Source organism: Bacteroidota bacterium (assembly GCA_016713925.1).
Classification (GTDB): domain Bacteria; phylum Bacteroidota; class Bacteroidia; order AKYH767-A; family OLB10; genus JAJTFW01.
Genome location: JADJOH010000002.1, coordinates 576,715 through 634,385, shown reverse-complemented (window position 1 = coordinate 634,385; position 57,671 = coordinate 576,715). Strand labels below are relative to the sequence as shown.

General features: G+C 42.5%; 45 protein-coding genes and 1 pseudogene (2 of these 46 only partly in view). 19 read left to right on the top strand and 27 right to left on the bottom strand.

Annotated elements, in window-relative coordinates; translation table 11 throughout:
• The 4 genes from IPJ86_02655 to IPJ86_02640 form a co-directional block, all read left to right on the top strand.
• On the top strand, positions 1 to 124 hold the 3' portion of the coding sequence (locus IPJ86_02655) for a hypothetical protein (GenBank protein MBK7886226.1). It extends 824 nt beyond the left edge of the window; 124 of the gene's 948 nt are visible here — the last part of the coding sequence; its start codon lies off the left edge, out of view; its stop codon occupies positions 122 to 124.
• Positions 125 to 1,028: 904 nt separating this feature from the next.
• A complete protein-coding gene (locus tag IPJ86_02650; protein ID MBK7886225.1) occupies positions 1,029 to 1,187 on the top strand; it encodes a hypothetical protein in 159 nt (52 codons plus the stop codon).
• 153 nt (positions 1,188 to 1,340) lie between these two features.
• The gene (locus tag IPJ86_02645; protein ID MBK7886224.1) at positions 1,341 to 1,907 is read left to right on the top strand and encodes a hypothetical protein; all 567 of its coding nucleotides are present in this window, start codon (positions 1,341 to 1,343) and stop codon (positions 1,905 to 1,907) included.
• Positions 1,904 to 2,305: a hypothetical protein gene (locus tag IPJ86_02640; GenBank protein ID MBK7886223.1), complete on the top strand. Its 402-nt coding sequence runs from the start codon at positions 1,904 to 1,906 to the stop codon at positions 2,303 to 2,305. The genes IPJ86_02645 and IPJ86_02640 overlap by 4 nt, the downstream gene beginning before the upstream one ends.
• A 309-nt stretch (positions 2,306 to 2,614) precedes the next feature.
• Here IPJ86_02640 and IPJ86_02635 read toward each other — a convergent pair whose 3' ends face one another.
• Positions 2,615 to 2,941: a multidrug efflux SMR transporter gene (locus IPJ86_02635; GenBank protein ID MBK7886222.1), complete on the bottom strand. Its 327-nt coding sequence runs from the start codon at positions 2,939 to 2,941 to the stop codon at positions 2,615 to 2,617.
• 516 nt (positions 2,942 to 3,457) lie between these two features.
• A complete protein-coding gene (gene secA, locus IPJ86_02630) occupies positions 3,458 to 6,799 on the bottom strand; it encodes a preprotein translocase subunit SecA (protein MBK7886221.1) in 3,342 nt (1,113 codons plus the stop codon).
• A gap of 534 nt (positions 6,800 to 7,333) precedes the next feature.
• Between secA and IPJ86_02625 the strand changes: the two genes are divergently transcribed.
• Both IPJ86_02625 and IPJ86_02620 read left to right on the top strand, forming a co-directional pair.
• Positions 7,334 to 7,822: a hypothetical protein gene (locus tag IPJ86_02625; protein ID MBK7886220.1), complete on the top strand. Its 489-nt coding sequence runs from the start codon at positions 7,334 to 7,336 to the stop codon at positions 7,820 to 7,822.
• 92 nt (positions 7,823 to 7,914) lie between these two features.
• Positions 7,915 to 8,121, top strand: coding sequence for a hypothetical protein (locus IPJ86_02620; GenBank protein MBK7886219.1), 207 nt, complete (start codon positions 7,915 to 7,917; stop codon positions 8,119 to 8,121).
• A 300-nt stretch (positions 8,122 to 8,421) separates the two neighbouring features.
• Here IPJ86_02620 and IPJ86_02615 read toward each other — a convergent pair whose 3' ends face one another.
• Entirely contained in the window at positions 8,422 to 9,645 is a 1,224-nt protein-coding gene (locus IPJ86_02615; protein ID MBK7886218.1) for an MFS transporter, read from the bottom strand.
• 79 nt (positions 9,646 to 9,724) lie between these two features.
• Here IPJ86_02615 and IPJ86_02610 point away from each other — a divergent pair, with 79 nt between their 5' ends.
• Together IPJ86_02610 and IPJ86_02605 are read left to right on the top strand one after the other, a co-directional pair.
• A complete protein-coding gene (locus IPJ86_02610) occupies positions 9,725 to 11,098 on the top strand; it encodes a sigma-54-dependent Fis family transcriptional regulator (protein MBK7886217.1) in 1,374 nt (457 codons plus the stop codon).
• 20 nt (positions 11,099 to 11,118) lie between these two features.
• Entirely contained in the window at positions 11,119 to 15,396 is a 4,278-nt protein-coding gene (locus IPJ86_02605) for a PAS domain-containing protein (GenBank protein MBK7886216.1), read from the top strand.
• Positions 15,397 to 15,477: 81 nt separating this feature from the next.
• Here IPJ86_02605 and IPJ86_02600 read toward each other — a convergent pair whose 3' ends face one another.
• Genes IPJ86_02600 through IPJ86_02590 form a run of 3 tightly spaced genes read right to left on the bottom strand, consistent with a single transcriptional unit; the run spans position 15,478 to position 17,427 of the window.
• Positions 15,478 to 15,864, bottom strand: coding sequence for a glycosyltransferase (locus IPJ86_02600; protein MBK7886215.1), 387 nt, complete (start codon positions 15,862 to 15,864; stop codon positions 15,478 to 15,480).
• 5 nt (positions 15,865 to 15,869) lie between these two features.
• Positions 15,870 to 16,667, bottom strand: a complete 798-nt coding sequence (locus IPJ86_02595; protein ID MBK7886214.1) for a glycosyltransferase — start codon at positions 16,665 to 16,667, stop codon at positions 15,870 to 15,872.
• 49 nt (positions 16,668 to 16,716) lie between these two features.
• Positions 16,717 to 17,427 (bottom strand): DUF2807 domain-containing protein, encoded by a 711-nt coding sequence (locus IPJ86_02590; protein ID MBK7886213.1) that lies wholly within the window; start codon positions 17,425 to 17,427, stop codon positions 16,717 to 16,719.
• Between the two features lie 86 nt (positions 17,428 to 17,513).
• On the opposite strand from IPJ86_02590, the gene IPJ86_02585 reads away from it, so the two are divergent.
• Complete coding sequence (locus tag IPJ86_02585; protein ID MBK7886212.1) at positions 17,514 to 17,951, top strand: acyl-CoA thioesterase; 438 nt, start codon at positions 17,514 to 17,516, stop codon at positions 17,949 to 17,951.
• A gap of 11 nt (positions 17,952 to 17,962) precedes the next feature.
• On the opposite strand, the gene IPJ86_02580 is transcribed toward IPJ86_02585, so the two are convergent.
• The 6 genes from IPJ86_02580 to IPJ86_02555 all read right to left on the bottom strand — a co-directional run bounded on the left by IPJ86_02580 (position 17,963) and on the right by IPJ86_02555 (position 24,127).
• Entirely contained in the window at positions 17,963 to 19,360 is a 1,398-nt protein-coding gene (locus IPJ86_02580) for a hypothetical protein (GenBank protein MBK7886211.1), read from the bottom strand.
• Positions 19,357 to 20,946 carry a S41 family peptidase gene (locus IPJ86_02575; protein ID MBK7886210.1) on the bottom strand — a complete coding sequence of 530 codons (1,590 nt, stop codon included), beginning with the start codon at positions 20,944 to 20,946 and terminating at the stop codon, positions 19,357 to 19,359. Before IPJ86_02575 ends, IPJ86_02580 begins: the two co-directional genes overlap by 4 nt.
• Complete coding sequence (locus tag IPJ86_02570) at positions 20,943 to 21,416, bottom strand: dCMP deaminase family protein (protein MBK7886209.1); 474 nt, start codon at positions 21,414 to 21,416, stop codon at positions 20,943 to 20,945. Before IPJ86_02570 ends, IPJ86_02575 begins: the two co-directional genes overlap by 4 nt.
• A gap of 478 nt (positions 21,417 to 21,894) precedes the next feature.
• Complete coding sequence (locus IPJ86_02565) at positions 21,895 to 22,536, bottom strand: outer membrane beta-barrel protein (GenBank protein MBK7886208.1); 642 nt, start codon at positions 22,534 to 22,536, stop codon at positions 21,895 to 21,897.
• 29 nt (positions 22,537 to 22,565) lie between these two features.
• Positions 22,566 to 23,402 (bottom strand): UbiA prenyltransferase family protein, encoded by an 837-nt coding sequence (locus tag IPJ86_02560; GenBank protein MBK7886207.1) that lies wholly within the window; start codon positions 23,400 to 23,402, stop codon positions 22,566 to 22,568.
• A gap of 113 nt (positions 23,403 to 23,515) precedes the next feature.
• Positions 23,516 to 24,127 (bottom strand): hypothetical protein, encoded by a 612-nt coding sequence (locus IPJ86_02555; GenBank protein MBK7886206.1) that lies wholly within the window; start codon positions 24,125 to 24,127, stop codon positions 23,516 to 23,518.
• Between the two features lie 306 nt (positions 24,128 to 24,433).
• Here IPJ86_02555 and gcvP point away from each other — a divergent pair.
• From gcvP to IPJ86_02540, 3 genes and pseudogenes are all read left to right on the top strand, one after another.
• A pseudogene (gene gcvP, locus IPJ86_02550) lies at positions 24,434 to 27,270 on the top strand (aminomethyl-transferring glycine dehydrogenase).
• 653 nt (positions 27,271 to 27,923) lie between these two features.
• The gene (locus IPJ86_02545) at positions 27,924 to 28,763 is read left to right on the top strand and encodes a neutral zinc metallopeptidase (GenBank protein ID MBK7886205.1); all 840 of its coding nucleotides are present in this window, start codon (positions 27,924 to 27,926) and stop codon (positions 28,761 to 28,763) included.
• Between the two features lie 305 nt (positions 28,764 to 29,068).
• Positions 29,069 to 29,656, top strand: coding sequence for a DUF479 domain-containing protein (locus IPJ86_02540; protein MBK7886204.1), 588 nt, complete (start codon positions 29,069 to 29,071; stop codon positions 29,654 to 29,656).
• Between the two features lie 122 nt (positions 29,657 to 29,778).
• Here IPJ86_02540 and IPJ86_02535 read toward each other — a convergent pair whose 3' ends face one another.
• The 4 genes from IPJ86_02535 to IPJ86_02520 all read right to left on the bottom strand — a co-directional run bounded on the left by IPJ86_02535 (position 29,779) and on the right by IPJ86_02520 (position 34,139).
• Positions 29,779 to 30,324 carry a hypothetical protein gene (locus IPJ86_02535; GenBank protein MBK7886203.1) on the bottom strand — a complete coding sequence of 182 codons (546 nt, stop codon included), beginning with the start codon at positions 30,322 to 30,324 and terminating at the stop codon, positions 29,779 to 29,781.
• A gap of 277 nt (positions 30,325 to 30,601) precedes the next feature.
• Positions 30,602 to 31,360, bottom strand: coding sequence for a succinate dehydrogenase/fumarate reductase iron-sulfur subunit (locus tag IPJ86_02530; GenBank protein ID MBK7886202.1), 759 nt, complete (start codon positions 31,358 to 31,360; stop codon positions 30,602 to 30,604).
• A 59-nt stretch (positions 31,361 to 31,419) separates the two neighbouring features.
• Complete coding sequence (locus IPJ86_02525; protein ID MBK7886201.1) at positions 31,420 to 33,333, bottom strand: fumarate reductase/succinate dehydrogenase flavoprotein subunit; 1,914 nt, start codon at positions 33,331 to 33,333, stop codon at positions 31,420 to 31,422.
• Positions 33,334 to 33,347: 14 nt separating this feature from the next.
• Positions 33,348 to 34,139 (bottom strand): succinate dehydrogenase cytochrome b subunit, encoded by a 792-nt coding sequence (locus IPJ86_02520; GenBank protein MBK7886200.1) that lies wholly within the window; start codon positions 34,137 to 34,139, stop codon positions 33,348 to 33,350.
• A gap of 490 nt (positions 34,140 to 34,629) precedes the next feature.
• On the opposite strand from IPJ86_02520, the gene IPJ86_02515 reads away from it, so the two are divergent.
• Positions 34,630 to 35,934, top strand: coding sequence for an aminopeptidase P N-terminal domain-containing protein (locus tag IPJ86_02515; GenBank protein MBK7886199.1), 1,305 nt, complete (start codon positions 34,630 to 34,632; stop codon positions 35,932 to 35,934).
• A gap of 54 nt (positions 35,935 to 35,988) precedes the next feature.
• On the opposite strand, the gene IPJ86_02510 is transcribed toward IPJ86_02515, so the two are convergent.
• Positions 35,989 to 37,011: an SPASM domain-containing protein gene (locus IPJ86_02510; GenBank protein MBK7886198.1), complete on the bottom strand. Its 1,023-nt coding sequence runs from the start codon at positions 37,009 to 37,011 to the stop codon at positions 35,989 to 35,991.
• Between the two features lie 446 nt (positions 37,012 to 37,457).
• Here IPJ86_02510 and IPJ86_02505 point away from each other — a divergent pair, with 446 nt between their 5' ends.
• The 4 genes from IPJ86_02505 to IPJ86_02490 all read left to right on the top strand — a co-directional run bounded on the left by IPJ86_02505 (position 37,458) and on the right by IPJ86_02490 (position 43,427).
• Positions 37,458 to 39,863 carry an MMPL family transporter gene (locus IPJ86_02505; GenBank protein ID MBK7886197.1) on the top strand — a complete coding sequence of 802 codons (2,406 nt, stop codon included), beginning with the start codon at positions 37,458 to 37,460 and terminating at the stop codon, positions 39,861 to 39,863.
• Between the two features lie 555 nt (positions 39,864 to 40,418).
• Positions 40,419 to 41,285 carry a glucose-1-phosphate thymidylyltransferase RfbA gene (gene rfbA, locus IPJ86_02500; GenBank protein ID MBK7886196.1) on the top strand — a complete coding sequence of 289 codons (867 nt, stop codon included), beginning with the start codon at positions 40,419 to 40,421 and terminating at the stop codon, positions 41,283 to 41,285.
• 223 nt (positions 41,286 to 41,508) lie between these two features.
• Positions 41,509 to 42,450 carry an NAD-dependent epimerase/dehydratase family protein gene (locus tag IPJ86_02495; GenBank protein MBK7886195.1) on the top strand — a complete coding sequence of 314 codons (942 nt, stop codon included), beginning with the start codon at positions 41,509 to 41,511 and terminating at the stop codon, positions 42,448 to 42,450.
• A complete protein-coding gene (locus IPJ86_02490) occupies positions 42,450 to 43,427 on the top strand; it encodes a polyprenyl synthetase family protein (protein MBK7886194.1) in 978 nt (325 codons plus the stop codon). The genes IPJ86_02495 and IPJ86_02490 overlap by 1 nt, the downstream gene beginning before the upstream one ends.
• Positions 43,428 to 43,449: 22 nt before the next feature.
• Here the strand turns inward: IPJ86_02490 and IPJ86_02485 are convergent, their stop codons facing one another.
• The 5 genes from IPJ86_02485 to IPJ86_02465 all read right to left on the bottom strand — a co-directional run bounded on the left by IPJ86_02485 (position 43,450) and on the right by IPJ86_02465 (position 49,271).
• Complete coding sequence (locus tag IPJ86_02485; GenBank protein ID MBK7886193.1) at positions 43,450 to 44,637, bottom strand: MFS transporter; 1,188 nt, start codon at positions 44,635 to 44,637, stop codon at positions 43,450 to 43,452.
• A 111-nt stretch (positions 44,638 to 44,748) separates the two neighbouring features.
• Positions 44,749 to 45,816, bottom strand: a complete 1,068-nt coding sequence (locus tag IPJ86_02480; GenBank protein MBK7886192.1) for an acyl-CoA desaturase — start codon at positions 45,814 to 45,816, stop codon at positions 44,749 to 44,751.
• 249 nt (positions 45,817 to 46,065) lie between these two features.
• On the bottom strand, positions 46,066 to 47,556 hold the full coding sequence (locus IPJ86_02475) for a hypothetical protein (protein ID MBK7886191.1): 1,491 nt from the start codon (positions 47,554 to 47,556) through the stop codon (positions 46,066 to 46,068).
• 1 nt (position 47,557) lies between these two features.
• A complete protein-coding gene (locus IPJ86_02470) occupies positions 47,558 to 48,208 on the bottom strand; it encodes an MBL fold metallo-hydrolase (protein MBK7886190.1) in 651 nt (216 codons plus the stop codon).
• A gap of 1 nt (position 48,209) precedes the next feature.
• The gene (locus IPJ86_02465) at positions 48,210 to 49,271 is read right to left on the bottom strand and encodes a hypothetical protein (protein MBK7886189.1); all 1,062 of its coding nucleotides are present in this window, start codon (positions 49,269 to 49,271) and stop codon (positions 48,210 to 48,212) included.
• Between the two features lie 22 nt (positions 49,272 to 49,293).
• Between IPJ86_02465 and IPJ86_02460 the strand changes: the two genes are divergently transcribed.
• Positions 49,294 to 49,935 carry a PorT family protein gene (locus IPJ86_02460; GenBank protein ID MBK7886188.1) on the top strand — a complete coding sequence of 214 codons (642 nt, stop codon included), beginning with the start codon at positions 49,294 to 49,296 and terminating at the stop codon, positions 49,933 to 49,935.
• Between the two features lie 86 nt (positions 49,936 to 50,021).
• Entirely contained in the window at positions 50,022 to 51,674 is a 1,653-nt protein-coding gene (locus IPJ86_02455) for an NAD+ synthase (protein ID MBK7886187.1), read from the top strand.
• A 268-nt stretch (positions 51,675 to 51,942) separates the two neighbouring features.
• On the opposite strand, the gene IPJ86_02450 is transcribed toward IPJ86_02455, so the two are convergent.
• The 5 genes from IPJ86_02450 to IPJ86_02430 all read right to left on the bottom strand — a co-directional run.
• Positions 51,943 to 52,986 carry a 2-oxoacid:ferredoxin oxidoreductase subunit beta gene (locus tag IPJ86_02450; protein ID MBK7886186.1) on the bottom strand — a complete coding sequence of 348 codons (1,044 nt, stop codon included), beginning with the start codon at positions 52,984 to 52,986 and terminating at the stop codon, positions 51,943 to 51,945.
• Between the two features lie 304 nt (positions 52,987 to 53,290).
• Positions 53,291 to 55,135 carry a 2-oxoacid:acceptor oxidoreductase subunit alpha gene (locus IPJ86_02445; protein ID MBK7886185.1) on the bottom strand — a complete coding sequence of 615 codons (1,845 nt, stop codon included), beginning with the start codon at positions 55,133 to 55,135 and terminating at the stop codon, positions 53,291 to 53,293.
• A gap of 298 nt (positions 55,136 to 55,433) precedes the next feature.
• Positions 55,434 to 55,847, bottom strand: coding sequence for a putative toxin-antitoxin system toxin component, PIN family (locus tag IPJ86_02440; GenBank protein ID MBK7886184.1), 414 nt, complete (start codon positions 55,845 to 55,847; stop codon positions 55,434 to 55,436).
• Positions 55,816 to 56,049 (bottom strand): hypothetical protein, encoded by a 234-nt coding sequence (locus IPJ86_02435; GenBank protein ID MBK7886183.1) that lies wholly within the window; start codon positions 56,047 to 56,049, stop codon positions 55,816 to 55,818. The genes IPJ86_02440 and IPJ86_02435 overlap by 32 nt, the downstream gene beginning before the upstream one ends.
• A 1,117-nt stretch (positions 56,050 to 57,166) precedes the next feature.
• Positions 57,167 to 57,671 carry the 3' portion of a DUF4476 domain-containing protein gene (locus IPJ86_02430; protein MBK7886182.1) on the bottom strand. The gene runs 242 nt beyond the window's last position, so only the last 505 of its 747 coding nucleotides appear in the window; its start codon lies beyond the right edge, outside the window; the stop codon is at positions 57,167 to 57,169.

Here is a 57,671-nt window from a genome sequence, read left to right as displayed (position 1 = left end):
TAACACTCTCCCGCCTGCAACTAATAAAACCTATGTTCCATTATATACAATACCTGAAACAAGCGATAAGAAACAATCAGAAAAAACAGATGAAAATGTAAAAAATAATAATGCAACTAAATAAATGTTATGATACATGTTTTAAGAAATAAATACACTTATACTTTACTGATGTTTTTTATTGCTGTTTTTGTTTCAGATCGCATGGTAAGAAATGAATTTAATTTATTCAATTTCAATATATATACTATGTTACTTGGATTATGTTTAGAAATAATAGTATTGGTATTTTCGAAGAAGTTTTGTGGAAATTTACAATGGAGAACAGCCAGTATATCATCTATAATAATTATTTGCATGTTCTTTCTGTCAAATCCAATCGCAAGTAGGTTAAATGAATATAATAAGTATACTATCACAAAAATATCCTTACCTTTTAATGACAACTCAATCCTTTTATTTTATGGAATATTTCCAACAATTTTAGATATTGGATCAAATACGGAAATAAAGATTAATGGACTAAGTGGCTCAATGTACAGTTATAATATTAAAAGTAAAAAATGGAAAATTGATGGTTAGTTAAAAATAATAATAATTAGTTCAGCGAACAAGTTGTACTGACTCAAGTGGAAACTCAATAGTTTAGAATATCCATTTTGAGTTGGTTTTTTATAAATATTTATATTTATGAATTTATCTTTATTATTGACAATTAATTTCTCATGATTTTAAAAATTGGTTAGATATTAAATCTTTATTTCAAAGTGGAACTATGTTAGTTCTTTTCATGATTTAATCCAACTTAATGATGTCAATTTATACCCTCTCCCAGAATAATTAAATATAGGTTTATTATCTAAGCTGGTGATTAATCCATTCGAAGCAATTCATAGCATGCATATACCTTAAGCCTTATTACAATAATCCCAATTCTCCCCTCCATTAAAACCCGCCCCCAAACCCCGTATTTACTGGCAAGGAGTTTTGGATTTGCCCGTTTGAAAATAAATACTGACCTTAGATGGATGAATGCACAGAGTAGAACCGGGATGAGAAGTGTGTATGCCGTTAGGGAAAACGGATACCGATTCGCCTTTAATGGGAAGGAGAAGGATGATGAAGTGAAAGGAGTTGGGAATTGGTATAATTATGGATTACGATCATATGACCCAAGAATAGGATGACCAACTTCGATTGATCCACTCACTAAACAATTTCCTGAATTATCACCTTACCAGTTTTATCACAACAATCCGATTAGGAATGTTGATTTAGACGGTGCAGAAGGATTACCAAATGAAATATTTAATGCTGCCGCTAGAGCTGGGAAAACTGTTTTGCAAAAAGCAACTGATTATGTCATTGGCAAAGTAGTAGATATCACTATTGATTATGCGGCAGAAAAAACTGCAGAAAAAATAAAAGAGAAAACTACACCTGAACAACAACAAGTAATTGGTTTAACAGGATGTTTCATATTAGGTGTAGGAGACGAGCATAAATACTATGGACCTGATGATCCAATAACAAAGTCATTACGAGACGCTCCTAAAGTTAATGAAGCAAGAAAAATGTTTTTAGATAAAAATGCAGCCAATATTAATAATGGGATGCGATTAGAACCATTAACGGAATTTGGTGGATCATTTGGTCTTATTGGTTTGGCTAAAGCAGGACTTGATATTTCAGAACAATTTGTCGGAAGCATGGATATTAATATATATCCAAGTGAAGATGGAAAAACTGCAACTTTTGTGATAAATAATTCTACCAGCTACGAGTCTGCTACATATCGTATGGGTACATCCTATGAGCGCGGAGAACGCTCTAATGATGCTTTTTCTACTACTCGACAAACTTATACATTTTCAGAACCTATTTCTAAAGCTGTAGAAAATAAATGAATTATTTCAAATTAATAAATCGTTTGATTGTTCTTTTTATTTTTACTGGATGCCTGTTTGACGGTGGAAGTAAAAGGAAAATTGTTGGCGAATATTATTTGCATAGATGGGAAGGCGGTGCTCCATTCTACATAGTAGATATATGGGGTAAGACAGAGGGAGGTGGACTAATTAAAGGAACAGTTAAAGAGATAGGATGGAATGACGATTATATTTTTGTATCTCGCAAATCTACCTTCGGAGGTGATCCAGATGGCTGGATGATTATTTATGTATCTGAAGATAAAATAACAGGTCCGTTTACTGCGGTTCAATTTGAAAGGGAGAGAAAATTATTATTAGGTAACCAATCAATCAAAATATTTGAACCAGACAAAATCTGGGAGATGTTAAAATAAGGTGTAGGTCTATTTCAAAGTGTTCACTGTTACCATACTGTTCAAAATAAAATAGTTAAAAGGTGCTTCTCCCTCCCATTAAAACCCAACCTAAAACCCCATATTTACTGGCAAGGAGTTTTGCATTTGCCCGTTTGAAAATAAATACTGACCTTAGATGGATGCTTGCTCAGAGTAGAACCGGGATGAGAAGAGTGTGTGCCGTTAAGGAAAACGGATACCGATTCATATTTAATGGACAAGAGCGGACGTATGAAACCAATGGAATAGGTAATCAAAACGTTGCTTTGTTTTGTGAGTATGTACACGTTACTCTGAAACCACCTTTAATCCAACAATAGACCCTATTAAAGTCGTTATAAAAAGCAATCGTAAAAAGGTGGCCGGTTCTTTAAATATCAATATTCCTATCAATGCAGTTCCAACAGCGCCTATGCCTGTCCAAACCGCGTAGGCTGTTCCGATAGGTAAAGTTTGAGTGGCTTTCACCAACAGCACCATACTTAAAGCCAGAGCAAGAATAAACCCTGTATACCAGAGGTACATTTCATTTCCGGAAGCGTCTTTCGCTTTTCCTAAGCAAAATGCAAATGTCACTTCAAATAATCCGGCAATAATTAAAATGATCCAGTTCATTATTTATTTGGTTTCTAAAATCTTGGTTGTCTTGATGTAGTTTTTGTTCCGGGTTATAATTTTTTGTCTATGGTTACTTACTTCTTTTGGAAATTTTTCACCAATATTAACAATACCCTTCAAGCAAAATTACAGCATAGAAATGACAGGATAAACACAATGGAAAAATAAGAAAAATGGGCTGCTTAGCCTTGACGCCTATGCGATAGCTATCTGGACTAACTTCTACCTTGTCGTGTTCATAGGAATTATCCTTTTTTAACCCCACCTGCGCTAAAGCTTCGGTCGGCAGGCACGGAGGAGCGGAGGATGCACGGAGTTTCACGGAGACTTCTTCGCTAACTGTGTGCGCCAAAGCTTAAGTGAAGGCGTACTTTGTGATCCAAAGCTTAAGCGACAGATTAAGCTACGAAGTCCAAAGGGCTGGCGCTATGATGAGGACTAGATAAAATTTTTAATTCTGAACCTGCCTGCCGAAGCCTCGGCGCAGGCAGGTTCTGCATTCTGCATTCTGAATTAACCCTCCACCATCGCCCCGTGGCAGGACTTATACTTCTTCCCGGAGCCGCAAGGACAAGGTTCATTTCTACCAACCTTGTTCTCCACGCGAACCGGCTCATGCTTAACAGGAGGAGGTGGTCCCTGCGGAAGTACATCACCGTTAGGCGCGCCGGTAGAGGAGACGTTTTGCTTAAACTCATCGTGCGTCGTGCGCAACTTACTCATATCCGTCCGTTGTGGTTGTGGTGCCTGCTTCACTTGCTGTGGTTCCTCAATCGCTACCTGTCCCTTGAATAAGAACGACATGGTATCGCGGTTGACTTCTTCCAGCATTTTCTTGAAGAGTTCAAACGACTCAAATTTGTAAATCAACAGCGGATCTTTTTGCTCATACACTGCATTCTGTACACTCTGCTTTAAATCGTCCATCTCGCGTAAATGCTCCTTCCAGGCATCGTCAATTAAGGCCAATGCGATATTGCGCTCAAAGGCACGAATCATCTCCAGCCCCTGCGAGTCATACGACTTCTTCAAATGCGCCAACACCTGAACCATACGGATGCCATCGCTGAATGGAACTACAATATTCTCAAATTGCTGCCCCTGCTGTTCGTACACCTGTTTGATGATCGGGAACGCACGCTCGGCTATGAACTTCGATTTGTTGCGGTAATGTTCATCGAGGAAAGTGAATAAAGTTTCTGTCAGTGCTTCTGTCTTCCCTGCAAGAAATTCATCTTTTGCTATCGGCGTTTCTACCGCGAAGTAGCGAATGAGATCAAGATTGAAATTGTCAAAGTCGCGCGACTCCTGATGGCTGATGATCATGTTCTCCCCAAGATCATACAACATATTCTGTAAGTCAAGCGCAAGTCGTTCTCCGTACAAGGCATGTCGTCGCTTCTTGTAAATCACTTCACGTTGTGCATTCATCACGTCATCGTACTCGAGCAAACGTTTACGCGTTCCGAAGTGATTCTCCTCGATCTTACGTTGCGCGCGCTCTATACTCTTGGTGATCATACTGTGCTGAATGACTTCGCCTTCCTTGAGACCCATACGGTCCATCAGACTGGCGATACGATCCGATCCAAATAAACGCATCAGATTATCTTCCAGCGAAACAAAGAACTGTGAAGAACCCGGATCTCCTTGTCGTCCGGAACGTCCGCGTAACTGTCGGTCCACACGGCGTGATTCGTGGCGCTCTGTACCAATGATGGCTAAACCACCTGATTCTTTAACACCTTCTCCTAACTTGATATCCGTACCACGACCGGCCATGTTGGTAGCAATGGTAACGGTACCGGCTTGCCCCGCTTGCGCTACAATCTCCGCTTCACGTTGATGCAGTTTTGCATTCAGTACATTGTGCTTGATCTTCCGTTGTCCCAGCATCCGGCTGAGTAACTCGGATACCTCTACAGACGTTGTACCCACCAATACCGGTCTTCCCGCTTCGGTGAGTTTTACAATTTCATCAATGACGGCATTGTATTTCTCACGTGTGGTTTTATACACCAGATCTTCTTCGTCTTTACGCGTGATCTTTCGATGTGTAGGAATGACAACAACATCTAATTTATAAATCTGCCAGAACTCGCCCGCTTCCGTCTCTGCTGTACCGGTCATACCGGCGAGCTTATGATACATACGGAAATAATTTTGCAAGGTCACCGTAGCGTACGTTTGTGTAGCTGCTTCTACCTTAACATTCTCTTTCGCTTCAATGGCCTGGTGTAATCCGTCACTGTAACGTCGTCCGTCGAGTACACGTCCGGTTTGCTCATCAACAATTTTAATCTTGCCTTCCTGAATGATGTATTCCACATCCTTCTCATAAAGAGTATAGGCACGCAACAATTGATTGATGGTATGAATGCGTTCTCCTTTGATGGAAAAATCGCGGAGCAATTCATCTTTTTTAATTATTTTCTCCTCGGCAGTCATCCCCGACTTCTCAATATCCGCCATCACGGATCCTACATCCGGTAATTCGAAGAAATGCGGATCACTTGCATTATGACCGATGAGGTCAACACCTTTCTCCGACAATTCAATGCTATGATTTTTTTCGTCGATCACAAAAAACAATTCCGGATCCACTTTCTCCCGCATCTGCCGGCCCTGCTCAGCCATGTATTGGTTTTCCGTTTTCTGCAACAAGGCGCGTACTCCCGGTTCACTGAGGAATTTTATCAATGCTCTATGCTTCGGCATTCCTCTATGCGCACGAAGAATGGATAAACCTACTTCGTCCTGCTTATCTTTATTGTCGAAATTTTTCTTTGCATCCGCTATCAGTGAATTCACATAATTCCGTTGTGCATTGACAAGTATTTCTACTTTTGGTTTCAAGGCATGAAATTCCTGGTCGTTCCCTTTTGGTGTTGGTCCGGAAATAATCAATGGGGTTCGGGCATCATCAATCAATACAGAATCGACCTCATCCACGATAGCATAATGATGTTCGCGTTGTACAATATCTTCCGGACTTCGCGCCATGTTATCACGCAGATAATCGAAACCAAATTCATTGTTGGTTCCGTAGGTGATGTCGGCTAAATAGGCTTTCCGGCGTTCCGGAGAGTTCGGCTGATGTTTATCGATACAGTCAACAGTAAGACCTAAAAATTCGAAGATAGGTCCATTCCATTCCGAGTCCCTTTTCGCCAGGTAATCATTTACGGTAACGATATGCACTCCTCTGCCTGCGAGGGCATTCAGATAGATGGGCAGGGTGGCGACCAATGTCTTTCCTTCTCCCGTGGCCATTTCTGAAATTTTCCCCTGATGCAAAACGGTACCACCAATAAGCTGTACATCGTAATGCAACATTTCCCAGCTCGTTTCATTTCCTGCTGCCATCCATACTTTCTTGTAAGTAGCAGTGTCGCCGTTGATAACCACACTATTGCGTTTGGCTGCAAGGTCTCGGTCATGTGGGGTAGCAGTAACGGTGAGGTCGCCTGTTTCTTTAAAGCGCCGTGCAGTTTCCTTCACCACCGCAAAAGCCTGGGCGTGAATTTCCATCAGCACCTCTTCGATTTTTGTATTGCGCTCTTTCTTCAGCTCATCTACACGGGCAAAAATGCGCTCCTTTTCATGAAGATCAATGTCCGTGTTGTTTTCGGCAGAGGCTGCTAAATCAGTTAATTCCTGCTCAACACCGGCAATATGGTTTTGAATCTGCTCGCGAAAAGCTATCGTCTTGGCTCTTAACTCATCATTGCTGATAGAAGACAGCTTAACATATTCAGCATTAATTTTTTCTACAAACGGAAGTAGTTCCTTCAGGTCGCGATCAGATTTGCTGCCCAGGAAGGTTTTAAGTAATTTATTGATAAAATCAAACATGGTTTTATGGGGAATTCAGAGAAGTGCAAAGGTAGGCTTTCTTGAGGAGATCTTACCTCGAAATCCTAAGGACGAATCATATTCTAATGTATTGTAATTTAGGGGAGTAGTATTTCTAATGACTTGTGTGTGAAGGAGTATAAGATTTCCCGGAAATTTTCCTTCGCGAGCCGGTCGAGGCCGGTCGTTGATGTCCATGGTCAATAAACCCGGGCGCAGCGTGCATTTTTATTATTGTATTTTTCTCAGAATCGGGTGGTGAACAATGTTGATGTTGTTCCTTGTTGCTAATTTTATTTTAGAGGGAGAAGAGCGTCTGATGAATTTCCTGATTACGTTTTCATCCTTCCTGATGGTAAGGAAAGTTTTATTCTGGCTGTTCGTTGTTCAAACAAATGAAATCAGAATCATTTATCCCTGATATTCTTGTATTCTTTTAACATTCAGCAATTGTATTCGTTTGTAAATAACTATTTACTTGACTTAGGTTAGTTCAGCAAGTATCTTTGGCACTTAACCTAAAAACCTGATCTTATGTTTTGGAACAACAATGATGATTTTGATGAGGCTTCTTTTGATGATGAAGTGAACGATGAAGCAAGGAGTGAAATTAAAAAAGAGCATGAACGCATTTACAGTTTGCCTGTCATGATTAAGGCGAATCAGATTTTTGATTTGGTGCATGCATTGGTAGAGACCTTTAAAGAAGAGGATGATCTCGTGGTGCATTACCGTGAAATAATGTTGTGTGATGCGGGAATTCTGGGCGCGAAAATCGCCGGTGCCGAGAGTGGTGATATCTATACCCTCCGCATGGAAAATGCTGTGCAGATAAAATTAGCTGCCAGAAATCTGCTCGTGCAAACGTCCGGTCTTCGGATGCTGGGTATTTCAGAACCGCATTATCTGCAGTTGCTGCGAGATGAAATTGAGGAGTTCAGATTGCTTTTCGTCGACTGGGTGAATTCGTTTGATAAAACAAAAGATATACCCGACGACTGGGGACTGTTTTACGATCACTGATGCCTAAAGATGCAGACTGCGTAGTTTCGGTGCCGCTTTTCAGGTGATGCTCATGACTTTGATCTACATTCACGGGTTAAATTATAAGTTAAATGAATTCAGCCGATGTTTTCCTGTTTTACTTCAAAGCGCAAACCCCTTTCGGACTTACTAGCTATAGCGAAGTAGTCTCCGATTCCGTGCTTGCCTTCCGTAGCCTGGGTGATGGCTTAGCCTGCAGACCGAAGCTTACTCCGTCGCTAAAGCTTTGGAGCATTTATACTCCGTCGCTAAAGCTTTGGAGCACACAGTTAGCGTAGGAGAGTTAAAAGCAATTGTATTAGAGGAAAGGATTCAATATTTAAACGCCGCGACCGCAGCGGGATCGCCGCGACCGCAGCGTTTCAATGAGAAAATTTATCCTTACCTACGTGCAGAAGCCTTTGCGAAGTCATCACATGCCTATCTGGAGTTTTAGCGTAGGTGGGTTAAAAGCCATAAACAATTTGTCACTGTCAATCTAAATCCATCAGTAAATTGACATTGAAAACACCGCACTAAAGTTTCAAGTTAGGAAAGATATACCCGATGACTGGGGTCTGTTTTATGATCACTGATGTTTAGAGATGCAGACTGCGTAGTTTAGGGGCCGCCTTCCAGGTGATGCCAACAACAGCCAATGTCATACATCCCCCGAAAACGACGGAGTTGACGAGTCCGAGGAAGCGCGCAGCAAAACCGGATTCAAAAGCACCTATTTCATTGGAGGAACCAACAAAAATACTGTTGACCGCCGATACTCTTCCCCGCATTTCGTCGGGTGTGTAGCTTTGCAATATCGTAGATCGGATGACCACACTTACATTGTCGAACATACCGCTTGCAAATAATAGCGCTAACGATAAAAAATAATTTTCGGATAAGGCAAATCCGATCATGCAAAGTCCGAATCCTCCTACACACCAGAGCATGAGTTTGCCCGCTCCTTTGGAAGGGGGACGATAAGCCATCACTGCAGCCATAAGTACAGCACCCGCCGCCGGAGCGGATCGTAAAAATCCAAGTCCTTCCGGTCCGGTATGCAACACCTGATCCGCAAAGGCAGGTAATAACGCTACCGCACCTCCGAAAAGTACGGCAAAGAGATCAAGACTTACAGCAGAAAGTAATATCTGCTGACCGAAGAAAAATTTTATACCCTTACTTAAAGATTCCCGGATGGATTCCTCACGGTTGGCTGCCGGCATGGGTCTGTTTTTGATGAAAAAATAGCAGACCAATACAACGATCATCAGCCCGCAAACGATAATACTCGTTACTCCCGGTCCCAGCCACGCATAACACAAGCCGCCAATAGCAGGGCCACTCACCGCTCCCACCTGCCAGAGACTGCTGTTCCACACGGAAGCATTGATGTATTTTTCTTTCGGTAATAATTGTCCCCAAAACGACGACTGCGCGGGATTATAAAACCCCCGGGCTAAACCGATGAAGAAAATAACGAGATAAGCCGGCCAGGTTTCCATTTGTAAACTATCTTCAAAAGCATACACCACCAAACCGGCAGAAGCCACCAGCATCAGGAAAGTAGAGGCTAACATCAGCTTTCGCCGGTTATACCGATCTGCCAGAAATCCCCCCGGAAGTGCCAGAGATAATGCCGGAATAGCTTCCGTGAGTCCGATTAACCCGAGCGCAAAAGGGTCCTTGGTGATTTTATAGATCATCCAGCTGGCAACGATAGCCTGAATCTGAAGTGCTACCGTCAGTAGAAATTTTCCAAGGAGGAATAAACGAAAACCGCTGTATTTCAGAGCAGCATATGGATCATGCCCGTTTTGCATCAGGACAAAGCTAAACTAATTATAAGTAAACCTCCCTGATCGTCAGGTTCTCTTTATACTTTTTTATCTTTGGAAAATAATGGCTATTCAAAATAACTTTTCAGATAAGAAGGAACTGCAAATCTTTGTGGTTGAGGATGATTTATGGTATGGTGAATTATTGGTGCATCATATCACACTTAATCCGGATAATAAAGTCAAAAAATTTGAAAGTGCCGCACAGTTGTTGGAAGCATTAAGCAGTTCGACACCCGATGTGATTACCCTGGATTATTCCCTTCCCGATATGAAAGGGGATGAATTGCTAAAAAAGGTACGCTCCATTTCCGCTGATATTTCTGTAATCGTTATTTCGGGACAGGAAGATATTGCCACTGCGTTGAATTTGTTACGCGAAGGTGCCTATGATTATTTTGTTAAAAACGATCAGACGCGGGAGCGGGTATGGAATGCTATTAATAAAATCAGAGAGAGTGTTGCACTAAAGCAGGAAGTTCAGCATTTAAGAGAGCAGATCGGTCATCAGTATGAGATTCAACATCTTCTCATTGGTAATTGCGAGGTGATGCAGAAAGTGTATGCCTTGATTGTAAGAGCGGCAGCCACCACCATCAATGTCTCCATCACCGGAGAAACAGGTACAGGAAAGGAATTGGCAGCGAAGGCGATTCATTTCAATTCTCAGCGTTCGAGGAAACCATTTGTGGCTGTTAACATGTCTTCGATTCCCCGTGAACTGATCGAAAGTGAACTTTTTGGGCATGAGAAAGGGGCGTTTACCGGCGCTGTTTCATCACGGATGGGAAAGTTTGAAGAAGCCAATGGCGGCACACTCTTTTTAGATGAAATTGCCGACCTTGATGTCAGTTTGCAGGTAAAGCTTCTGCGTGTTTTGCAGGAACGCGAAGTGGTCAGAGTGGGAGGAAATGCGGTGATACCGGTTGATGTAAGGATAATTGTAGCCACGCATAAAATTTTGAGTGATGAAGTACAGGCGGGAAAATTTCGCGAGGATCTTTTTTATCGCTTACTGGGACTTCCTATACTGATGCCTCCGCTGCGAGACCGGGGCAATGATATACTCTTATTGGGAAAGCATTTTCTGGATGCATTTTGTTCCTCTAATAAATTATCGAAACGCCAGTTTAGTACGGCAGCAAAGGAGAAATTACTGGCTTATCGTTATCCTGGTAATGTGAGGGAATTGAAAGCAGTCATCGAGTTGGCCGCCGTAATGACCGATACAGATGTGATTTCCGCAGAGGATATTTCATTCACCGCAGCCAGAACACCTGTCGATTTGCTCGATCAGGATCTCAGCCTCGATGAATACACCCATAAAATAATTCGTCATTACCTGGAGCGTTTTGATCACAATGTGATTGAAGTGGCAAAACGATTGCAAGTGGGGAAATCTACAATATACCGCTTACTGAAAGAAGGAAAATTATAATTTTAAAAAGAGGTTGTATTATGCCACTTACGAATAAAGATACATTTTTTGAAAAAGTGCTGGAGCATATGCAGAGTGATGTCGCCATTCTGGATCCGGAGGGCAGATATGTTTACGTAAATCCCTATGCTGTTGCTGATCCTGTCATCAGAGCCTGGATTGTGGGTAAAACAGATCTCGAGTATTGTATGTTTCGTGGAATTGATGTGGAAGTAGCCCATCAGCGTCGGGATAGATTTAAGCAGGTATCGGAATCCCGTAAGTCGATAGAATGGGAAGAACGAATGACCGACAAGGAAGGAGTGACCCGTATTTTTCTGCGGAGATTGTTCCCCGTTTTTTCAGAAGATGGACAGCGCATCGCTTGTATGATAGGTAACGGTATTGAAATTACTGAGAGAAGAAAAGCCAGAGAAGAACTGGAAGCAAACAAACGCTTTACGGAAGCCGTTTTAAACAATAGTCCGCATTTGATTTTTGTGAAGGATAAAAGTGGAAGATTTCTGCTTGCGAATAAGGCCGTCGCGGAACTTTTTAATATTCCTAAAGACGGTATCAGAATGAAAAATAATTACGACTTGCATTCCAATTCAGCGGAGGTAGACGGTTATTCAAAAAATGACCTGCAGGTATTTGAAAAGGGCCATATGCTGCGCATCGAAGAACCCTTTACAAAAAGCAATGGGGAGCGCTTGTGGTTTGATACAGTAAAAGTTCCATTGATAGAAGCGGATGGTACAGTGAATTTATTGGGCATCTCAACGGATGTGACGGAACGGAAAGTGAAGGAAGATCTGTTGCGCATCAGTGAACAGCAGTTGGCGGAAGCTCAGAAGTTGACCAAGTCCGGAAACTGGATTCGACACCTGAAAGATGATAAAGTGGAATGGTCAGTGGGGATGTATCTGATTTGGGAAAGAAGTGAAGCAGCCGGACCTCCATCGTTAGATGAAGTAATGAATACCATCTCCGAAGAAGACGGCCTGATGATCTATGATAAAGTCGCTGAAATTATTGAACAGGTCAAAGAAGGAGATTTTAATTATAAGTTACAGCTGCCATCCGGTGAAAAGATAGTCCGTACGATAGCAAAGCCGGTATTGGATGATTCAGGAAAAGTTGTTGCCGTTTTTGGTTCTGTGATTGATATCACGGAACAAGTGCGTTCAGAGCAAAATTTGCAACTGAACGAAAAAAGACTGAACGAAGCGCAGTTGTTGGGCAAGATGGGTGATTATGAGCTGGATGTTGTTAAAAATACCATTCGATACTCACGGGCATGCTATGCAATTTACGAGTGGGACCCTGCTGTTCCGGTCACCGATCCAACGGAGTTTAGTAAAATGCTTCATCCGGATGATCAGCAGACCTTGCAGGAACTTTGGAAGGAGTTGTCTTCCCGCAGAGCCGATTTTATTTGGGAAACCAGAATAATTACGGGTTCCGGTAAGGTTAAATTTCTTCGTATCGTAAATAGCCCCGTTTTTAATGATGCCGGTGATATCGTGACGGTGTTCGGTACCATTACGGATATCACGGATCAGAAAATGTCTGAAGAGTTATTCCGCTATAATGAACAGCGTTTGAACGAAGCGCAGAAAATGGCGAAAACAGGAAGCTTTTCTATGAACTTGAGTACAGGAGAAATAACATGGTCGAAGGGAATGTACCTGATCTGGGAATTGGAGGAGACGTTGAAGCCGGATATCGATATTTTCTATAAGTACCTTCACCCGGAAGATATTGATCGTATTAGAAGTGTTGAAGCCGGAATAACTATCAATTCGTTACCATGGACATTACAGTATCGTATTGTAACGCCAACCGGAAAAGTGAAGTATATAGAAGTGGTTTCAAAGATTTCTGATGATCCTGCTCCGGCTGTTAAAGTGTTGGTGGGGTCTTGTATTGATGTTACAGAAAGAATGCTCAATGAGCAACGGTTACGCCTTAACGAACAACGGCTTTTTGAAGCACAGGAATTATCGCATTCAGGAAGCTGGGAGGTCACCATTTTACCGGAGTTTAGTTCGGTATGGTCACCGGGCATGTATAAAATGTGGGATATAGATCCGGAGGATGCCATACCACAGTCAGAAGAATTTTATAATTGTGTGTCGGTTGAAGATAGAGCGCTCGTCAGAAGTGCCTTTGGAAAATTAGTAAGTAGCGGAGACTCGATTCAGGTGCAGTATAAAGTGAAAACCCGTCTCAATAATGAAAAGGTGTTTTTTACAAATGGAAAAGCAATTAAAGATACGCTCGGTCGTGTAGAGAAAATTTATGGAACAAATACCGATATTACGATAAGTAAAGCGACAGAAGAGAAATTACGTCGAAGTGAACAAAGTCTCCTGCAAGCTCAAAAAATTGCCAAGCTGGGTTCCTGGCATTTTGATATGCGTAATCATCAAATGGTATGGACCGAAGGGATGTATCATATCTGGGAACGCGATTTGAATTTGCCTTCTCCTGATTTAGCCGAGATAAGAAGTACGATTCATCCGGATGATATTGAACAGTTCGAGGAGGCGATGATGATGACAAAGACTACGATCGAGGAAGAGATTCTGGAGTTTCGGATTATGTTGCCTCAGGGAAATTTAAAGCATGTGGAAGGGCGGGGAAGAGTGATGAGGGATGAGAAAGGTGTTCCATTTATGCTATTTGGTACCGTGATCGATATCAATGAGCGTAAGGTGGTAGAAGAAGAGCTGATCAGAGCAAGAGTACAGGCAGAGGAATCCTCAAAAGCAAAGGAGTATTTTCTTGCGAATATCAGCCATGAGTTGCGCACTCCCCTGAATGGAATTTTGGGAATGTCACGTCTCCTTCAAAAATCAGTACTCAGCACCACACAAAGGGAATATATGGATGTCTTGCATCAAACTGCCGAGAACCTCCTGGTGATAATTAATGATGTACTGGATTTTGCAAAGATTGACGCAGGTAAGCTTTCGCTCGAAGAAATTATTTTTGATCCCGCTCGTGTCGCTGATACCGCAATCAATCTCCAGCTTTTTAAAGCAGAAGAAAAAGATATTTCACTTCGGCATTTGCATGAAGGATCAGCCCCTCTTCCATTAGTTATGGGTGACCCGTATCGTCTCAATCAGATTCTGTTGAACTTACTCAATAATGCGATTAAATTTACCAATAGTGGCGAAGTAGTGCTTACGCATAAGGTGATGGAGGAAAGCGAGCACCATATTAAGATTCTCTTTTCGGTGAAAGATACCGGTATAGGAATACCTGTTCATCTTCAATCTCAGATTTTTGAGAGTTTTACACAAGCCGATCCATTCAATATGCAACAGGGTGGAGTGGGTCTGGGTCTTACCATTTCGAAAAGTCTCGTTGAACGTCAGGGTGGAAATATTTGGGTGGAAAGTGAACCCGATGTCGGTAGTAATTTTCAGTTTTACATCACCTATAAAAAAGCAGATGGGAAATCCTTGTCCGTTACTGAAAAGCAACTGGAGGTAATTAATTTGGGAACATTACACCTGCTGTTGGCAGAAGATAATAAAGTGAATCTTTTTATTACCGAAGCCATGTTACGGGATTGGGGCTTTAAAGTAGATATTGCCATGAATGGAGAAGAAGCTGTTGAGCTGGCACGCAACAATAATTATGATCTTATCCTGATGGATATTCAGATGCCGGTGAAGAATGGGCTGGAAGCTACAAGAGAAATCCGCCTTTTTAAAGATCAGAGAAAGGCCGGTATTCCTATCATTGCCATTACCGCCAATACCGGAAAGCAGGCACATCGCCAGTTTCTCACTGAAGGAATGAATGATTGGGTCATCAAGCCTTTTAAGGAGGAAACATTGTATAAGCGGATTGCCCGGCATATCAGAGGGAAAGACCGACTCTCTGATACCATGAGGAAACGAAAATTCCCCACCCGGAAAAAGCCGGTGTATGGGGTACAGCCACTTTACGATCTCTCCATGCTGAAGAAGGATTCGCCGGAGAATAAAGCGTTTATTTTGCGGATGCTCACCATTTTTATAGAATCAATACCCGCTATCGTCGATAAAATGCTTGTGCATTTCGAAAATGCGGAGATGGACGCCGTGAGTACATTAGCGCATAAAATAAAACCTACATTGGACAGCGCAGGTATTGTGTCACTTAAAGAAGCGATCAGAAATATAGAGGGTTATAGAGATAAAAGGAGAACGAAAGATCAAATGGAAACGGATCTTAAATTGCTGAAAGAAATTATTGATAAAGTAGCCATTTTGTTTAAATATGAAATAGAAAACCTGAGCACCGATGCAAAAAACTGATTGTTTTGGGAGTCGCCTGATAAGTTTAACGTATTTCTAACTGTTGTGCCTGTCCGAAAATAATCAGAATTGTAAAAGGATTTATTGGTCGTTTTTTTCCTGCAACAGGGCGTGTATGACACGTGTGATTTTTTCTGTGTTTTCTTCCCAGGTGAATCTGCTTTTAACAAATTGATAGGCAGATTCAGCAATATTCCTGTAGAAGTCTTTGTCATTGAGCAGCTGTTGAATGTACCTGCAGTATTCTTCCGGCGTATTGGCTACCAAGACCTGTTTATTGTGCTCTGCTCCCAATGCATTGTTGGCCATAGCGGAGATGACGCAGGGGATTTTCATCGCCATCGCCTGTAAAATTTTATTTTGTAAGCCGATGCTGATGACCATTGGGGCTACGAGGATGCGTGATGACGAATAAACCGTTCGGATGTCATCTACCCAACCCGTAACGGTGATGCCTCCTCCGTTCAAATCTTTTATTTTTGTACCGGATCGGCTCCTGCAATATGCAAGGTGATGTTTTTATCGATGGTTCTAAGCAAGGGAAATATTTCATTTGCAGTATAAAGAGCACTGGCAATATTTGGAGGATAGGACATATGTCCGTTAAAGAGTAAATCGTATGTTTTTTCAGCAGCTGTCGGAGCGAAATATTCGAAATCAACGCCATTTGGAATGATATCAATCCGTTCCCGCTCCTGGTGTGGAATATGTGCCCTGTCTTGTTCGGAAATGATGATATGGTATTGAAAGCGATCAAAGATTTCCTCTTCATATTTCAAAAGACGCTTTTCTTCTATCCTTGAAGGAATTTTCAACCACCATGAACTGGTGGATTGCATGCGTTCCATCCCTTTTGAAAACGCATCCATATAGTCCAGCACTTTCGGCTCTATGTTTAGGCGTTTGGCATATTCACTCATTCGGAGGAGGTGACAGAAGACCACATCCGGTTGATATTCTTTTACAAATTCATTCAAGGATTGCTGTGCTGCATCTGAATAAAAGTAAGCGGATTGAAAAGGAATGTGATGACGCAAGAGCATCGAACGAAGCGATTGAAATTTGCTGATCACAACGGTTTTAATGGCTATACAATAAGGGGAAACTTCCTTCACCCACGAAGCCCGGGGTGTTTCTTCGTTTATCGCAAAGAGGCAGATGTCAAAATGGTTGCTCAGGTGGCGAATCAAATGAAATGCTCTGAGTTTATCACCCTTTTCCAACGGATAGGGAAATCGCGAGGTAAGGAAGAGCAGCCGGGGTCGTTTCAATGGAGAAGGAGTAGACGCAAAGGTAATGGGTTCGCCCCGGAATGAAAATTTAGTTGTTGTTTTTCTTTAACTCGCCGCTACCGATGATTTCACTTTCAATAGCAGGTTGTCCGCTGTATTTAATATTTCCACTTCCGGTCAACTTGACGGAGAGTTTGGACGTCGCATGAATATCCGCATCTCCCGAACCGTTTATCTGAATTTGGTATTTTTCTACTTCTAATTCCTCTGCTTTAATTTTTCCGGAACCGTTAATTTCCGCAGCATGCATCTCTGCATTTCCTTTCAAAAAGACATCGCCGGAACCATTGATGTTCGTGACGATTTTCCTGGAGTTAATATGGGCATGTATCTCCCCGGAACCATTGATGTCCAGATTGAGTTTTTCAATTTTGAATGGATTAATGATGAAAATATCTCCAGATCCGTTTATAGTTAATGCCTCCTGTGCCGGACATGTCATGACGATCTCAATGGGCTTGGTCGCCTTAAGCCTTCTGGAAGAACTGATGACAAGTGTCTCTCCTTCGTTTTTTGTTTCTATGTATTCCTGAAGATTGGGCTGCGCTACCACAACAACAGAAGTGGTATCGGCGATAATAACGGTAACCCTCGCAGTCAGATTGAGTTCGATTTTTTGAAAGCCTTCCACTTCCCGCGATTGCTTTACCAAATCCCCTTCTCCGCTAACAGAAGGCATGCATGCAGAAACAAAAAATATTAAAAGAAGGATGACAAAGTGTTGAAGATGGTTTTTCATGATCATTTTATTGAGCTAAGGTAATAATTCTTGTTTGATTGAGTGCCCGTTTTATCTTTGTCGATCTTATCATAGAAAGCAAAGCAATGGAGATTAATGGTTTTAAGTTCAAGACGCGTATTCAGTTACGGTTTAAAGATACGGATCAGATGGGGCATGTCAATAATGCCAACCACCTGATTTATTTCGAGTTAGCAAGGGTAGCTTATTTCAATGAGGTCATTGCAGAGAAAATAGAGTGGAATAAAGAGGGTATTATTCTGGCACGTATCGAAGTGGATTATAAAAGTCCTGTTTTATTGGAAGATGAAGTATGGGTGCATATCCGCCTGAGCAAAATTGGAAGAACAAGCTTCGATATGGAATATAAAATTGTTAGAATTAACGGAAATGTTGAGGTGATTGCCGCAGAAGGGAAATCCGTTCAGGTTTGTTTTAACTATGAATTGAACAAACCCATTCCTGTTCCTGAAAGCTGGAAGGTGAAAGCATTAAATTTTGAACCGGCATTCCATTCGCAGTAAAATTCAAAAACTCATAGTGGTGTAGCATACTTCCTTGTAAATATTTTTCGAAATCGTAAATCATTGGAGCTGTCTTGTTCTTCAAGGAAGAAAATTGAATATTTATTCTCCTGATACCATTTTAATTCTTCTTCATCTATGTAATGTCTGAAAATAATATTGTCTTTAACACGGTCCTTCCCCCGAACCAATATTTCTGAATACCACCATCCTGAAATGATGACCGATTTTGAAGTCAATTCGTCGGCTTTATCCAATACCGATATCACATATTCTCTCCGCAGAATTTGTTTGCTTCTGTCGGCAGTGACAAGCCCTGACAAGGGATCAAATGCAACTTTTTGTCCGCTGACAGCGAAGGTGACGGCAAGCGGACTCGCCTTACTGCCCCGGTGTGCATCAGCCAGATTCACTCCGAAGAAAAAACAAGAAAGGAACAACGATGTTGTCAGTACCATTAATTGTCGCCGCTGAAGAAATAAAGTGAAGAGGAGTACAATAACCGGAACTGCCGGAATCATAAACGCAGCTTTCAAGGGAACCTGAATAAAGGCGATCGTATATAAAAGGACAGTAATAAAACAAAAGAGAAGTAGTGCTTTTGAAATGTCCTTTTCATGAAACATCACTTCCTCCGGTTTTTTCTTTTTTAGCAGAAGGTGTACAATGAAATAACAACCGGTCAGAAGCGCTGGCAGACCCCAAACAGCCAGACTCCCTTTGTAGAAGTTTTTAGCGAAACCGGGTATTGGAAAATGTTCGTAGTAAGTAAAAAAACCGGTTCCATATTTTTGAAAAACCGGTGCATAGAAAAGGACAGTGCCTGCGAGAACTGAACCGATGAAGCGCGTTAAAAATTTTATTTTTTGATCCGAAGGAAGAATATTTACAATCAAAAAGGTAAAGGGAATCAACATGGCTCCGGAGGTAATTCTGCATCCTATAGCCATAGCCAGCAGAAATCCGGCTAATACTGCCTTCTTTTTACTAATAAAATATCCGCTCATAAGAATAAAGGCCATTGCCCAGGTGTAATCCATGGCGTTAGTGCTGTTAATGTAAATGATAGGGGTAAAGGCAAGTGCACCACCACTCCAGTAAGCATTTTTTATGTCGAATTGTTGTAGCATAGCCACAAACGATAGTATGCCAAGCGTGCTGATCATCAGCGTCAGCAAATTAAAAAAGACGGCATCATATGAATAAATAGCAGCGTATATTAATTCCTGTAAAGGATGACCGGGTAATCGCGATACTTCATAAATACCGGTACTGCCAATTCTTTCTGCAACAATAGCCAATGCCCATGCATCTTCTTCCGACCCATATCCGTTAAATAAAAAGGGAATTCTGGAACATATTACCGCTAATGAAAAAAAGAAAAAGTTGCGGTACTTCTCTTTGTTCATGTGGATTGTTTAATCAACGACATTGCACGTTGAAAGGTGGCGTCCTTTTCATGGAGAATCGGATACATGCCTTCGTTTTTCCATACCTGCCTTGCAATAGCCGCTTTTAGTTGTGTCTTTAGAAAGGGCAATGACCTGTTCAGTTCTTTCTCATTCAGAGGTACACCGCGCTCAGAGGCATAGGAAGTGAAAGTTCGAATGATCTCAGTATTTATTTCAAAAAGTTTTTTGTAAGATGCGGCATCATATTTTTTCAGTTCACTGCGATGCTGATCCACATAATCATAAGCAAACTGATTGACACTTCCGCTCGCGAAAAGGCTGTTGAGATAAGCCGTCTCGTAGGAAGTATCAATAGGTACAAATACATCGGGCATGATACCTCCTCCACCGTATACTGTGCGGCCCGCAGGCGTTTTGAATTTTAACGAATCCGCAAATTGAATGCTGTCCTTGCTGAGTAGTTCGCCATGTTTGAAACGGCTGTATAATTCCTCTTCATATTCCGCAACTCCTTTTTCATAGGGCTTTTGGATACTCCGTCCGGTAGGCGTGTAATATCTGGCGATTGTTAAACGAATTGCAGAACCATCCGATAATTCAGTCTGCTCCTGAACAAGGCCTTTACCGAAGGAACGTCGTCCGAGGATTGTTCCGCGATCCCAATCCTGAATGGCACCGGCCACAATTTCGGAGGCAGAAGCTGATCCTTCATCAATAAGTACCATCAATCGTCCTTCTTCAAAAATGCCATCACGTTTAGTATAGTAGCTGGTGCGCGGTCTCGCTTTGCCTTTTGTATACACGATTAATTTTTTACCGCCAATCAGCTCATCACTGATATTAGTAGCTGCATCGAGAAAGCCTCCCGGATTCCCTCTCATGTCTAAAATGAGATTGCGCAAACCCTGTTGCTTCAGATCCGACATGGCAGCCATGAATTCATCATAAGTAGTAGCACTAAAACGACTGATCTTAATGAAGCCCGTGCTCTCATCTGCCATATAGGAGATGTCCAGACTGTTGATTGGAATTTTTCCTCTTATAATTTTGAAATCAATCAAGGCTTTTTGTCCTCTTCGGTATACCGATACTGTTACAGGCGTACCCCCTTTTCCCCGAAGTGTTTTTAAGACTTGTTCATTGGTAATGCCGTTACCGGCCACCTGCTTGCCATTCACTTTCACGATACGGTCTCCGGCCATTAATCCCACGCGTTCACTGGGACCACCCGATATGGCAGAAACCACCATGATCGAATCTTGCTGAATGTGAAATTCAATACCTATGCCTTCAAAATTTCCTTCCAGGGGTTCATTGGCAGATTGCAGGTCCTCGGCAGGAATATAAGCAGAGTGCGGATCGAGTTGCTCGAGCAATTTTTCGATGGATTGATCAACCAGTGTTTTTCGGTTGATCGTATCGACATACTCTTGCTGGATATAATCCAAAATAGTGTTGATTTTATTATCCGCAGAAACTTTGGGAGTAGGAGCGAGACTGCTGCCCAAATAGATGCCGGATGCCAGTACTATGCCCAGTACTAATGGGAGGAGCAGCAGACGTCTGGAGGAGGGTTGGTTCATTTGTTTTTATTTGCAGGTAACGGGAAATGGCTTACATCAACACCAAAACGTTGCAGAAAGTCGACTCCTTCCTCAATATCGATGCCTTTATATGCCGCATAACTATCTCTGTATAGGACTTTTTTTATGCCTGTTGTATAGATGATTCTGGCGCAGGGAAGACATGGCGCGAGTGTTACATAGAGCGTGGCGTCTTCCAGCGTGATTTGATTTTTTGCTGCGTACAGGATGGCATTTGCTTCGGCATGCAAGGCCAATGAACATCCGCCTTTACGATCACGGGCGCATCCGGTCTCCGGCCATTCTTCGTCGCAGTTATGTGTTCCTGCCGGTGGACCATTATATCCAAGAGAGACAATTCGTGTGTCCTTAGAGATAACAGCCCCGACCTTCATCTTTACACAATGTGATTTTTTAGCGAGATTGGTTGCTAACTCCATATACAATTCATCAAAGCCGGTTTTACTCATGGTCCAAAGATAGTATGCTTAACTGAGATTATAATTGTTACCGGTTTATTTGAATGGTAATCCGCTTATATTTTGACTGTTGTAAAAGAAGATTGGGATGATTTTCTGATACTGTATCCGGTTGTAAAACCGTTTCTCCAACATCCACCTTCTCTCCAGCCCGTCAACCCTTAAGTCTCAAGTATCGACTCTCCACCCTTGATCTTCTCAATATATAACTCGCTATTCTCAATACTAAACTCTGCCTTTTCAATAGTAAACTCTCCATTCTCAATACTCAACCCTCAATACTCAACCCTTAATACCCAACCCATAATTCTCAATTCAAAACCCTTAATTCTCAATTCTCAACTCTTAATTCTCAACTCTTAATTCTCAATTCTCAACTCTTAATTCTCAATTCTCAATTCTCAATTCTCAACTCTTAATTCTCAATTCTCAATTCTGAATTCTGAATTCTGAATTTTGAATTCTGAATTCATTCACTCTCGTTTCCCTGAATGGATTTTACAATCTCCCCCAGATATAATTTAATGCCTATAGCGAACACGGGCGAGTTCATCTTGGTTTCAATTTCCGGATTATTTACCAACATCAGCCGATAACCCAGGCCTGCTCCAACGCCAACCCAGCGGATGATTTTATATTGAGCACTTATGCCTGCTTGCGTCACGACAACACCACGTTTAAAAATCTTGCGCTCATCGTTTTCTCTGTCGAAATACTGGAAATAGCTTTTTCCGTACCCTGCCTGAAGCGGGATGCTGATAATCCAGGGGTCACTTCTGTAGAAAATATACTCCGCCATAACCGGGAAGTAGGTAAGAAAGAGTTGCGCTTTGACTGTATCATTGGAGGCATAGCTGAGCTCTTCACCACTTAGGATTTTTCGTTCGACAATATCAGACCGGATTTTATTGTAGCCGGCGCCGAAACGCCATGTCTGATTCCATTCAATACCTGCTCTGAAACCCCATACATCTGCACTCTTATTTCCAATAAACGAATAATAATTGTCAAAGACTAAGAAGGGATTCAATGCCTTTTTACTGTCTCCCTCCTGCGCGAAAGCCGGAAGACAGCAGAAGCAATAAAACAGGAGAAGTATCCTAAACAGCATAGGGCAAATGTAAAGAATGTGATACCATTTCAGTTGTTGTTGGAAAGAGAGAATAAGATTCCGTGTAGCAGCAGGTTTCCATCAACGAGTAAAAGAAACAGGAGGGAAGATGATTTTTTTTGCACAAATGCAATGGCAATAATCGTAGATAGTGTACTGATTGCTGATGCAGTAAAGATGGAAAGAGGTATGAATCCTGTTTGATGACTTTTTAATGTAAACGCCGTTCCGGCAATTAAAAGTATGCCCGAGATGATTTTCGTTGGAAGAATTCCGGCTTTGGCAGGGATAGTGATGATTCTTTTTTGTCCATCGGATGTAATATCTCTGATGTCAATGACCAAACTTAAAGCCATCACAAACAAAAAGCGGTTGAAAAACAGGAAAACTGAATCCGTTTCTTCCAATGAAATGGGTGATGTAGCAAACGCCCATGCCAGGGCAAGTACGATGTTTTTCAAAAGAAATACCGTTCTGGCTCCTCCAAAACGGATCTTTTTTGCTGAAAATCCGGTGTAATAAAAAAGACTCAGTAAACCTGCAAGACCATATTGAATCATATAGCCCGGAGGGATAAATAGGAAGAAGGGTAGTGTGATGCAAAGCAGGAATGAAATCAGAATCAGGAGGTTGATTTTCCTATGCTTGAATTTCCCTCTCGAAATATCCAGGAAAGGTGAAGGAAAAGAAATCGAGTAGGCGAGGAACGTCCCTGAAAAGAGCAAAAGCCCATGTAGGTATATGTCCGAAGTAGAGTGCAACTCATTTCCCTCCGGGAAGAACTTAAGTCCCATCAAAGTAGCTGCCATAGCCATAAGAACAGCATAGTAAATCGTAGTTCTTTCCTTTAATTTTTCATTCTTCATTAAAATAGAACAACTAATATGGAAGGTTCATTGTGAAAAACAGCAAAATTATTTGGGGGTATCCGGTACAATGTTGTTGTAAACCCTCAGGGAAAACAATTTGAGAGAATATTTTATTTATCACTTACACCGTAAATAATCCAGCCGGCCAACCCAACCCCCAGACTAATATAACCCCATTTCAGGCTTTTCTGAATTTTTGTATTTCTTGCTGATTTTTCATAGCCCAGTCTGAAAGCCTCTGATTCGGCAACTGCCGGTTCAATATTTTCCGGCAAATGCATTTTTCGGGGATTAAATCGACCAAGAACAACTCCATAAAGCATGGGTATGGGTAATGCATAAAAATACAATATACTCGAACCGGCGCCAATTATCGCGGATGAAACGGACGCTCCGGTACTGTTATAGTGTGTTTTGGCCACCTGTTCCCCTCTGATATAGAGGCGGACATCTTCCACTGAAAAGTCGAGAGAATCAATGGGTTTATAAAGCACTTCTTCGGTGCCATCCAGATTAGTAATTGAAAACACATCGTATCGGTCAACAGCTCGAGCACCACTTCGCTTGTCCCCTGCTTTTTTATACGTTACAAAAATATCTCCTACCGTATAATTTTCAGCTTCAATAACTTTCCCATTAATAAGTAGAATTTTATTTTGCGCGAAGCCGGACTCAATTACTGATAACAGAAATAATGCCGCCAGGAAGATAGATGCTTTCATAGCCATCAAAACTAATAAAAAGGTTGTTGAAACAGACTAAAAAAGTTTGATTGCCTCTAATTGTCTGACGAAATTCATTAACATCCACTCGTCAACAACTCTCCGAGTCTCCCCCCCAGCAAGAAGCGCCCCTCCCCCCCCCAAGTCTCGTCAGAATCAACTCCTCGAAGAAGAGGTGAGCATGACGAGACGCTCCTCCCCTCCCGTAGAAAAATTTAATAATATGATAATTAATACTATAACAAAACTCCTCATCCGTCAATAGAACCCTGCTCTTTTGTAACTTTGTGGACCATAAAAAATCGTATGTCAAATTACCAGTTTACCGACCGCCATATAGGCCCCGATGCAAAGGAAACGCAGGAAATGTTGTTAGCCATTGGCGTAGCTTCTATCGAGGAATTGATCTCAAAAACTATCCCGAAAGACATTCGCCTGAAGAAGGATAATAACACTCCTCCGGCACAAGATGAAGCGACCTATCTCAGAGAATTAAGGGCAGTCGCTGCAAAGAATAAAATTTTTCGTACATACATAGGGTTAGGTTATCACAATACCATCATTCCGGGTGTGATACAGCGTAATATACTGGAGAACCCGGGTTGGTATACCGCCTATACCCCTTACCAGGCAGAAATTGCACAGGGAAGATTAGAAGCCCTGCTTAATTTTCAAACGATGGTTGTTGATTTAACCGGTATGGAGCTGGCCAATGCTTCGTTGCTGGATGAATCAACTGCAGCTGCAGAGGGGATGAATATGCTGTTTCATACGCGAACAAAGGAACAGGAAAAAGCAGGTTGCACTAAATTTTTTATCTCGGAGGAAACCTTTCCTCAAACGATCGACGTGCTGCGGACACGTGCCACTCCCCTTGGAATTCAGTTAGTGACAGGTGATGTGGATACGTTTAAGTTCGGCGCAGATTTCTTTGGCGCTTTGTTGCAGTACCCCGGCAAAGAAGGAAACCTCAGAGATTACTCAGGTTTTACTTCGAAGTGTAAGGAGAAAGATATTCGTGTCGTGGTGGCGGCAGATATCATGTCATTGGTGCTGCTCACTCCTCCGGGAGAGTGGGGCGCAGATGTAGTCCAGCATTTTTTGCTACCAAAGAATCTTATAAGCGCGATCTCCCCGGTCGTATCATAGGTGTCAGTATAGATGCTTCCGGAAAACCGGCCTTGCGTATGGCTTTGCAAACACGTGAACAACATATTAAGCGTGATAAAGCCACCTCCAATATCTGCACCGCGCAAGTGTTGTTAGCGGTAATGGCTTCTATGTATGCCGTGTATCATGGTCCGCGTGGATTGAAGGCCATTGCGGGTACCATCCATCAGCGTGCGGTTGCATTGGCAGAGGGACTCAAAAAAATTGGTGTTAAAGTCATCCATGATCAGTATTTTGATGCCGTGGCGATTGACGCTAAGGGCAAGAGTGCAGCCATTCGAAAACTGGCTGAAGCGGCAGGAATGAATTTCCGTTATGAAAGCAATGGAAATATTGTCATCAACTTAGATGAAACAACCTTGAACGATGATATCAGTGAAATCATCTCCATCTTCGCCGATGCCAATAACTTCGACTACAAACGAAATGGTGTTGATTTATCAGTACAGGGCGTGATCAATGATAAGATGTCTCTGGCACGTAAATCAGATTTTCTGACGAATATCGTTTTTAATAAATACCGCAGTGAAACCGATATGCTGCGTTATATTAAGCATCTCGAGAATAAAGATCTTGCACTGAATCACTCTATGATTGCTCTCGGTTCCTGCACCATGAAACTGAATGCCACGAGTGAGATGATGCCATTAAGTTGGCCTTTGTGGAATAGCATTCATCCTTTTGTTCCTGTTGATCAGGCGCAAGGCTATGCACAGATCATTGAAGAGCTCGAAGCCTATCTTTGTGAAATCACCGGTTTTGATGCGGTCTCCTTACAACCTAATTCCGGTGCGCAGGGTGAGTACGCCGGATTAATGGCTATTCGTGGCTACCTCGAAGCAAAGGGCGAAGGTCATCGTAACGTTTGCTTAATTCCACAGAGTGCCCACGGTACTAATCCTGCCAGTGCCGTGATGGCCGGATGGAATATCATCGTTGTGAAATGTGATGAGAACGGAAATATAGATTTAACAGATCTCAGGACAAAGGCGGAGTTGCATAAAGCCAATCTGGCTGCAGCAATGGTGACCTATCCCAGTACGCATGGTGTTTACGAAGAAGGTATCCGTGAATTGACAAAAATAATTCATGATAACGGCGGTCAGGTCTATATGGATGGTGCCAACATGAATGCTCAGGTGGGATTGACGAGTCCGGGTATGATCGGAGCTGATGTTTGCCATCTCAACCTGCACAAGACGTTTGCCATCCCTCACGGAGGTGGCGGACCCGGCATGGGACCAATCGGAGTAGCAAAACACCTCGTCCCTTATCTCTCCAATCACCCTGTTATCAATGTCAATAAAGAGCGTACAGGCACCGCCGTTAGTGCAGCGCCATGGGGCAGTGCTTTGATATTGTTGATTTCTTATGGCTATATCCGCATGCTCGGCAATGATGGTATTCGTAAAGCCACTGAGTATGCCATCTTCAATGCCAACTATATGAAGGCAAGATTAGAAGGACATTATCCAATCCTTTACAAAGGGAAAAATGGATCAGTAGCCCATGAAATGATTCTCGATTGCCGGGCGTTCAAACAAAGTGCAGGTATCGAAGCCGGTGATATTGCCAAGCGCTTAATGGATTACGGCTTCCATGCACCAACAGTGGCATTTCCGGTTGCAGGCACCTTGATGGTTGAGCCTACAGAGAGTGAGTCGAAGGAAGAGCTGGATCGTTTTTGTGATGCAATGATTTCCATCCGTGAAGAAATTCGTGCACTCGAAATCGGTACTGCCGACAAACACAATAATCCGCTGATCAACGCACCACATACTGTAGCTGAACTCACCGCCGACGAGTGGAACTATCCCTATAGCCGGAAAGAAGCAGCATGGCCGGCACCATGGCTTGTTGCAAATAAATTCTGGCCATCCGTAAAACGTGTTGATAATGCGTATGGCGACCGCAACCTCGTTTGTTCCTGCCCCGATGTGAGCAGCTACGAAGAAGCGCCCCTGCATTCATAGTCTGAATACATTCACCTCTATCTTAATGCCCGGTCCCTCCAACGATCGGGCATTTTTTTAAAGTCACATTTTTCGACATGATACTGTTTTACAAAAGAACTCGGATCTCGTCACATTCTGCGCCGAGACAGGTAACACGGGTTTTTTAAGATTTTCGCGGAGGAATCTATTCGAAATTTAATGAATAGCCAATTTCAACAATTTAAGAATAAGACTACCTCACTATTCGTACATTCGTCAATTCGTCTATTCGTCTATTCGTATTTTTCTTTTTCCCGTCTGGGCAAATTCGTTTTTTCTTCTCTCCCCCCCCCCCCTCTCTCCCTTTTCCCCCCTTTTTCGATTCTCCCGCTTCTCCGTCCGTTCGTTCGCACTCTCACATTTTTTGTGTTCGCGCCCCCGTCCACCCGTTCTTTTGGTTTTCTCCCGGTTTCGTGATTCCGTCATTCCCAATTTTCCCGCGGTTCCGTGGTTCCGCCCTCCCTACATTCCAAATATTCGCGGATCCGTCAATTCGTATATTCGTACATTCGTAATATTCGCGGATTCGTTGATTCGTATTTCGTATTTTCGTAACCATGAAGTAGAGAAAGAAAGAGGAGAGCGCTCCTCTTTCTTTTCACACTTCATGGTAATTCGTAATTCGTAATCGTATGAAGTGGATAGGCAGACAACGCTCTACCAACGTCGATGACCGGCGGGGGATGGCAAAACCGGCAGCGGGAATTGGTATAGTTGGTGTGATCATAGCGATCATTTATATGTTTCTGGGAGGCGACCCGCAGCAAGCAGTACAAATCATACAGCAACAGCAATCGTCATCTGCTCCTGCAAAAGCACCTGATCCAAACGATGAAGACGCGGCCTTTGTGTCGGTGGTGTTGAAGGATACGGAGGATATCTGGGAGAAAATATTTCAGGAAAAATTCGGTCAGGCTTACCGTAAACCGACTCTGGTATTGTTTGATGGCGCGGTGGAATCTGCCTGTGGTTTTCAACAATCCGCTACAGGACCTTTTTACTGTCCTGCAGATGAAAAATTATACATTGATTTATCTTTTTACCGGCTATTGAAAGAACGCTTCCATGCTCCGGGTGATTTTGCGATGGCCTATGTTGTTGCACATGAAGTCGGACACCATGTGCAGCATTTGCTGGGTACATCGGATAAAGTGCATCAACAGCAGCAACAATTGAATGAACGTTCAGCCAATCAATTGTCGGTTCGCCTCGAATTGCAGGCGGATTTCTATGCCGGTCTCTGGGCACATTATGCCGATCGCTGGAAGGGCGTATTGGAAGAAGGAGATATCGAAGAAGCCCTCACAGCAGCCAATGCCATCGGCGACGACCGCCTGCAACAAGAAAGCAGCGGAAAAATCGTTCCCGACGCCTTCACCCATGGAACTTCCGAGCAAAGGATGTATTGGTTCCAAAAGGGATTTACAACCGGCAATATGGATCAGGGAGATACCTTCACCTCAACCAGATAATGCACTTTATCACTCAAAACTCACCCTGTGAAAATCACCTTTTAATTTTCACTGCACCTTCTTATTACAATTCGTAACATTTTGAATTTCGTATTCTAAACAATTCGCATTTCATACCATCCGTATTTCGCATTTCGCATTTCGTACCTGCCTGCCGGCAGGCAGGTTTCGCATTTCGTATTTTCGTAATATTCGCGGTTTCGTTGATTCGTAATTCGTATTTTCGTAACCATGAAGCGTGATGAGTAAGTTGAAGAATTTCAACGTACTCATCTCTGCTTCATGGATTCGTAATTCGTAACCTGTTGAACTATTTATCCCACCTCTACCTCTCCACCACCCCCGACATCGCTATCGGCAACTTCATCGCGGATCATGTCAAAGGAAGTGCTGTGGAGATGTACAAAGGTGAGGTGAGAGAAGGAATTCGGATACACCGCCTGATCGATTCCTTCACCGATGCTCATCCTGTTGTGGAGGAAAGCAAAGCCAGACTACGTCCCGAATTTCGTAAGTACGCCCCCGTTATAGTTGACATTTATTTTGATCATTTCCTTGCCCGCGACTGGGAGCAATACCATCATCTTTCTTTAGAAGAGTTTGCTGCCAATAGTTATCGGATGCTCCGCGAAAATGAAAGTATGTTGCCCGAACGGGCCCTCCACATGCTCAACTACATGGAACCGCAAAACTGGCTGGTGAGTTATGGTACATTGCAAGGGATGCAGAAAGCACTCACCGGACTCTCGCATCGGACAACCTTCGAATCCAACATGCAACATGCGCATCTCTTCCTCGAAAAACATTATACAGCCTTTGAAGAGGAATTCAATCGCTTTTTCCCTGAAATACGACTTTATTTGTCGTCCCTAAATGACCTCAGAAATGAATAAAATTATATGCTGATATTTAGCTTTTCGATTTAAACGCGGCGTTCGCTGCGAATCCGCTGCGTTCGCGGCGTTTAAACCTGTAAATGTTAATTCAAGATAATTGCTCTAATGGAAACATTACTTTAATACGGTGAGGCACCTATTACGATTTTGAAAATTTTTCGCTCACCTTCAAAAATTGTTTCAATGATGTACACTCCTTTGTTCCAGCCGGAAGTTACAATACTTGTTATTGGATTAGGAGGGCCTGCTAAATAGCCATCAGCTGCAGCATTTTTTGCTAAAGGGAAATTGCCTTGAAATTGTATTCTTCCATAAGCATTAATAACGTTGATATTGATATATCCGGCAGATCGGTTGTATACCTGAATTTTTAAAGATACATCACCCAATTCCATGAAAGTGGGATTTAGATCAACATCAAAATTACCGCATATGCCATTAAAGTACCCACACGGAAAAAACGCATATTTATTCAACGCAAAGCAATCATTGCGATACGTTTTTCCATCACAACCACAAACCGGATTATAATCCTGATTACAGGTAAAGAAAATATTTTCCTGCTTATTGGGATCCTTACAAGGGGAGCAAAACAATTGGGCGACAGCTTCTCCCCCGGAAAGGAAACAGAACAGGATACTCCATACCAGAAATTTGTTTTTCATTGGCTTACTTAATCAACAATTTCAATACGGCTAAGTTAAGCGGGTATTGGACAAAAAGCGATAAATAATCCGTAAACTTTAAACAAAATACCTGTAAAACTACGGTTCTATGGGGTTTGTCGGAGTAAATTATCCTATAGGGAACACAGATTTGGCGGATTAAACCGATAATCGCCGATTAAATTCACTCTGAAAGCGATGGCTTCCTGTTTTAGGAATACATCAGGAAGCTATGAGTCGGTAGCCGGCAGCTGGTAGCCAGCAGCAATACAAGAATTTATTCTCCACTAATAGAAGCAGCGGCAAACTCACGGTTTAACCGGCCGATATTAGTAACAGAAATTCCTTTAGGACATTCCGCTTCGCAGGCTTCCGTATTGGTGCATGCCCCGAAACCGGCATCATCATGGGCCTTGAGCATGTTGGCCACTCGTCTCTTGGCCTCCACACGGCCTTGAGGTAATAAGGCATATTGAGACACTTTCGCGGAAAGGAACAACATCGCCGAACTGTTTACACAGGCCGCAACACAAGCACCACACCCGATACACGCTGCAGAGTTGAACGCCTCATCGGCATTGTCTTTCGGTACGGGGATAGCGTTAGCATCGGGAGCAGAACCGGTGTTGACCGAAACGTAACCACCTGCCTGCTGAATGCGCTCGAAGGATGTGCGGTCCACCACTAAATCACGAAGCACGGGAAAAGCTGCTGCTCTCCAGGGCTCGATAGTGATGGTATCTCCATCTACAAAACTGCGCATATGTAACTGACATGCCGTAACCCCTTTTACCGGACCATGTGCGCGTCCGTTGATGTACATACTGCACATCCCGCAAATGCCTTCCCGGCAGTCATGGTCAAAAGCAATAGGATCCTTGCCACCTTTGATGAGGTCTTCATTCACTTCATCGAGCATCTCCAGAAAGGACATGTCAGGACTGATGTTTTTTGCTGTATATGTTTCAAATCGTCCGCTTTCTTTGACGTTCTTTTGTCTCCAGACTTTCAGTGTAAGATTCATATTTCCACTCATGATTATTATTTTATTGGCGGTCATCTGCAATGCGTGCAATGGCCGTTTTCTCTCTGAAATTATTTATAAGATCGTTGTGTGAGTTTAACATTTTCGAAAACCAGATTTTCTTTATGAAGCTGGTGCGGCTGTCCATCACCTTTATACTCCCATGCTGCTACATAAGCGAAGTTTTCATCGTCACGTAATGCTTCGTTTTCAGGTGTCTGATACTCTTCACGGAAATGCCCGCCACAACTTTCATTGCGGTGAAGTGCATCTACCATCATCAGTTCTCCCAGCTCAAGGAAGTCGGCTACCCTGCCCGCTTTCTCTAAGTTCTGGTTGAGTTCCAGATCACTGCCCGGTACCAACAGGTTCTTCCAGAATTCATCTCTCAATCCGCGTATTTTTTCTATTCCTTCTTTCAATCCCATCTCATTCCTGCCCATCCCGCAATGATTCCACATGATGAGCCCTAATTCGCGATGAAACTGGTGAACTGTTTTATTTCCTTTGATAGAGAGCAGTTTCGAGAGTCTTTCCTTAACCACTTTCTCTGCTTCCATAAATTCCGGAGAATCGTTAGCGATAGGTTTGCGTTCCACGTCGGCCAGATAATCCCCAATCGTATAGGGTAAAACGAAATACCCATCTGCCAGACCTTGCATCAATGCAGAGGCCCCCAAACGATTAGCGCCGTGATCACTGAAATTCGCTTCTCCGGTAGCATACAATCCGGGAATCGTAGTCATCAGATTATAATCTACCCATAATCCGCCCATCGTATAATGCACTGCAGGATAAATCATCATCGGTGTTTGATACGGATTATCACCGGTGATCTGCTTATACATATCAAAGAGGTTTCCGTATTTGGATTCTACCGTCTTCTCTCCCATACGGCGTATTGCATCGCTGAAATCAAGGTAAACAGCGAGGCCGGTTTTTCCAACACCATACCCCTTATCGCACATGTCTCTCGCTGCTCTGGAGGCAATATCACGAGGAACAAGATTTCCGAAGGAAGGATAACGGCGCTCGAGATAATAGTCGCGGTCGTCTTCAGGAATATCTGCCGGCTTACGTGTATCTCCTTTTTGTTTCGGTACCCAGATGCGTCCGTCATTCCGCAACGACTCCGACATGAGTGTCAACTTCGATTGATGATCGCCGGAAACCGGAATACAGGTCGGGTGAATTTGTGTAAAGCAGGGATTACCAAAATAAGCTCCCTTTTTATGTGATCTCCAGATGGCGGTACTGTTAGAACCGCGTGCATACGTAGAAAGATAAAATACATTTCCGTATCCGCCGGTTGCCAGAACAACAGCATGTGCACTGTGTCGTTGGATTTCTCCGGTGACCATATCTCTGGCAATAATGCCGCGGGCTTGTCCATCTACCATCACCAACTCCAACATCTCATGCCGCGTATAACTTTGAACTTTTCCTTCACCCACCATACGATTCAAGGCGGAATAAGCACCCAGCAACAACTGCTGTCCGGTTTGACCTTTCGCATAAAAAGTACGTGACACTTGCGCACCACCGAAGGAACGATTGTCCAATAAACCACCGTACTCACGGGCAAAGGGAACACCTTGCGCGACACATTGATCGATGATATTTACACTCACCTGAGCGAGTCGATGTACATTGGCTTCACGGGCACGGTAATCACCACCTTTCACGGTATCATAAAACAGACGATAAACGCTATCTCCGTCGTTACGGTAATTCTTTGCGGCATTGATTCCACCCTGCGCGGCGATACTATGCGCTCGACGGGGCGAATCCTGGAAGCAGAAGGTTTTAACATTATAGCCTAACTCAGCGAGAGAGGCGGCGGCTGAAGCTCCGGCCAAACCCGTACCCACGATGATCACATCGTATTTACGTTTATTGGACGGGTTAACGAGCTTGCAACTGAATTTATGACGATCCCACTTCTCAGCGAGTGGACCTGCAGGTATTTTAGAATCGAGATTCATTTCGATGGAGATGCTTATTTGTGAACGAAGAGGAAGAAAATGGGCATGGCGGCAAAGAGGGCAGGGATGAGGATGGCGAAGATGAAGGTGCCTATGCCCTTAATCACTCCTTCAAATTTTTTACGGCGGATACCCATCGTCTGGAATGCACTCTGGAATCCATGGAGGAGGTGATACGAAAGTGCCAGCATGCTGATCACATAGAAGGCAACTACAGCAGGATTCTTGAAGGCTTCGGCCACCACCGCGTATAAATCTTTACAGATGATGATCGTGTTACCCATATAATCCATGGTTACCGGTTGCAGGTTTTGTGTGGCAGCATCTGCGGCGGGAATCATATCCTCTTTCACTACTTTTCCGGTTGTGGCTTCCACCACATATGTCTTCCAATTCATCGCACCGAATTTATACTGGTACCAGAAATTGATCATATGCGTCACGATGAAAATCAATAACACTGTCCCGAGAATGCCCATATTGCGGGATGCCCAGGAGGTGGAACGGGTGTCTTTCTTACTCGCATATTTCACGGGACGCGCTTTTTGATTGCGAATCACCAGGTAAAAACCATTAATTGCATGCAGTAGAATGGTAGCATACAAGAGATAAGAAACGATCTTAATAGGAGGAAAGGTGGTCATAAAGACCGAGTACTGATTGAAGGCCATGCCGCCATCATTTTTGAAGAGCTGCAGGTTGCCGGATACATGAACTATCAGGAATAGGCTCAGGAAGAGACCGGTGAGGGCCATCAGCCATTTTCGCCCAACGGATGAGTTCAGGAACTCAAAGAATTTCGTCATAACGCTTATTGATAACTGGGTAATATAACAGTTTGAGGTGGATTTCGGTTTACGGAATAAGAGGATACAAATTTAGTCGGAACCGCCATACAAACTTTTAAAATCACCTCCTAAATTTGAACCTCCCTAAATCTTTGATTGTCAGCCCAACCTAACCCGCAGCTGTTCATAAAATATACTATTATCCTCTAAATCTATCTTGGAACGCGGATCTCGCGGATTCTTATCGATTTACGCCGATTCGCCGGGACTTTATATAATTTGGCGTATTCATGATTTTCGCTGATTCCTCCCAAACCCATTAAAAAATCCATACCATTCGTACAATTTCGTGCATTCGTAAAATTCGCGGATTCGCATATTCGTATTTCGTATATTCGTATCCCGTGAAGCAGAGATCAGGAAGCTGAAAAGGTTCAGCTTCCTGATCACGCTTCACGGGAATATTCGTAATTTCGTATAATCGTAACCCCCTGTAACCTCCAATTATATGAAATACCAACAAATCGACCCCGTCTTCTTTACCACCAACCGCGCACGCTTCACCGCTCAAATGAAGCCGAAATCTATTGCGTTTTTCAATGCCAACGATGAGATGCCGCGCAATGGTGATGCGAACTTTATCTTCCGCCAGAATTCTGATCTCTTTTATCTTACCGGCATTGATCAGGAACAAACGATTCTTGTGCTCTTTCCCGATGCACCACTTCCTAAGTATAAGGAAATTTTGTTTGTGCGTAAAACCAATGAACATATTGCGGTTTGGGAAGGACATAAATATACGAAGGATGAAGCCCGTGCCGCTTCAGGTATACAAAGTGTATATTGGACGGAAGATTACAATAGCATTATTCCTATGCTGATGAATCATTGCGAAACCGTACTCGTGAATATCAATGAGAATGACCGCTTTGTTTCGGATGTCCCCTACCGTGAGTTACGGTTCGCCCAGCAAATGAAGGCCGCGTATCCGGCTCATCGTTTTGAACGTTCAGGACCCGTGCTCGCACATTTACGCTCCATCAAACACGATATCGAAATCAAACTCATGCAACGCGCTATGGATATCACGGAAAAAGCGTTCCGTCGTGTCTTGCGTTTTGTGAAACCCGGCGTGATGGAATATGAGATTGAAGCAGAAATCACCCACGAGTTTATCCGTAAACGTGCTAACGGTCACGCTTATACCCCGATTATTGCCAGTGGTCCAAGTGCCTGCGTGTTACATTATACGGAGAATAACAGGGAGTGTAAAGCCGGCGATGTGATCCTCCTCGACTTTGGAGCAGAATATGCCAACTATGCTGCAGACCTGACCCGTTGTGTGCCGGTCAGCGGAGAGTTTACAGAACGCCAGCGTGATGTGTACAATGCAGTACTCCGTGTGATGAAGGCAGCAACAAAAATGCTTATCCCCGGCAATACAATAGAGAAATATCATGTGGAGGTGGGAAAATGTATGGAGGAAGAATTGATTACGTTGGGACTCATCAGCAAGGAAGATGTGAAGAATCAGAACCCCGAATTACCGGCCTATAAAAAGTATTTTATGCATGGAACTTCTCATTTCCTCGGTTTGGATGTACATGATATCGGTGATCGGTACCAACCCATGCAACCCGGGATGGTCTTTACCTGTGAACCCGGCATCTATATTCCCGAAGAAGGACTCGGTATCCGTTTGGAAAACGACATTCTCGTTACCAGCAAGACACCCATCGATCTCATGTCGGCTATCCCTTTAGAAATAGAAGACATTGAAGAACTCATGCGTGAAGCACAACATCACGCGTAGTATTCCTCGCTCTCGCTCTGTTCCTCGCTCTCGCTCTGTTCCTCGCTCTGTAAACTATCCCCAAACCTTGGTCCCTTCTGTACAGTTTCTGCACATCTCAATTTCACTGCGGGAGCGCAGGAGGGAGGCCCGGAAATTTTGATAGGCGGTGTCTTGCCAGAGACTTTTGAAAGGTTGTGTTTGCAAACTGCCCATCTTATACCAGGCATCTTTGTCAAAACAGCAAGGAACAACACTGCCGTCCCAGGTAATGACACAGCTATGCCATAATTTCCAGCAATGGTTGCTTAAGAAGTTCTTGATTTTCCATTTACCATCCTTCTGCTGTGCATACCGTGAGTATTTGTCGATGGATGGAATTAGGTCATTACCGTTTTCGAAATCATAAACCTGGGCCGTCTTTAATCCTACTTCGTCAACACCTAATTTCTTCGCAAGCTGTTTTACTTCTGAAATCTGATGTTCATTGGGCTTCACGACTAAAAATTGAAAAATGATATGCGGTGTTTTGGATTTCAATTCGCGTTTCCATTTTACGATGTTCTTTGTCCCCTCAATAACTTTCTCCAGCTTTCCACCGATCCGGTATTGCTCATAGACTTCCTGCGTGGTTCCGTCTATAGAGATGATCAAACGGTCTAGACCTGATTCCACCGTTTTTCGGGCAGCCTCTTCCGTTAGATAATGCGCATTGGTGGAGGGCGCCGTATAGATGCCTTTGGAAGATGCGAATTTTACCAGCTCCAGAAACCTGGGATTCAAATAAGGCTCTCCCTGAAAATAAAAGATCAGGTACCAGAGTGTATCGGAAAGTTCATCAATCACCTTCTTAAAGAAATCTCCTTCCAGCATGCCGGTCGGACGGGTAAATGACCTCAACCCGCTCGGACATTCAGGACAACGTAAATTGCAGGAGGTAGTGGGTTCAAAGGAAAGTGAAATAGGTAATCCCCATTGTGAAGGTTTTCCGGTATAGCGTGAATAATAAAAGCTGCTCAGTACTTTAATGGCATTGATCACTCTCCCCGGACTCGATTTACTCAAAAAATTCCATCCATCACGTAAATTCCTGTTCATGGTGTGAAATTACGAAAACGTTTCTTCCTTCCGTAACGTTAGTTCCTTAAAAATGCTTCCGGCGACCAGCTACCAGCTACCAGCTTCCGGCTACCGGCTTCCAGCTATTTGCTATAGAGCAGGAACTATATAGTACCGGCTGTATTTATTTCTTTAAGTTATTCAGTTTTTTCTATTTGGAATTAAGAATTTTTTATTTGAATATGTTAGGATTTCAATCGATAAGTGACTTTGGTAAAGTTTAAGGTTTAAGGTCCTTAAAGTTCAAGGTTTAAAGTTTCAGAAGTATCGAAAGTGTAAATTTCACAAAAATTGTTTTTTTCAGCCAGTACCTAGCAGCCAGTAGCCAGCAGCCAGCAGCCGGTAGTCAGCAGCCGGTAGCCGGTAGCCGGTAGCCGGCAGCACAAAGCCCAAATTAGCTACTTTTACACCACTTATACAACACAATGTTTACCTGGCTCTCAAGGTTTATTTTACGTAATCGACTGTGGCTCACGATTATAATCGGGGTAACCACGGTATTTATGGGCTATATGGCAACCAAAATACAGTTGTCGTATGACTTTGCCCGGATTTTGCCGGAGTCGGATCCTGACTTTAAAGCCTATGAATCCTTTAAGAAGAAGTTTGGTGAAGATGGAAGTGTAATGGTACTCGGTGTGGAAGACAAAAACTTTTATGAATTGTCGAAGTTCCGCGATTGGTATACGCTGGGTGATGAAATTAAGGCACTCGATGGAATTGAAGCCGTGGTTTCCGTTTCACGACTCTATACTGTTCAACGCAATGATTCACTTCAGAAATTTGATGTGGTGCCCATTGTTTCGAAAATACCATCCACCCAATCCGAAGTGGATAGTATTCGTGATGCTATAAACAATCTCCCTTTTTATAAAAACTTTATTCAGAATTCAGAGACAGGTGCCACCCTTATGGCGATTACATTTGATAGAGCTAAGCTGAATACCAAGAACCGGATAGCCGTTGTTCAACAAATCAAAGAAAGAGCAGAGGCGTTTGGAGAGAAGAATAAACTCACCGTACATCTGAGTGGATTGCCTTATATCCGCACTGAAATCACCAGTAAGATTGTAGAAGAGATGAAGATGTTCATGGTGCTGGCCGTTTTAGTTACAGCCCTCGTTCTCTTTGTCTTCTTCCGTACTTTTCAGGTATTATTTTTTTCCTTGATCGTGGTAGGTGTGGGTGTAGTCTGGTCAGTGGGGACCATTGCGTTACTCGGGTATAAAATCACGATTCTTAGCGGATTGATTCCTCCGCTCATCATCGTTATCGGAATACCCAACTCGATTTTATTATTGAATAAGTATCAGGTTGAATACAGCCGGCATTTTAGTCAGGCGAAAGCCTTAGCGCGAATGGTGCAGCGAATTGGCTTCACTACCTTCCTGGCCAATCTCACGACAGCTATTGGCTTCTTCGTTTTTTATTTTACACATAGCAGCATTTTGATGGAGTTTGGTTTGGTAGCAGCTATCAACGTTATGGCCACGTGGTTAATTTCTTTGTTCCTTATTCCCATCGTTTTTAGTTATCTGGCGCCTCCCAATGTGAAGCACCTGAAACACTTGAATGCTCCACGATTAAACAAGATGCTGGATAAGGTAGAGAAATGGGTGTATCATCATCCCAAAACAATTTATTCAGTAGTTGCTGTTATTGTTTTGATTAGCGTAATCGGTATCACTAAAATTTCAACCAACGGATTTGTTGTAGATGATCTGCCAAAGAAAGATCCGGTGTATGTGGATATGAAATTTTTTGAGAGCAATTTCAAGGGCGTTTTACCGCTCGAATTTTCTATTAATACCAGAGAAGAAGGAGGTGCTTTGGATCAGGTGACGCTGCAGAAAATTAACAGGCTGCAGAAAATGTTGGTCCAGTATCCGATAATGTCAAAGCCTTTGTCGGTGGTAGATGGTATTAAATTCAGTTATCAGGCGTATAACGATAATGACCCCCGCTTTTATGTGTTGCCCGGGGCCTTGCAGTTAGCAGAGATGTCCTCTTTTGTCGGAGATATGAAAGGCAAAGGTCAGATGTTTAAAAGTTTCATTGACAGTACCCGACAGTTCACACGTGTTAGTGTCCAGATGGCGGACATTGGCTCTTTGAAGATGGAAACACTGATGAAAGAGTTAGGTCCCCGTGTAGATTCTATTTTTCCTCCTGAAAAGTATGAGACTACCATTACAGGGAATAGCCTCATTTTTCTGAAAGGGAATAATTATATGTTTAAAAATCTGATGGAAAGTATTTTGCTGGCCATTGTGCTGATTTCCATTATCATGATAACATTATTCATGTCGGTGAGAATGATTTTGATCTCCATTTTACCCAGTCTTATTCCTCTTATTATAACTGCAGGGCTCATGGGATTTTTTAGTATCTCTTTAAAACCCTCTACCATTCTTATCTTCAGCATTGCTTTCGGAATGGCTTCTGATCAGACTATTTATTTCCTTACCAAATACCGGCATGAGATGCGGTCTAATCCTGTAATGAGTATATCCAACGCCGTTACTATTACTATCCGTGAAACAGGAGTGAGTATGGTGTATACTGCTGTCATACTATTCTTTGGTTTTTTCATATTTAGTGCTTCGAGTTTCGGAGGAACAGCTGCCCTTGGTAAACTTTTAAGTGTAACCCTGGTCGTATCGATGATTGCCAATATCATATTACTCCCCACCTTTCTTCTGAGTCTCGAACGACGTCTCACTACCAAGGCCTTCCTCTCTGAACCACTCTTCGAAACCCACGAAGAAGAAGAAGACATCGAACTCAACGACCTCGAAATCCGCAAATCCGATACACCTGAAAAGGACTAGTAGGAGTGTAGGATCTCTCGTCAACTGACGAGAATGGAGGAACGCTACGCTGGGAGGATAATACCACCATTAATCTTTCGCACTTTCTTATTCTCGTACTTAACTGCCATTGGCAGGTTTCGTATTTCGCATTTTCGTACCCGCCTGCCGGCAGGCAGGTTTCGTATTTCGTATTTCGTACTTTCGTACTTTCGTATTTTCGTATTTTCGTATTTCGCACTTTCGTATTTTCGTATTTCGCACTTTCGTATTTCGCACTTTCGTATTTTCGTATTTCGTAATCGTATTTCGCACTTTCGTATTTTCGTATTTCGCACTTTCGTATTTCGCACTTTCGTATTTTCGTATTTCGTAATCGTATTTCGCACTTTCGTATTTTCGTATTTCGTAATCGTATTTCGTAACTCTTCGTTTCCTCTAACGTAATAATCCATAACGCCTCATTCACCACATAATCCCATTCACACTTGTAACCAAAAACTCCTAAATTTCGTACTTTCGTAACGTTTCGTATTTCGTAATCCACATAATTCTAACTCACAGACCAAATATTATATGAAGGGAATCATTTTAGCCGGAGGCTCAGGGACAAGACTTCACCCGCTTACTATCGCTGTGAGTAAGCAGTTGATGCCTGTTTATGATAAGCCGATGATCTATTATCCGATCAGTGTTTTAATGATGGCCGGCATCAATGAAATCCTTATCATCACTACTCCGCATGATCAGCCTCAGTTTAAGAAGCTGCTGGGAGATGGCAAAACGCTGGGTTGTAACTTTGAATATGCCATTCAACCGGAGCCGAACGGATTGGCCCAGGCATTTGTGATTGGCGAGAAGTTTATAGGGAATGATAAAGTAGCACTTATTCTGGGAGATAATATTTTTTATGGTACCGGATTACAACAACTCCTCCAGGAAAATATTGATCCGGAAGGCGGAATTGTTTTTGCCTATCATGTTTCTGATCCTGAACGTTACGGCGTAGTGCAGTTCGATAAAAATAAAAAGGCGATAAGTATTGAGGAAAAACCGGTTACACCTAAGTCGAATTATGCAGTACCCGGACTTTATTTTTACAACAATGATGTCATCGGTATTGCTAAATCATTGAAGCCCTCTCCCCGTGGTGAATATGAAATTACGGATGTGAATAAAGCTTATCTGGAAGCCGGTCGTTTGGAAGTGGGTATACTGGATAAAGGTACGGCCTGGTTAGATACCGGTACCTTTGAATCGCTCATGCAGGCGGCTCAATTTGTACAGGTAATCGAAGATCGTCAGGGCCTTAAGATTGGTTGCATTGAGGAAATTGCATACAGAATGGGCTTTATTTCTAAATCGGAGCTGGCAAATCTTGCTCTGGTTTTGATAAAAAGTGGTTATGGCAAGTATTTATTATCTGTCGCTGAAGAACACTAAATCATTTACCACAACTTTTTTGTGCTTAACCTCTGTATTTTATGTTCTCGCCAAATACTTTCCGATAAAAGAATTGGTTTGTTTTGTAAATAATATTTTATTCGTGGAAACTTCCATTTGATTGTTTTTTATGTAACTTCGTAGTACTATTCTGTCAACAAGGTACCCGCTTGTATATAGCTTAGTATTCCAAAACAAAAATACCCTCACAGGGTTATTCGCTATGCAAAGAAAAATATTAGTGACCGGTGGTGCAGGTTTTGTTGCCAGTTGTCTCGCGCAGCGACTTGCCGATAATGCTGAAAATTTCGTGGTTATCGTTGATAATTTACTGACCGGTTCCGATGCGAAGCTGCCGGTTTCGGTACACGATAATGTGAAGTTTATTAAAGCGGATGTCAATAATTTCAATGATATCTCTACCATTTTTTCATCGTTTTCGTTCGATTATGTGTTTCACTATGCCGCTTTGGTCGGAGTGAAGCGTACTCTTGCAAATCCGGTTATGGTACTCAATGACCTGAATGGTATTCGCAATGTGCTGGATCTTTGTAAAAACACCTGCGTAAAGAGAGTTTATTTTTCTTCCAGCTCTGAAGTCTATGGAGAGCCGGTAGAGTTCCCTCAAAATGAACATACCACCCCTTTGAATTCACGCTTGCCCTATGCGATTGTGAAAAATGTTGGAGAAGCCTATCTCAGGGCATATGCACAGGAATTTGGACTTGAATTCACCATCTTTCGTTTCTTTAATACTTATGGCCCTAAACAAAGCACCGATTTCGTGATGTCAAAGTTCCTTTTTGCGGCACTCTCTAATAAAGACATTACTATTTATGGAGATGGAAGTCAAACAAGAACTTTCTGTTATATTGATGATAATATTGATGCTTGTCTCAATGCCTTTTACCAAAATTTAATTGTGAATGATGTGGCCAATATTGGCAGTGATTATGAAATTACAATTCTGGATCTGGCTCGTAAAATTATCAGCATCACTGAATCGTCCTCTAAAATAATTTTTCTGCCGGCCTTGAAGGAAGGGGATATGACACGTCGCTGCCCTGATATTTCATTGATGAAACAATTACTTCAGCGGAAATTGACCCCGCTGGATGAAGGTATTCATCGTCTCATCTCAGCACGGCATACGATCTCCGCCTAATGGATCCGGTTATTGTAGGACTTCAGGATAGAATCGAAGAGTACCTGAAGAAGTTGGATATTCCTGTTCAACCCCTTTCACTCTATGAACCTGTTCGCTATATGTTGTCGTTGGGTGGCAAAAGAATGCGTCCCGTCCTCGTTCTGCTCGCGAATAAGATGTTCAATGGGAAAGCAGAAGTGGCGTTTCCGGCAGCAGCAGGAATTGAAGTCTTCCATAATTTCACGTTACTCCATGACGATATCATGGATAATGCGCCTTTGCGCAGAGGAAAACCAACTGTGCATGAAAAGTGGAACGCCAATATAGCTATTCTTTCCGGTGATGCCATGTTTGTGAAGTCGTGCCAGTTGATGATGCAATCACCAATTTCAGCTATGCCGGCCGTTATGAATCTCTTCCTGAAGACGGCATTAGAAGTATGTGAAGGTCAGCAAATGGACATGGATTTTGAGAAAGAAGAAAATGTTAGTATTGAAAATTATCTCGAAATGATTCGTTTGAAAACGGCAGTTTTGCTGGGAGCCGGTTTGGGAATTGGTGCGGCCATTGCAGGTGCTGCGCCATCAGAGGTGAATCACCTTTATGATTTTGGAGTGAACCTGGGTGTGGCTTTTCAATTACAGGACGATATACTGGATGTGTATGGTGACGCTGCTAAATTTGGGAAGCAGGTGGGTGGAGATATTCTCTCTAATAAAAAAACATTTCTCTTGTTAACAGCCATCAACCTGGCAACGGCGGATGTGCAGTCTGACCTGAACTACTGGCTGGATTATAGTGGATCGGATACTCACGAGAAGGTGAAAAGTATGACCGCTATCTATGATAAACTGAATGTACGTGATGTTGCTGAAACAAAGATGGACCAACTTTACATGGATGCACTGGCTCATCTGGATGCGCTCCCATTGACTATTGATCAAACCCGATCCCTGCGCGATCTCGCAGCTATGTTGATGGAGAGAGAAAGCTAAAACTTTTCAGGAAGAAATATTTTTAAGAGGTCCCTTTTATTCCCCGGGCCACGTATAATCCTACAAAACTGAAAGCAATAGCCATGTATCCTACCATTTCGTAATGTATTAATTGCCCTCCGGGTCCTTTAGAGATGATAAGACCCGCTATATAGGCCGCTAGTCCGCTGGAAAGTTGCTGCACAGCTACATTTAAACTCATGAAACTGCCCCTTTGCTGCGGAGTGACCGTGGAAGTGATGATGGTACTGGCCGGAATAGTTCTCCCTCCGGTAGTAATAAAGAAAAAGGTGGTGACAGTTAAGGCCATCCATAACGGAACAGGAGGCATGTTGGTAATAAGAAACTGTGGAATGGCTGAGAGGCAGATGCCAAAGATCAGGACTTTATATCGCCCGTATTTATCCGCCAGCTTGCCGATTAACGGAAGTGAAATGATACTAACGGCACCGCCTAGCAGATAAATCAATGGTAAATCTTTCTCGCCAAAACCAACATTCGAAACCATGTAAGGACTTAGAAAAGGTATCAGACTGAAATGTCCGAGCATCAAACAGCATTGCAGCAACAAGGCCTTCTGTTGGTTGGGCGATGCCGCTACCATCTGAAAGGGTCGGAGGATGTTTCTCTTCTCCGGCTGCATCTTAATATGTTCCTTCATTACAGGAACCCATTTGCTGATGGCAATCTGGACAAATAAGCCGGTGAAAACGATGCTGAGAAAAGGCATATGCCAGGAGTAATGTGTCGCAAGAAACAGCCCCGCGGGAACTCCAACCACGGATGCGATCGAAAAGGCCGTCATCACGATGCCCATAGCCGAAGATCGTCGTTCCAGGGGAATAGCATCGCCGATAATGGAAAGGATGAGAGATCCGAGCAACCCTCCGAAAGCCCCTGTCAATATTCGTGCTGTCATGAGCAATGTATATCCGGGAGCAAAGGCGCAGGCCAGCGTGCCCAAAAGAAATCCGGCGAAGATAATCTGCAAGGCTCTTTTGCGCTCAAATCGATCAAGGAAGAAGGCACCGGCAAATCCCACAATCCCCGCACTAAAAGTATAACTCGATACCAGTAAGCTGAATTCCCTCGGACTAATAGCAAGAATTCGCATCAACTGCGGCCCTAACGGCATCATAATCATGAAATCAACGATATGATTGAACTGTATAGCAGCTAAGACAAGTAAAAGTCGGCGTTCTTTTGTCATTTATGATTTTTACTTCATGTGTTGATGATCAGGAATGATAAGAATAACAAAACCCGGTCGTATTGGATACGCCGGGTTTTAAATTTTTTTCTTCCGGAATAATTCCCTGAATCAGGCGCGGCCAAGAGTGCGTAAATGCCTTACGTGCGCCACGATGGCAGCCAACACTGTTGGATATTCTATATAACGAATGTTGAATTCTTCGCAAGTCTCTTTCACCAGTCGGCTAATAGCAGGATAGTGGATATGACTGATGCGGGGAAAGAGATGATGTTCAACCTGAAAATTTAATCCTCCCATGAACCAGCTGACCAAACCATTCCTCGTAGCAAAGTTGGCAGTAGTTCTTACCTGATGTAAAGCCCATTCTTCTTCAATTTTATTTGTCAATGGATCCGGTGTAGGGAAGGCGGTGTCTTCAACAACGTGGGCCAATTGAAATACAACGGCGATAGTTAAACCGGTTACAAATAAAATGACACTGTAACCGATGATTGTTGCAATCCATCCTTTAAAGAAAACAGGAAGTCCGATAAACAAACCGATGTAAGATAACTTGGTTACCCAAAAACCGATATGCTCGCTTAATTTCATTTTGCGAATCGGTGTCGGACCAATTTTATGCGTGAAGTATTTCTGAAAATCCATCCAGAAGATCCACATAAAGTAAGTAGCCCCGTAAAGGAGGAACGAATACACATGTTGGAAACGATGAAACCAATAACGCTTCTGTTGCTCATTTACGCGCATAAACGGGCGAATGTCAATATCATCATCCACACCATCAATATTGGTAAACGAATGGTGAACGTGGTTGTGTTTAACTTTCCACATAAAACTTGATCCGCCCATAAGGTTGAGCGAATAAGACATGAGGTTGTTCAAGGTCTTGTTGCTGGAATAGGAACCATGTGCACCATCGTGCATCACATTGAATCCAATGCTCGCGAAAGTTAATCCCATTAAAGCGCAACATGTAATAGAAACCCATACCGGCATGGTTACAAACACCAGAATAGAATATAATAATATTGCACAGGAAACCAGAATGATAGTCTTGGAATATAGTTTGAAATTCCCTGTGGGTTTAATTTTGTGTTCCGTGAAGTACGCGTCAATCTTCTGTCTTAACGCATCAAAAAACGGACTTGTCTTATTATTGAACGTTATTTTAGCCATAATTGACCGCAAAAATAAGCACAAAGCACTGAATCAAGCCTATGACATTTGGTTTCTCTAATTAGAGTATTGAATATCAAATATATATGCTTTTTTGAAATGCTATTAATTAACCTCTAACCCCTTCAGTCGACTTGGTTAAGGGTTCTTCGTATTGGCTGAATCCAATTGGAAAAAAATTAGAGAAAAGAAACACTGCTCATTCCATCGTTCAATAACCACCGATATTAAAGGAAACAGAGGTCGTAACTACAATTCAATCTTCACCAAAAACAAACGTTTCTTGGTTACCGCGGGAACAATTATCGTGTTTTCATCAACTTGTTTTCCGGCTCTGGGCAGGATGGAGATGCTATCGCTCTTTTTACTGAAAGTGCGTATGGTGAGCTGTCCTCTTGCATTAATGGCATGTCCAACAATCTCATTGTTTCTGCCGATGTCTTTGTTGAAGATGACGATAAGTTCTTCCGGACTCAATACGATATTGCAGGAGGAATAAAGTCCTTCATCATCCATTGATGTTTGATCTTTCTGAATTAACTGACTCCAGTGAATGGTGCCATTTGCATTCACCGATAACGCAAGAATATTGTCATAATGAAATTCAACTCTTCTGTTAAACGTCTGTGTGAAGTAATCGTAAAAGGAGTATTCACTGAGATAGGCCGCTTCTGCAATGACCAATGAACCTCCGTCACTTCTGGGAATGACACGTTGAATCGGATATTTAAAAAGGCTAACTCCACCGCCTGTATTTCGTTGTCCCACAAATTTCAGTTGTGCATCGTTCGTGAGTCGTCCTATTTTCACTTCTAATTTTTCAGGTCGTATCACACTTAACGTTCCGTACAATAAACTGGCACCTGCAAAGGAAGTTTTGTCAGCATAAAAGCCGGTAACAATAGCCTGATTATTTATTTTATCTATAACCAATGCCGCCTCTGTCATCTGCTGATCCATGGCATTGAATGGATATTCATTCATTCTTCCATCTGTATTCGATACCATAAACAGACTAAATCGTCGCAACTTACTTTTCTCCTCGTTCACGATCTCTTTCCGGAAGCATAGAAAAAAAAGATCCTGCTGATTGCTGATAGCAAATTCACTCAGGGCTGCATCTTTATCCGAGTAACTTACCTTCGTTTGCAATTGCCTTAGCGGTTGATAATTTTCATCAATACTGCAATAGTGAATAATAATTTCTCCATTTCTGGATTCTTCCATGGCAATGCCCAACGATCGTTTATCAGGAGATATTAATCCTTTGGGTTTGGCAAGATCTGCTACTTTGTTGATGTTGCCCGTATATACTTTTCTTCCTTTAACAATTGACTCTCCTTTTGCATTGATGACTTCAATGTATAAATTGCAGGTATTGTTGGCCCGTATTTGTTCACTGGTGATGATAACGGTAGTATTATTAAAGAAGGCAATGTTTTCCAATGTACCACTCGAAGGATCCGGCACAGGGTCTTTTTTCCATTTTCGCTGAAGATCGTACGTGTAAAAACTAAGTTCGTACTTTCTGGTCTTCAAACCGAAACGGTCCCGTCCGGATTCCAAAGAAAGATTACTCATCAAGAGGTATATGCCACTTTCATCCTGTCCGATGACTTTCGCATAATCCAATCCATTGTCATCAATGTTTTCCGGCGAAATCTGTATGGATTGTGCGGCACAACGCATGCCGTTCACAGCAATAAATAAAGGGAAGAGCAGGCAAATAAAAAATTTCATATCAGTTATCTTTATACGCAAGAAGAAACGGATTGTTCAATTTTTCAAATTTAATACTGGTTTCCGGACCATGTCCGGGAAAGACTATTGTTTCCGGATCCAGTGTAAATAGTTTTTCACGAATGCTCCGCAGTAAGGAGGTCATATTTCCTCCCGGTAAATCCGTTCTTCCAATGCTCATTTGAAAAAGAACGTCTCCACCAATAAGGGTATGACTTTCTGTATGATGAAAACAGATACTTCCCGGACTATGTCCCGGTGCATGAATCATTTCTAAAGTACAATTTCCAAAAGTGATGGTGTTGCCTTCCCGGAGAATTAAGAGCGGTGGGGGAGATGCTTCCATGTAGATGCCGAATTGTGGTCCGTAATCTTTTGTCGCAGCAAGCACAGCCTCTTCAGCCGGGTGTATTTCAGGTAGCAGTTGATAAGCAGTAAACACGAAATGATTTCCAAGCACGTGATCAATATGGCAATGGGTATTGAGCAAATGTACCGGCTTTAGTTCATGTACTTTAATGAAGTCGAACAATTCCTGTTTCTCTTCCGCGTCATAACAACCGGGATCTATGATGACACATTCCTTCGTTTCATCATATAAGATGTACGTATTTTCCTGAAAAGGATTGAAGGTGAAGCATTGTATTTGCATATCAGGAATTTGATTTTAGAGGTTTATAACCCGATTCAGAGAGTATTTTTTGAGCATCCTTCATTTCGAAAAGTTGTTGCAGGGTCATGCCTTCGTGATTTTTCATATAAGCTCTCACAATCTTCCAGCCAATAAATGCACCCAAACGCGCAGGTGCCTCTTTCGGAAAGCCACTGGTGCTGTTGCCATCATGAATGTATTTGAGATACGTCTTTGGATTGGTATTGTAAAGTAACTGTTGTTCTATAAAGAAGGACCATATTTCTTCTTCATGTGATAGCGCCCACTGCAATTGAATTTCTGAATATCCGGTTTTGATAGTGTCGGGTATGTCGGGCGAAAGGACATCGGTGGCGTATAAAACTTTCCCCTGATAAATCATTTGTGATAAACAATTGTTCTGCGAGCTATCATCCATGTATTCACTGTCTAACCATCCTTTGATCATATCGTTGATGATGTATTCCTGACGCATCTTTTTAATCATGTACAACGGTAGTTGCAGACTGGGATAATATTTATAATCACTCCCAAGGTAAAAGTGAAGACCTATTCCAAGCAGTGTATCCATGGCCATGATGTTGCTGGTAAAAGGGGAGAGGTAAGTCAATATCACGGGTATTTTCTTATCCGGGAATGCACGGCTATAGCGCTGAAAGACCGGCTGAAGTTCTTCCTGAAGCCAACGTAAATCCTTGAACTTTTTTTCAGCATCTTCAAAAACTTCTTTCATGTACTTATCACTCAGGTACTGGTTGAGGTTGACGGCAATCGCAGCATCTGAGGGTCGCCCTTTGGTAGCGGGTAAAACACCGGCGAGCTGAATACACCATAATTCAAAGAAATCACCATATTTTTCTCTCAGGTATCTTACCCGACTTGTATCCATGGGTAAAGTTGAACCAAATAATTCTTCTTCAAATCGCTCAAATTGCAATGCATGACCTTCATCAGTTATGGCGATTGGTGACGGTTCATTCACGTCCACTTTTTTTTGTCCGCAACTGATAGTCAGCAATATGGAAATATAAATGAGGACAGAAATATTAATTTTACCTATCATTGCACTATAAATCCTTTGAAACATGCGCAAACTTATCATAATTCTTGTATTCTTCCTGACCTGTCCACAACTAACGAAGGCACAGGACGAGAAATTTCATTTTGGCCTTAAAATTACACCCAGTATGGCCTGGATAAAACCCGATCGTAACGGCTTAAAGCGCGATGGGTACAAATTGGGCTTTGCCTATGGCGTACAAACTGAATTCAGCCTCCAGAAAAATTATGCTATAGCTACAGGAGTTCAGGTAGCCTACCGTGGAGGTAAGATTCGCTTTGAAGCCGGCAATGACTCTTCCGGTAATCCATTGGCAGATCCGGTGATTAATTTTAAACTTCAATATGTCGAAATTCCCGTCTGCCTGAAGATGCTTACCAATCAGTTCAATAAAACCCGCTATTACGGAATGTTTGGGTTTTCGCCTTCCTTCCTGATTAGGTCAAAGAAGGATTCGGATGAAGAGGACAATATCAGCGCTAAGGATGATTTCAATATTTTCAATATGAATATGATCATTGGTGCTGGTGTGGAGTACACCCTAAGCGGCTCAACGGTTGCCTTTGGAGGACTTGAGTTCAATAATGGATTTTTTGACATATTCGATGGAGATGGTGCGAAAGGCGTTACCAATTACCTCGGATTGAACGTTGGAATTTTATTCTGATCCACGAAAATGGATGTTGTTAAAGACCTTCAAAGTCAGATCTTCATTCCCATTTACTCCCCGGCATATTCCCTACCTTTGCAGCGATGAAAATAGCGCTGTCACAGTTGAATTACCATGTCGGTAATTTTACGTTCAATACTGCCCGTATTTTAGAGGAGATAAAAAGGGCAGAAACAGAGCAGGTGGATTTACTTGTATTCGCAGAGTTGGCTATTTGCGGATACCCGCCCCTCGACTTTCTTGACTATAGCCACTTTATTGATCGTTGCCGTGAAAGCATTGATAGCATTGCTGGTCACTGTACCCAATTGACGGTTATCGTGGGTGGTCCTGCATTTAATCCGGATCCGAAAGGAAAAAATCTTTTCAATTCAGCATATGTATTGGCGAAGGGAACTATACAGCAGATTGTACATAAGACCCTATTGCCGACATATGACGTCTTTGATGAATACAGATGGTTTGAGTCAAATCGTGAATTTAATTGTATAGAAGTGAATAATGTTCGTATAGCCCTCACCGTTTGTGAAGATCTATGGAACATGGACGATGACCCTCTTTATACTTTCTGGCCAATGAAAGAATTGATCCGTCAAAAGCCCGAATTGATGATCAATATTGCGGCCTCTCCTTTTTCCGGACGTCATGCAGAGGACCGAAAAGCCATTTTACAGAAGAATGTGAAGGAATTCAAATTGCCCTTGCTCTATGTGAATCAGGTGGGAGGGCAAACGGATATTCTCTTCGACGGTGGCTCCCTCGTTTACAATGCTGACGGATCATTGCTTCAGGAGCTGAACTATTTCCACGAAGATTATTTCAGTTGTACTTTTGATACCGCTTCAAAATCTTTTACACCCTTACCCGTCGAGGAGAAATCGCCACTCCCTGCAGATCGCATTGGACGTATATATGAAGCTCTCGTCATGGGAATCAGAGATTATTTTAAGAAGATGGGTTTTTCCAAAGCCACACTCGGACTTTCAGGTGGCATTGACTCTGCAGTAGTCCTTGCACTTGCAGCAGATGCTCTGGGTGCGAAAAATGTACATGCCGTGCTGATGCCTTCTGAATTCTCCAGCGATCATTCTGTGAGTGATTCGTTGAAGATGGCGGAGATCATCGGATGCTCACAGGAAATCATTCCGATTGCTCCCATGTATAATTCCTTCCTGGATGCATTGAAGAAGGATTTTGAAGGACTTCCATTTAATGTAGCGGAAGAAAATATACAAGCCCGTGTGCGGGGAGTAACGTTGATGGCGCTGAGCAATAAGCTGGGATTCATCCTCCTCAACACGAGCAATAAGAGTGAACTTGCCGTGGGTTACGGTACCTTATATGGAGATATGTGTGGAGGACTATCCGTCATCGGCGATCTTTATAAAATGGATGTGTATGCCCTGGCAAATTTTATCAATCGGGAAAAAGAAATTATTCCGGTGAATATTATTACCAAACCTCCCTCCGCTGAACTTCGGCCCGGACAAAAAGACAGCGATTCCCTGCCACCTTACGAAACTCTGGATGCTATTTTATTTCGTTACATCGAAGAACATAAAGGTCCCGATAAAATTATAAAGGAAGGTTTTGATGAAGCACTTGTTTATCGTGTTTTAAAAATGGTGAACAACAATGAGTGGAAACGTCATCAGTTCGCCCCTATCCTGCGCATCTCCAGAAAAGCGTTTGGCCGCGGCCGACGAATGCCGCTGGTGGCAAAGTATTTGGGATAAACCAAATCCAATTGAATTGATGAATGTTTTAATGTAAAAATGGGTTGATGTAATTTATGATTGATAAATGATTAATCGTTCTTTTGATGTCCCTAAACCGGGCTTTGACCCCCTAAATATCTTTTAATCTTTTAGTTTTGGTTCTATTTAGAAGAACCTACAGATATCCGGGAGTTGAGCCCATAGCCCATAGCCTATAGCCTAGACCCCGCAGCCGGTAGCCGGAAGCAAAAAATCCCATTGTGAACCAAACGCTCAATACACAAGGTTAACCTATTACCCAGGTCTCTCGTCCCTTTAACAAGGCATCCAGATCAGCCGTTTTCTTGCTTTTCGCCAATTCAACCTGTTGATTAAATCCGACTTCGTAGCAGGGACGATCTTCTATATAAAATACACCGAAAGGTCGTGGGAAATGTGGCTTTCCTTCTTCATGTCTGTCGAAGAATCGGGAAAGGATGCCGGCCTTTACACGATCGCTTTCATCATGAATCCAAAGATCATTGATGCTATTGCTATCAGTACTCAGATCAACCACCACCGGTTTGAAACCATCCAGTTTAATTCCCTTATCCGCATTTTGTCCGAATACCAGAGGCTTTCCGTTTTCTACAAAAATGGCTTCTTCTTTCTTCGAAGACTTTTCAGTGAATATTTCAAAAGCTCCGTCATTAAATACATTGCAGTTTTGATAAATCTCAAGGAATGAAGTTCCCTTGTGCGCATAGGAGCGGCGCAACATCTCTTTCAGATGTACCGGATCACGATCCATGGAACGGGCGATGAAAGTACCATCTGCACCCATAGCCAACGCGATAGGATTGAACGGATGATCGATAGATCCCATCTGAGTCGACTTGGTGATCTTACCTTCCTCTGAAGTAGGGGAGTATTGTCCTTTGGTGAGTCCGTAAATCTCATTGTTGAACAATAAAAGGTTAATGTCAATATTTCTTCTCAACAAGTGTATGAAATGATTACCGCCAATCGACAGGGAATCACCATCACCACTCACCATCCATACACTCAACTCCGGACGCACACTCTTTAAACCGCTGGCAATAGCCGCCGCACGACCGTGAATACTATGCATACCAAAGGTCTCCATGTAGTAAGGAAAACGGGAGGAGCATCCGATACCGGAAATAAAAACAATATCTTCCCTCGGAATTCCTAATTCCGGTATGACCGTCTGTACCTGTTTCAGGATGGAGTAATCACCACAACCCGGACACCATCTTACTTCCTGATCTGTGACAAGTTCTTTGCTGGTGAATTTTGGAGCTTCAGGAGCGTTAGTTACAGCTGACATATTTTAATTGATGAATTATTGAATTGATGAATTGATGAATATTTATTGTTTGAATAAGTAGAATATGGTTGATTCGTGTTAGAATAATTGTAGACTGCATTGCTGTACTCTAATCATCCTTCAACATCTAATTTCTAATTCTGCATTCTAATTCTGCATTCTAATTCTGCATTCTAATTCTGCATTCTAATTCTGCATTTCTAATTCTGCATTCTAATTCTGCATTCTAATTCTGCATTCTAATTCTGCATTCTAATTCTGCATTCTAATTCTGCATTCTGCATTCTGCATTCTGAATTAATCCTTATTTACAGAGTTCTTCGATTTTATCAAAGACTTCTGACGTAGAGAACGGCATCCCCTTAATTTTATTCAAGCCAATAGATGGAACCATGAACTTATCACGGATGATGGAATTCAACTGCCCGGTATTCATTTCAGGAATCAATACCTTATCGAAGTTATACAGGATTTCTCCCAGATTTTTCGGGAAGGGATGGATATGACGTAACTGAGCATGACTCACATCATAGCCTTTTGCTCTCGCATCCTTAACTGCTGCCTTGATCGCACCATAAGTAGAACCCCATCCGAGCACCAATAGTTTTCCTTTTTCATTGCCATTATCCAATGTTTGCAATGGAATATGATCAGCAATCTTCGCTACCTTAGCTTCACGCATACGTACCATGAATTCATGGTTTTCGGGATCATAACTGATGGTGCCGGTTTCATGTTGTTTTTCAAGTCCGCCAATACGGTGTTCCAGATCTTTCGTTCCGGGAATAGCCCATGGACGAGATAATTTCTCATCACGTTTATAAGGCAGGAATTTATCATCGCTGTTTTTCTCGGTGATGAAATTTCCTTTGAAGCTCTTCAGGTCAGCCGATTTCGGGAAACGCCAGGGCTCTGAACCATTGGCAATGTAACCGTCACTGAGGAAGATCACCGGGGTCATAAATTCAATGGCAATACGACAGGCTTCGAAAACCGTATCAAAGCAATCTGCAGGTGTTTTAGCAGCAATCACAGGAATAGGTGCTTCTCCGTTCCGGCCATACATTGCCTGAAAGAGGTCACTCTGTTCTGTCTTGGTCGGTAAGCCGGTAGATGGTCCGCCGCGCTGAACGTTGATGATGACCATGGGCAGTTCCAGCATCAAGCCTAATCCCATCGCCTCACCTTTCAAGGCAATGCCGGGTCCGGAAGAAGTAGTGACGGCGAGTTTTCCACCAAATGCAGCACCTATAACGGCACATATAGCCGCAATTTCATCTTCGGCCTGATAGGTCAATACACCAAAGTGTTTGTATTTCGATAAATCGTGAAGGATATCAGAAGCGGGGGTGATGGGGTAGGAGCCCAGAAAAAGATCGAGGCCACATTTCTGAGAAGCAGCGATGAGACCCAATGCTGTCGCCTGATTGCCCATAATGTTCCGGTAAGTGCCCGGAGGCATAGGTGCAGGATGAACAGTGTATCGTGTAGTAAAAGTTTCACTGGTATCACCAAAATGATAACCTGCTTTCAGCACTTTTAAATTGGCTTCAAGGACATCCGGTTTCTTGGCGAATTTTTCTTTCAGGAAATTCTCTGTATGCACCATCTCCCGATTATACATCCAGTAAAGAAATCCAAGTACAAACATGTTTTTTGCACGGTCGATTTCCTTAATACCCATGCCGGAATCGGTCAATGCAGCACGCGTCATTTTTGTCACATCAATGGTGATCAAACGAAACCCTTCCAGTGATCCATCCAGCAACGGATTGACCCCGTCGGGATAATTCGCCAGACGAAGATTTTTTGGATCAAAACCATCTGAATTCGCGATGATGGTCCCGCCTTTACGCAGATGACGGAGATTCGCCTTCAGAGCCGCGGAATTCATGGCCACCAACACATCGCAGGCATCTCCCGGTGTGAAAATATTTACAGATCCGAAATGTAATTGGTAACCGGAAACGCCCGGGATAGTACCTATAGGCGCACGTATTTCTGCCGGAAAATCAGGGAAAGTACTCAGGTCATTCCCGAGTAAGGCAGCAGTATTGGTGAATTGTGTACCGGTGAGTTGCATTCCATCACCGGAGTCGCCGGCAAACTTGATAATCACTCGGTCAAGAACTTGTTGTTGATCAGCCATGATAATTTTGAATCGCTTTACGAAGGTGCAAAAATACAGGTTTTTCGGCTCTTTTTCAGATGATTTTATTCATAATTCGTAAAAATTAATTTCTTCAAAAATGTTGTAGATCAATAGGTTAGTTTATTGCCTGTTTCAGTAGCATTGAGTGTTATAGTAGTTTTAGCAAATTAAATTGCTCAATGCTTGTGCAAGGGTTTAGAATATGACGTAATACCAAAATTTATAAATACCCTCTTTACGAAATAGTTCAGTCGCAGATTAATGCCTTGAATTTTCTTATCAAGCAGACGATGCTTTACTTTTTTCCTAAGTATTCTGCAAGTGATAAAATAACTGTATCTCCAAATTTCTCTATTGAAGTTAAGTCTTTGTCTCCTGAGATAAGATGAGTTGCGCGTCCATCATGAGCTAATGAAAGAAGAAAATTATCCTTCGGGTCTCTACATTTATTAACTTCAAATTCTACGTCAATAAATTCCGCATTCTTCTCAATTTGATGTAAAAGTTTAATTAAGTCCTCTTCAGGAAAGTACTTTCTAAATTTTGGGCGTCTTGCTACTTCAATGAATTCATCCAATAATTCCGTGCTGAACAACAATACAATAGAACCGTCATTGAGTATTTTATCAAGTTTTGAGAATTTACCTGTTAAAATGAAACTAATCCAAAGGTTCGTATCAATTATTACTCTGTTTTTTCTTTGCAGCATATCGCTTAGCTCTAACAATTTCTACTTCCTTGGTAATTTCTTCCAAAGTTGGAGGATTTGAAGAGGCTTTTTTTCTTAATCTCTTGATAACATTTTCAATATTATTTTCTGCTTTTCGAAAAGAAATTAAGTCCAAATCAGCTAAATCCTGCAATAGCTTAATAGCTTTGGGGTTTAATATGTCTATCTGATAGGTTTTCATATAGCAAATATAGGTTTTTCTTTATTGTTTTCTGTAGAATAAATTGACTTGCCCTTTAGTAGTTAATTTGTCATTAGTATTTTCAACTTTTTTGCAAAAGACGAAATGAAACATGTTTTCGAACTGTTATTAAAAATTCTGTCCAGACTTAACAGGGCCAAGTAGAAATAAATTTAAATTAAAAAATCCCGGCCTTACGGGACCGGGATATAAAATGTTAATTTTTTCCTTCCACTTTCTCCGATCTTGTACGCAATTGGAGCAGTTATGTTTCTTACTTTTTCAAATGTCCGCGGCTTACGGGCCGGAGCGATTTTTCGTTGGTCCTGAATTACGGTCCAGGAGATCTTTCATTACTCCACGGCTTACGGGCCGGAGAGATTTTATGTTGATCCTGAATTACGGTTCAGGAGAGTTATCATCGTTCCCCGGCTTACGGGCTGAGGAGGTTTGATGCTTATCCTGAATTACGGTCCAGGAGATCTTTCATTACTCTGCGACTTACGGGCCGGAGAGATTTTATGTTGATCCTGAATTACGGTTCAGGAGAGTTATCATCGTTCCCCGGCTTACGGGCTGAGGAGGTTTGATGCTTATCCTGAATTACGGTTCAGGAGGTCTTTCAGTACTCTGCGGCTTACGGGCCGGAGAGATTTTATGTTGATCCTGAATTACGGTTCAGGTTTTTTTTTCGTTCCCCGGCTTACGGGCTGAGGAGGTTTGTATTGTTCCTGAATTACGGTTCAGGTTTTTTTTCATTGCTCCCCGGCTTACGGGCTGAGGAGGTTTGTATTGTTCCTGAATTACGGTTCAGGCTTCTTTTCATTGCTCCCCGGCTTACGGGCTGAGGAGGTTTGTATTGTTCCTGAATTACGGTTCAGGTTTTTTTTTAATTGCTCCCCGGCTTACGGGCCCGGGAGACGCTTTCTTCTTTCTACGTAAACGAAGCTCTTTTCTTTAATGTTGTGTGATTAGAATTTCGTCTTTAATCTTCTTTTAAGGAATTTGCAATTACTATGCCAGTTCAAGAAAGGGGGTCTGTTTTTTTGTTACAATATTCTTCGATTCTGATCGTTGCAAGTCATCCTTATTTAGAAGAGTTCCTTTTAATACTGATTTATGAATGGCGATCAATGTATTCACTCAATTCCCGTACACTACTGTCAAAACTGAATTCATTGAAGAGATGAAAGTAGTTTTGTGGATCTATAGTGTATTGATATGCATATTTTGCCAACTCCAATTTTGAAGATTCAAAACTCATCAGGTTCATCAACTCAGCTACCTGGCGGCTATTGATCACACCATGTTGTCGTATGGCTTGTTTGGAGAGGGTCATTCGGGTGCTCTCAAAACTTTGATTGTCGATTGTGTTTAACAATGCATTGAAGTCAGCGTCGTTGATGCATTGGGGTGCTGCAGGAGTTCCACAGGGACCGGGTGCTGGCAGCGGATAGGGCGCAGGGTAGGGCGCAGGATACGGATTGTAATAGGGAGGTACCGGAGCAGGTGGTGTAAACAAGGGAATGATTTCATTGATGCGGAGTCCGCGGTGGCGGGTAACCATAGCCCTTACCTCTGATGAGGCAGGCACATCGATGAATCCGTTGTACAACAATACT

Bases quoted from the DNA above. Each gene is read 5' to 3' on its own strand.
- IPJ86_02650 (MBK7886225.1), top strand. From the start codon at position 1,029: ATGAATGCACAGAGTAGAACCGGGATGAGAAGTGTGTATGCCGTTAGG.
- IPJ86_02640 (MBK7886223.1), top strand. From the start codon at position 1,904: ATGAATTATTTCAAATTAATAAATCGTTTGATTGTTCTTTTTATTTTT.
- IPJ86_02635 (MBK7886222.1), bottom strand. From the start codon at position 2,941: ATGAACTGGATCATTTTAATTATTGCCGGATTATTTGAAGTGACATTT.
- secA (MBK7886221.1), bottom strand. From the start codon at position 6,799: ATGTTTGATTTTATCAATAAATTACTTAAAACCTTCCTGGGCAGCAAA.
- IPJ86_02625 (MBK7886220.1), top strand. From the start codon at position 7,334: ATGTTTTGGAACAACAATGATGATTTTGATGAGGCTTCTTTTGATGAT.
- IPJ86_02620 (MBK7886219.1), top strand. From the start codon at position 7,915: ATGAATTCAGCCGATGTTTTCCTGTTTTACTTCAAAGCGCAAACCCCT.
- IPJ86_02615 (MBK7886218.1), bottom strand. From the start codon at position 9,645: ATGCAAAACGGGCATGATCCATATGCTGCTCTGAAATACAGCGGTTTT.
- IPJ86_02610 (MBK7886217.1), top strand. From the start codon at position 9,725: ATGGCTATTCAAAATAACTTTTCAGATAAGAAGGAACTGCAAATCTTT.
- IPJ86_02605 (MBK7886216.1), top strand. From the start codon at position 11,119: ATGCCACTTACGAATAAAGATACATTTTTTGAAAAAGTGCTGGAGCAT.
- IPJ86_02590 (MBK7886213.1), bottom strand. From the start codon at position 17,427: ATGAAAAACCATCTTCAACACTTTGTCATCCTTCTTTTAATATTTTTT.
- IPJ86_02585 (MBK7886212.1), top strand. From the start codon at position 17,514: ATGGAGATTAATGGTTTTAAGTTCAAGACGCGTATTCAGTTACGGTTT.
- IPJ86_02580 (MBK7886211.1), bottom strand. From the start codon at position 19,360: ATGAACAAAGAGAAGTACCGCAACTTTTTCTTTTTTTCATTAGCGGTA.
- IPJ86_02575 (MBK7886210.1), bottom strand. From the start codon at position 20,946: ATGAACCAACCCTCCTCCAGACGTCTGCTGCTCCTCCCATTAGTACTG.
- IPJ86_02570 (MBK7886209.1), bottom strand. From the start codon at position 21,416: ATGAGTAAAACCGGCTTTGATGAATTGTATATGGAGTTAGCAACCAAT.
- IPJ86_02565 (MBK7886208.1), bottom strand. From the start codon at position 22,536: ATGCTGTTTAGGATACTTCTCCTGTTTTATTGCTTCTGCTGTCTTCCG.
- IPJ86_02560 (MBK7886207.1), bottom strand. From the start codon at position 23,402: ATGAAGAATGAAAAATTAAAGGAAAGAACTACGATTTACTATGCTGTT.
- IPJ86_02555 (MBK7886206.1), bottom strand. From the start codon at position 24,127: ATGAAAGCATCTATCTTCCTGGCGGCATTATTTCTGTTATCAGTAATT.
- IPJ86_02545 (MBK7886205.1), top strand. From the start codon at position 27,924: ATGAAGTGGATAGGCAGACAACGCTCTACCAACGTCGATGACCGGCGG.
- IPJ86_02535 (MBK7886203.1), bottom strand. From the start codon at position 30,324: ATGAAAAACAAATTTCTGGTATGGAGTATCCTGTTCTGTTTCCTTTCC.
- IPJ86_02530 (MBK7886202.1), bottom strand. From the start codon at position 31,360: ATGAGTGGAAATATGAATCTTACACTGAAAGTCTGGAGACAAAAGAAC.
- IPJ86_02525 (MBK7886201.1), bottom strand. From the start codon at position 33,333: ATGAATCTCGATTCTAAAATACCTGCAGGTCCACTCGCTGAGAAGTGG.
- IPJ86_02520 (MBK7886200.1), bottom strand. From the start codon at position 34,139: ATGACGAAATTCTTTGAGTTCCTGAACTCATCCGTTGGGCGAAAATGG.
- IPJ86_02515 (MBK7886199.1), top strand. From the start codon at position 34,630: ATGAAATACCAACAAATCGACCCCGTCTTCTTTACCACCAACCGCGCA.
- IPJ86_02510 (MBK7886198.1), bottom strand. From the start codon at position 37,011: ATGAACAGGAATTTACGTGATGGATGGAATTTTTTGAGTAAATCGAGT.
- IPJ86_02505 (MBK7886197.1), top strand. From the start codon at position 37,458: ATGTTTACCTGGCTCTCAAGGTTTATTTTACGTAATCGACTGTGGCTC.
- rfbA (MBK7886196.1), top strand. From the start codon at position 40,419: ATGAAGGGAATCATTTTAGCCGGAGGCTCAGGGACAAGACTTCACCCG.
- IPJ86_02495 (MBK7886195.1), top strand. From the start codon at position 41,509: ATGCAAAGAAAAATATTAGTGACCGGTGGTGCAGGTTTTGTTGCCAGT.
- IPJ86_02490 (MBK7886194.1), top strand. From the start codon at position 42,450: ATGGATCCGGTTATTGTAGGACTTCAGGATAGAATCGAAGAGTACCTG.
- IPJ86_02485 (MBK7886193.1), bottom strand. From the start codon at position 44,637: ATGACAAAAGAACGCCGACTTTTACTTGTCTTAGCTGCTATACAGTTC.
- IPJ86_02480 (MBK7886192.1), bottom strand. From the start codon at position 45,816: ATGGCTAAAATAACGTTCAATAATAAGACAAGTCCGTTTTTTGATGCG.
- IPJ86_02475 (MBK7886191.1), bottom strand. From the start codon at position 47,556: ATGAAATTTTTTATTTGCCTGCTCTTCCCTTTATTTATTGCTGTGAAC.
- IPJ86_02470 (MBK7886190.1), bottom strand. From the start codon at position 48,208: ATGCAAATACAATGCTTCACCTTCAATCCTTTTCAGGAAAATACGTAC.
- IPJ86_02465 (MBK7886189.1), bottom strand. From the start codon at position 49,271: ATGATAGGTAAAATTAATATTTCTGTCCTCATTTATATTTCCATATTG.
- IPJ86_02460 (MBK7886188.1), top strand. From the start codon at position 49,294: ATGCGCAAACTTATCATAATTCTTGTATTCTTCCTGACCTGTCCACAA.
- IPJ86_02455 (MBK7886187.1), top strand. From the start codon at position 50,022: ATGAAAATAGCGCTGTCACAGTTGAATTACCATGTCGGTAATTTTACG.
- IPJ86_02450 (MBK7886186.1), bottom strand. From the start codon at position 52,986: ATGTCAGCTGTAACTAACGCTCCTGAAGCTCCAAAATTCACCAGCAAA.
- IPJ86_02445 (MBK7886185.1), bottom strand. From the start codon at position 55,135: ATGGCTGATCAACAACAAGTTCTTGACCGAGTGATTATCAAGTTTGCC.
- IPJ86_02440 (MBK7886184.1), bottom strand. From the start codon at position 55,847: ATGCTGCAAAGAAAAAACAGAGTAATAATTGATACGAACCTTTGGATT.
- IPJ86_02435 (MBK7886183.1), bottom strand. From the start codon at position 56,049: ATGAAAACCTATCAGATAGACATATTAAACCCCAAAGCTATTAAGCTA.